Origin of the sequence: Stenotrophomonas sp. GD03654 (assembly GCF_029845105.1) — a bacterium.
GTDB lineage: Bacteria > Pseudomonadota > Gammaproteobacteria > Xanthomonadales > Xanthomonadaceae > Stenotrophomonas > Stenotrophomonas africana.
Genome location: NZ_JAOCLC010000043.1, coordinates 1 through 43,586 on the forward strand (window position 1 = coordinate 1; position 43,586 = coordinate 43,586).

Genomic DNA, 43,586 nt, shown 5'->3' on the forward strand with positions numbered 1-43,586 from the left:
CGAGGCATGCCTCGGGCGGGTTGGGCAGGACGCCCAACCCCGGTCTTGCCGTGTGCGCAGGACAGCGCACACGAGCAAGCGGCGACCGAGCCTACAGGGACGTATTCACGGCGTCCCCCAGACAATCCACCCGCCCGGCCAAGTCAAGCATCGCTGAACCATCACCGCAGAGGGGGCTCAGCCCGGTGGCCGGGAAACCTCAGTACCCCGCCGCCTGCCCGTCCTTGCGGCTCTCCGAAGCGCCGTAGTAAACCCCGGTCTCGGGATCGCGCATGATCGCCTGGTACCCACCATACGGACCGTCGGCGAACACGATGCGATGCCCCTTGCGCATCAGCGCACGCACCGTCTCGTACGGGAAGCCGGTTTCCAGATTCACTTCACCACCATCGGTCATCGCCGTGGCCTGACCCGTCGGTTCAGTCGAGCCTTCGTGCTGGATGCGCGGTGCATCACCGGCTTCCTGCAGGTTCATGCCGAAGTCCACCAGGTTCATCACGATCTGCGCGTGGCCCTGCGGCTGCATCGCGCCGCCCATCACGCCGAAGCTGGCATACGGCTTGCCGCCCTTGGTGATGAAGGCAGGAATGATGGTCTGGAAGGGGCGCTTGCCCGGCGCGTAGCCGTTGGGATGGTTCTTCTGCAGCACGAACATCTCGCCGCGGTCCTGCAGGATGAAACCCAGACCGGGCGGTGCCATGCCGCTGCCCATGCCACGGTAGTTGGACTGGATCAGCGAGACCATCATGCCGTCGGCGTCGGCCACGGTCATGTAGATCGTGTCGCCCTCCTCCAGCTGCTTCGGCGTGCCCGGCTGCACTTCCTTCAACGCCTTTTCCATCGAGATCAGCGCGCGGCGCTGCGCGGCGTATTCCTTGGAGATCAGCTTCTGCACCGGTGCCGGCTGGAACGCCATGTCGGCGTAGAAGCGTGCACGGTCGGCGAAGGCCAGCTTCTTCGCTTCAACGAACAGGTGCACATGCTCCGGTGAACCAAACGGGATCTTCGAGAAGTCGTAGCCTTCCAGCACGTTGAGGATCTGCAGCGCGGCAATGCCCTGGCTGTTCGGCGGCAGTTCCCACACGTCGTAGCCACGGTAGTTGCTGCTGACCGGTTCGACCCATTCGCCATGGTGATCGGCCATGTCCTGATAGCTCAGGTAGCCACCGTTGGCCTTGAAGTAGTCGCCGATGGTGCGGGCGATGTCACCCTTGTAGAAGGCGTCGCGTCCGCCATCGGCGATCTTCTGCAGCGTGCTGGCCAGATTCGGGTTCTTCCACATCTCGCCCTTGCGCGGGGCGTGGCCGTTGATCGTGAACTGCTCCTTGAAGCCCGGGTACTGCGACAGCTTGGGTACCGAGCGGTCCCAGTAGTAGGCGATCACTTCAGCCACCGGGTGGCCCTCGCGGGCGTAGCGGATGGCCGGCGCCAGGTTGTCGGCCATCGGCTTGCGACCGAAGCGATCGTGCAGTGCGAACCAGCCGTCGACCGCGCCAGGTACCGACACCGGCAGCGGGCCGGTGGCCGGGATGTCCTTCAGGCCACGGCGCTGGAACTCGGCCAGGGTGAGCGACTTCGGCGAGCGCCCCGAGCCGTTGTAGCCATAGAGCTTCTGCGTCTTCGGGTCCCAGACGATGGCGAACAGGTCGCCGCCGATGCCGTTGCCGGTGGGCTCCATCAGGCCCAGCGCTGCGTTGGCCGCGATGGCGGCATCCACCGCCGAGCCACCGCCCTTCATCACGTCCAGCGCGATCTGGGTGGCCAGCGGCTGCGAGGTGGCGGCCATCGCATGGGGGGCGATCACCTCCGAACGGGTGGCGAAGGTGTGGCCGGTAATGCGGTCGGCGGCAAAGGACAACGCGGGCACGGCAGCCAGCACGGCGGCGGCGAGCAGGGAACGGGCAAGGCGTCGGGACACGGTCGGGTTCCGATGGAAGGGTGGTTCCCCGATCTTCGCCGCTATGGCCTTCACGCGGCATCGGGCAGAGGTCATGGACGTCGATCCTGGGGGCGAAAATCCGCCGGATTCCGCGCAAAAACGGCTCTGAAAGGAGTGAATTCGGGTTCACTGAAACACTTTCAGCGGCAACCATCCTTGTGCCGCAAGCGATTGCGCTGGACGCACTGGAAACCGATAAAAAATCCGTCGCGAGGGTTGACATCGCCGAAACGGCTATGTTTCTCTCGATCACATGTTGCATCACAACACGCCACCGCGAACCCACATCGAAGCCGCCGACACCGGCGCCGCCTCGCTGCGTTCGATTCTTGTGCTCGTACTTATTACCCAACCAACAGGTGCGGGACGAGCCAGCGTGTAAGCAACAAACACACCGGAACTCATCAAAACCCGCACCCGCCCAGGTGCGGGTTTTTTCATTTCAGGACCTGGTTTCAGACGCAACCACCATGAACACCGCCAACTTCAAAACCTGGACCAGCACCACCACGACACCTCGTAGTGGCTGTGCCTGTGCGACGCATGGCGCCTCCCCCACCGCTTTCCCCTGACCGGCCGGCACGTCACCTCGACGACCGGCCGTTCTTTTTTCTTCCCACCGCAAGGAACCTCCCCCATGAGCACCAACGACCTGCCCCAGACCAAGATCGCCGTCATCGGCTACGGCAGCCAGGGCCGCGCCCACGCACTGAACCTGCGCGAATCCGGCTTCGACGTGGTGGTAGGCCTGCGTCCGGGTGGCCCGACCGAGGTCAAGGCACAGGCTGATGGCTTCACCGTGAAAGCACCGGCCGATGCGGTGAAGGATGCGGACCTGGTTGCCGTGCTGACGCCGGACATGGTGCAGAAGAAGCTCTACGACGACGTGCTGGCTGCGAACATGAAACAGGGTGCGGTGCTGTTGTTCGCGCACGGCCTGAACGTGCACTTCGACATGATCAGGCCGCGCGAGGACCTCGATGTCGTGCTGGTCGCGCCCAAGGGCCCCGGCGCGCTGGTGCGTCGCGAGTATGAAATCGGCCGTGGCGTGCCGTGCATCTGGGCGGTCTACCAGGACAAGAGCGGCAAGGCGGCCGAGTACGCCCTGGCCTATGCGGCCGGCCTCGGCGGCGCCCGCGCCAACCTGATCCAGACCACCTTCAAGGAAGAGACCGAGACCGATCTGTTCGGCGAGCAGGCGGTGCTGTGCGGCGGTGCCTCGGCGCTGGTGCAGGCCGGATTCGAGACCCTGGTCGAAGCCGGCTACCAGCCGGAGATCGCCTATTACGAAGTACTGCACGAACTGAAGCTGATCGTGGACCTGTTCTATGAAGGCGGTATCTCGCGCATGTTGGAGTTCATCTCCGAGACCGCGCAGTACGGCGACTACGTCAGCGGCCCGCGCGTGATCGACGCCGGCACCAAGGAACGCATGAAGGAGGTGCTGAAGGACATCCAGGACGGCACCTTCACCAAGAACTGGGTGGCCGAGTACGAAGCGGGCCTGCCGAACTACAACAGGTTCAAGCAGGCCGACCTGGAGCACCCGATCGAAAAGGTGGGCAAGGAACTGCGCGCCAAGATGGTCTGGTTGCAAGGACAGGCCGCGTAACCACGCGGCCTCCCCCACCCGCTTTGCAAGGTTCCCCCATGAACTCTTCGACACATCGCAGCGCGCCGCCCAACGGCGCGCGCTGGCTGACCCAGGCGCTGGAAGCCGAAGGCGTCCGTACGCTGTTCGGCTATCCCGGTGGCACCATCATGCCGTTCTACGACGCGCTGGTGGATTCGTCGCTGAAGCACATCCTGGTACGCCATGAGCAGGGCGCGGCGCTGGCCGCCAATGGTTTCGCCCGCGCCAGCAACCAGGTGGGCGTCTGCGTGGCCACGTCCGGCCCAGGCGCCTCGAACCTGGTCACCGGCATTGCCGATGCGATGCTGGATTCGGTACCGATGGTCTGCATCACCGGCCAGGTCGGCACGCCGCTGCTGGGCACCGACGCCTTCCAGGAGCTGGATGTATTCGGCCTGACGATGCCGATCGTCAAGCACAGCTGGCTGGTGCGCAGCGTCGATGACCTGCCGCGCGTGGTGGCCGATGCGTTCCGCATCGCCCGCGAGGGCCGTCCCGGCCCGGTGCTGATCGACCTGCCCAAGGATGTGCAGCTGGCCGATGCCAGCCATCTGCCGGTGCATGTGCCCAGCAGCGTTGAACCGCCGCCGGCGCCGGCCGAGGCCGCCATCGCCGAGGCCATCGCCGCACTGGCGGCGGCCGAGAAGCCGGTGGTCTACGCCGGTGGTGGCATCGCGCTGGGTGATGCCGTGCAGGACCTGCGCGACTTCGTCGAGGCCAGCGCCATCCCCACGGTGATGACACTGCGCGGGCTGGGTGCACTGCCGGCCAGTCATCCGCAGTCGCTGGGCATGCTGGGCATGCACGGCACCCGCGCAGCCAACATGGCGGTGCAGGAAAGCGACCTGCTGCTGGTGCTGGGTGCGCGTTTCGATGACCGCGCCACCGGCAAGCTGGCCGAGTTCGCGCCATTCGCCCGCGTCGTCCACATCGATGCGGACGCCTACGAGATCTCCAAGCTGCGCAGTGCCGACGTCGCCGTGCCTGGCAATGTCGGTCACGCCATCCGCGCCCTGCGTGCGGCCTTCCCCTCCCCAAAGGCCCACCAGGATGCATGGCGCAAACGCTGTGCGCAGCACCGCGATCGCTTCGCCGCCCGCTACGACGCACCGGGCCAGCACATCTACGCCCCGGCGCTGCTGAAGCGACTGAGCGAGCTGGCCCCGGCCGATGCGGTGATCGCCTGCGATGTCGGCCAGCACCAGATGTGGGTGGCCCAGCACTGCCGCTTCAACCACCCCCGCAACCACCTGACCAGTGGCGCGCTGGGCACCATGGGCTTCGGTCTGCCCGCCGCGATGGGTGCACAGTTTGCCTGCCCCGATCGCACCGTGGTGCTGGTGTCCGGCGACGGCAGCTTCATGATGAACGTGCAGGAGCTGGCGACCATCGCCCGCTGCCGCCTGCCGGTGAAGATCGTGCTGCTGGACAACAGTTCGCTGGGCATGGTGCGGCAGTGGCAGGAACTGTTCTTCGCCGAGCGTTACAGCGAGATCGACCTGTCCGACAACCCGGACTTCGTGGCACTGGCGCAGGTGTTCGGCATCGCCGCCACCCGCATCGACAACCGCGACGACGTGGAAGGCGGCCTGGCCGCGCTGCTGGCCGAACCGGGCCCGGCACTGCTGCACGTGGCCATCGATGCACGCGCCAACGTGTGGCCGCTGGTGCCGCCGAACACCGCCAACAGCACGATGCTGGAAAGCAACCCCGCCCATGCCCGCCAGGAGACCCCCAATGCAATACCGGCTTGACCTGGTGCTGCACCCGGCCGAAGGCGCGCTGCTGCGCGTGATCGGCATGGCCGAACGCCGTGGCTTTGCGCCGCGTGCGATCAGCGGCGCACCGGTGGCCGCCGACGATGGCCGCTGGCACCTGCAGCTGGTGGTGGACGGCCAGCGCCCAGCGGAAACGCTGTGCCGGCAGATCGAGAAGATCTACGACTGCGTGTCCGTGCAGGTCACCGCCGTGGAAGGAGTAGCCCCATGAACACCCGTACCGTAGCGACCACGGTGCCGGTACGGAGGCGTCTTCTTCGTCGCCCGTGCCCGCATGCGGCGGTCTTCCGCACCGCGCTGGTGGCCCATGCCGGCCGCTGATGCCAGCCAGGAAAGCGATGTCGGCGACGTAAGCGTTGCCGACGTTCTGGCGGCGCAGGCCCGCCTGCGCCGCTTCCTGCCGCCCACCCCACTGCACCATGCCGAACGCTTCGGTACCTGGCTGAAGCTGGAGAACCTGCAGCGCACCGGTTCCTACAAGGTACGCGGCGCATTGAATGCGCTGCTGGCCGGTCGCGAGCGCGGTGACACCCGGCCGGTGATCTGTGCCTCGGCCGGCAACCATGCGCAGGGCGTTGCGTGGGCGGCCTATCGCCTGGATGTGCCGGCCATCACCGTGATGCCGCACGGCGCACCGGCCACCAAGATCGCCGGCGTCGCTCACTGGGGCGCCACCGTGCGCCAGCATGGCAACAGTTACGATGAGGCCTACGCCTTCGCGGTCGAACTGGCGCAGCGCCACGGCTACCGTTTCCTGTCCGCGTTCGACGATGCCGATGTGATTGCCGGCCAGGGCACGGTCGGCATCGAGCTGGCCGCGCACGCGCCGGACGTGGTGATCGTGCCGATCGGCGGCGGTGGCCTGGCCTCCGGCGTTGCACTGGCACTGAAATCACAGGGCGTGCGCGTGGTCGGCGCGCAGGTGGAAGGCGTTGATTCGATGGCACGTGCGATCCGCGGTGACGTACGCGAGATCGCTCCCGTTGCCTCGCTGGCCGACGGCGTTCGCGTGAAGATTCCCGGCTTCCTGACCCGCCGCCTGTGCACCTCGCTGCTGGACGACGTGGTGATCGTGCGCGAAGCCGAGCTGCGCGAAACCCTGGTGCGGCTGGCACTGGAAGAACACATCATCGCCGAGGGCGCCGGTGCGTTGGCGCTGGCGGCAGGCCGCCGCGTTGCCGGCCGCCGCAAGTGCGCGGTGGTGTCCGGCGGGAACATCGATGCCGGTGTCCTGGCCGGCCTGCTCACCGACATCCGTCCGCGCCCGCCGCGCAAACCGCGGCGACGGCGCAGCGAACCCCCGCGCTCGCCCGCCAAGGCCAGCGCCACCGCTTCCCCCACCTCTTCCCCTTCCCCCCTGCAAGCCGTCGCACCCGCTGTCGAGGAGATTTCCCTGTGACCACCATCGAACGAATTACCACCCCGCGCATCCGCATCTTCGACACCACCCTGCGTGACGGCGAGCAGTCCCCCGGCTGCAGCATGAGCCCGCCGCAGAAGCTGGTGATGGCGCGTGCGCTGGACGAACTGGGCGTGGACATCATCGAGACCGGCTTCCCGGCCAGCTCGCAGTCCGACCGCGAGGCGATGGCACTGATCGGCCGCGAACTGCGCCGCCCGAGCCTGAGCCTGGCGGTGCTGTCGCGCTGCCTGCAGGCCGATATCGAAACCTCGGCACGTGCATTGGAAGCGGCCGCCAACCCGCGCCTGCACGTGTTCCTGTCCACCAGCCCGCTGCACCGTGAGCACAAGCTGCGGATGACCCGCGAGCAGGTGCTGGAATCGGTACGCAAGCATGTATCGCTGGCACGCTCGTACATCGACGATGTCGAATTCTCGGCCGAGGATGCCACCCGCACCGAGCTGGACTACCTGATCGAAGTCTCGCGCGTGGCCATTGCCGCCGGCGCCACCACCATCAACCTGCCCGACACCGTCGGCTTCACCACGCCGGAAGAAATCCGCGCGATGTTCCAGCAGGTCATCGCCGGCGTCGCCGACGTTCCGAACGCCGCCAATGTGATCTTCAGCGCGCACTGCCACAACGACCTGGGCCTGGCCGTGGCCAATTCGCTGGCCGCCATCGAAGGCGGCGCGCGCCAGGTCGAGTGCACCGTCAACGGCATCGGCGAGCGCGCCGGCAACTGTTCGCTGGAAGAGATCGCGATGGTGCTGAAGGTGCGCCAGGCCTTCTACGAGCAGGACAGTTCGATCAACACCCCGCGCATCGTGGGCACCTCGCAGCTGCTGCAGCGCCTGGTCGGCATGCCGGTACAGCGCAACAAGGCCATCGTCGGCGCCAATGCGTTCGCCCACGAATCGGGCATCCACCAGCACGGCATGCTGCGCCACCGTGGCACCTACGAGATCATGCGTCCGGAAGACGTGGGCTGGGAAGACTCGCAGATGGTGCTGGGCCGCCACAGTGGCCGCGCTGCCGTCGAAGCGCGCCTGCGTGCACTGGGCTTCTGGCTGGACGAAGACGAACTGAAGCTGGTGTTCGAGCAGTTCAAGGGCCTGTGCGAACAGCAGCGCGTGGTCACCGATGCCGACCTGCAGACGCTGATGCAGGGCGGCTCCAACGCACAGGGCTACCGCCTGGCCTCGATGACCATCAGCGATGTCGGCAGCCGCGCCAACGCGCTGGTGGAACTGTCCGACCCGGACGGCAACCGCGTGGCCGAGACCGCACAGGGCGACGGCCCGGTCGATGCGCTGTTCGGCGCGCTGTCGGCCGCCACCGGCGTGCAGCTGATGCTGGACAGCTACCACGTGCACAGCGTCGGCATCGGTGCCGATGCGCGCGGCGAAGCCAACCTGAGCGTGCGCCATGAAGGGGTGGAGTACGACGGCACCGGCACCAGCAAGGACATCATCGAAGCCTCCGCACTGGCCTGGCTGGATGTTGCCAACCGCCTGCTGCGCCAGCGCCAGGCTACCGCCCACAGCAGCACCGACGTTCCCACCCCTGCCACCGCCTGAGGAACCTGCCATGAGCGCCTTCGACACCCCCAGCCCGGCCAGCGCCGCTGGCCAGCAGTGGAACGCCCAGGACTATGCGATCGATGCCGGCTTCGTGCCCTTGCTCGGCGGCGCGGTAGCGCGCCTGCTCAACCCGCGCTTCGGTGAACGCATCCTCGATCTGGGCTGTGGCGATGGCGTACTCAGCACCGAACTGGCCCTGAGCGGTGCGCGCATCCACGGCGTGGATGCCTCGCCGGAACTGGTGATCGCTGCCCGTGCGCGCGGTGTCGACGCCCAGGTGATGGACGGCCACGCACTGGCCTTCGACAGCGAGTTCGATGCGGTGTTCAGCAACGCGGCACTGCATTGGATGGGTACACCGGACCGCGTGCTGGAAGGCGTGCGCCGTGCGCTGCGCCCCGGTGGCCGCTTCGTCGCCGAGTTCGGCGGCCACGGCAACGTGGCCACGATCATCGCGGCGGTACAGGCTGCACGCGTGGCCCACGGCCACGGCGCCAGCGCCTTCCAGTGGTACTTCCCGACGGCCGATGCCTATGCTGACCGCCTGCGCCAGCATGGCTTCCACGTGCAGCTGATCGAGTGCACGCCGCGCCCAACCGCGCTGCCGACCGGCGTGGCCGGCTGGCTGCGGGTATTCGCCGCACCGCTGCTGGACGACCTGCCGGCCGAGGCACGCGCCACCGTGCGCGAAGCCGCCAGCGCGCTGCTGGCCGAGCTGCCGCGCAATGCCGCCGGCCAGCCACTGGCCGACTACGTGCGACTGCGCGTGCTCGCCCGCCGTCGCTGACTTGACCGTTCCGCTTTCTTTACTGATGTTCGCTATTTCGTACTTCTGCCAGGCATACGCATGACTTCCGCACCCCGCACCCTGTACGACAAACTGTGGGACGCCCACGTGGTGGTTCCCGAATCCGACAGCGCCCCCGCCGTGCTGTACATCGACCTGCACCTGATCCACGAGGTGACCTCGCCGCAGGCGTTCACCGAACTGCGCGAGCGCGGCCTGAAGCCGCGCCGCCCGGATCGGACCAAGGCAACGATGGACCATTCCACGCCGACTCTGCCGGCCGGTGCCGACGGCAAGCTGCCCTATGCCAGCGCCGCCTCCGAAGCGCAGGTCGCCACGCTGGCGCGCAACTGCGCCGAGCACGGCATCGAACTGTTCGACATGGCCTCGGACAACCGCGGCATCGTCCACGTGATCGCGCCGGAACAAGGCTTCACCCAGCCCGGCATGACCATCGTCTGCGGCGACAGCCACACCTCCACCCATGGTGCCTTCGGTTCACTGGCCTTCGGCATCGGCACCAGTGAAGTCGGCCACGTGCTGGCCACGCAGTGCCTGCTGCAGCGCAAGGCGAAGACGTTCGCGATCACCGTTGACGGCGCGCTGGCACCGGGCGTCGGCGCCAAGGATGTGGTCCTGCACATCATCGGCGTGATCGGCGTCAACGGCGGCACCGGCCACGTGATCGAATTCCGTGGCAGCACCATCGAAGCGATGGACATGGAACAGCGCATGACCCTGTGCAACATGTCGATCGAAGCGGGTGCGCGTGCCGGCATGGTGGCGCCGGACCAGGTCACCTTCGACTTCGTCGCCGCTACGCCGCGCGGGCCGAAGGGCGCCGATTTCGACGCCGCCGTGGCGCGCTGGCAGCAGCTGCGCAGCGATGAGGGCGCGCGTTTCGACAGCGAAGTGCACATCGACGCCGCCGACATCCGCCCGACCCTGACCTGGGGTACCCATCCGGGCACGGCTATCGCGGTGGATGCGCCGATTCCGGCGGCCAACGATGCCGCCGCACAGAAGGGCCTGGACTACATGCATTTCCAGGCCGGCAAGGCGCTGGCCGGAACGCCGGTGGATGTGGTGTTCGTCGGTTCGTGCACCAACGGCCGGCTGAGCGACATGCGCGAAGTGGCGCAGGTACTGCGCGGTCGTCGCGTCGCTGACCGGGTTCGCATGCTGGTGGTGCCCGGCTCGGAGATCGTCAAGCGCGAGGCCGAGGCCGAGGGTATCCATGAGATCGTGCGTGCGGCCGGAGCGGAGTGGCGCGAGCCGGGCTGCTCGATGTGCATTGCCATGAACGGCGATCTGGTTGCACCTGGCCAGCTGGCCGTGAGCACCAGCAACCGCAACTTCGAAGGCCGCCAGGGTCCCGGCTCGCGCACGCTGCTGGCCTCGCCGATGAGCGCCGCGTGGGCCGCAGTGAATGGGCATGTCGCCGATACCCGCGAGCTGTTCGCACAGGAGGTGGCGTGATGGCCGGTTTCCGTACCCTGACCTCGTCCAGCGTGGTGCTGGCGCAGACCAACATCGACACCGACCAGATCATTCCGGCGCGGTTCCTGTCCACCACCGAACGCGCTGGCCTGGGCCGCAACGCCTTCAATGACTGGCGCTGGCAGGCCGACGGTTCGCCGGTGGCCGACTTCGCCTTCAACCAGCCGCACAACGCCGGCCGCAGCATCCTGCTGGCGGGCCGCAACTTCGGCTGCGGCTCATCGCGCGAGCATGCACCTTGGGCCCTGACCGACCTCGGCCTGCGTGCCATCGTCAGCAGCGAGATCGCCGATATCTTCCGCGGCAACTCGCTGAAGAACGGCCTGCTGCCGATCGTTCTGGACGAAGCCGACGTGCAGGCGCTGATGCAGCGCCCGGACGACGAGCTGACCATCGACGTGGCCGCGCGCGAGCTGCGCACGCCTGACGGCCGCGTCTATTCCTTCCCGCTGGATGGCTTCTCGCAGACCTGCCTGCTGGAAGGTGTCGACCAGTTGGGGTATCTGTTGGGCCGTGTCCCTGAAATCGAACGTTACGAGAGTGAGCATGCACGCTGAAATCGTTGTCCTGCCCGGTGATGGCATCGGCCCGGAAGTCGCCGCCGCCGCAGTCGCCGTCCTGAAGGCCGTCGCCGAACGCTTCAACCACACCTTTACCTTCAGCGAGCACGACATCGGTGGCATCGCCATCGACCGCCATGGCGAGCCGCTGCCCGCCTCCACCCTGGCTGCCTGCCAGGCTGCCAACGCCGTACTGCTGGGCGCGGTTGGCGGCCCGAAGTGGTCCGACCCGAACGCTAAGGTGCGCCCGGAACAGGGCCTGCTGGCGATCCGCAAGGCGTTGGGCCTGTATGCGAACCTGCGTCCGGTGCGTACCCATGAGGCCGCGTTGCACGCGTCGCCGATCAAGGCCGAGCTGCTGCAGGGCGTGGACTTCGTGGTGGTACGCGAACTGACCGGTGGCATCTACTTCGGCGACAAGACCCGCGACGCCGACAGCGCCAGTGACCTGTGCCGCTACACCGTGGCCGAGATCGAACGCGTGCTGCGCAGCGCCTTCCGCCTGGCGCAACAGCGCCGCGGCAAGGTCACTTCGGTGGACAAGGCCAACGTGCTGGAAACCTCGCGCCTGTGGCGTGACGTAGCTGCACGCATCGGTCGCGAAGAGTTCCCGGACGTGGCGCTGGAGCACCAGCTGGTCGACTCGATGGCCATGCACCTGCTGGCCAAGCCGCGCGAGTACGACGTGATCGTGACCGAGAACATGTTCGGCGACATCCTCACCGATGAGGCCTCGATGCTGGCCGGCTCACTTGGCCTGCTGCCCTCGGCCTCGCTGGGCGAACCCGGTGCGGTCGGCATCTACGAACCGATCCACGGTTCGGCGCCGGACATCGCCGGCAAGGGCATCGCCAACCCCTACGCGACGATCTTCAGCGCGGCGATGCTGCTGCGTCATTCGCTGGGCCTGGAAGCCGAAGCCGCCGCGGTGGAAGCGGCCGTGCATGCGGTGCTGGATGATGGGGTGTTCACCGCAGACCTGGCCGCCCGGGGTTCCGCCGTGAGCACGGCGGCCGCCACCGACGCGGTACTGGCCAAGCTGGGGTGATGCATGCGGGTGTCGGGACACGCTCGGCACCCGGCCCTGTGCCGGTGATGCGATCCGCTCAGCGCGGACGGCTGCGCACGTAGTCGCTGGCGCAACCGGCGATGACGTGATTTTCGTCGGTACGCATGACAATGTGCTGCGGGATCCAGTCGCCCCCCTTGAACGCCATCGGCGGCAATGCGCGCTGCCAGGTAGCTTTGCCTACCTGGTGCGAGGTGCCCATGCCGGCCTGGGCAAGCACGGGCGCCACCGCAACGTCACCGAGGTCGGCACCAAAGAAGCCGCCGAAGGCCAGCGTGATCGTACGCGTCGCCACGCCATGCATCTGGATGGGCGACTGCAACCCAATCACCAGCAGAGGCAGCTTGGCATCACCCACGGTGTAGCTCACTTCGCTGACTGATCGTACCTCCTGTGGCCATTCCAGCTGCGAGCGCTCGGAAATGCCCTGCCAGAAGGCCTGCAGCCGGCCCATCGTAGCCTCGTCGGCGTGGCACTCGCTGGCCTCCTGCAGGTCCTGGACAGCCATTGCCGGACGTGCCGCGGCGTCCTTGCCCGTTCCCTGGGGTGAACACCCCAGTCGATGGCCATCACCCGCACTGCGCACAATGACCGACGCAGTGGGTGCCGACCATAGCTCGAACGGCTCACGCAGCGTGCTCGACTGCAGGTGCAGGCCATAGGCAGCGATGACGCGCTCGCGCTGTGCACCGTCAAGCGCAATCGAGAAGCCGAAGGGGTCGGCAACGACCTGCCGCGCATCAATACCGTGGACCGTCATCGGCTGTGGCAGTGTGATGACAGTCATCCGGTGATCGTCATCCGCCCCTTTCTCCTCGAAACGCCAGTCGCGCAGTTCCGCAGTGCGTTCGGCGACGTCGGTATAGCGTGCCGCGCGCAGGCGGCTGACGACGCGCTGCTGAAGATCCGGGCCTGCGCTGCATTCAAGCACCTCGCGCAGATCATTCTGGAACAGCACTGCATCTGTCTCTGCGGTCTGCGCACGGGCGCTCCCGCTGCAGGCAGTCAGCAGCAGCGCCAAAGCGCAGGTCGTGCGGAAAAACATGGCAGGCGCTCCGGCCCTGGAACAGCGCACGATTGTGCCTGCATGCCTTCCGCAGCGTCGAGCCCGCGCGACGTTACTTGGTGGTGTAACCGCCATTGACCAGGATGGTCTGCCCGGTCATCCACCAGCCATCGGTGACCAGGAAGCGGATCCACAGCACGATGTCGGCGATGTCGGTCAGGCCGGTGCGGGTGAAAGGCGACAGTGCCGCAGCCGTCTTGTGATACGCCTGCGCGTCGGCACTCTCGGCCGGATAGAAGAACGGCGTGTCCATTGGACCGGGGCCGATCGCGGTCACAGAGATGCCGCGCTCACCGAACTCCTTCGACGCCGCACGGGTGAAATGCTCGACCGGGGCCTTGGTGCCGGCGTAGCTGGAGTAGAACGGCGTGAACGCACCCAGCAGCGAGGTGACCAGGGTGCAGATCCGGCCGCCGTCGTTGACGTGACGTCCCGCCTCCTTGAGGAAGAAGAACGCGGCCTTGGCGTTGACTGCGCTCATCTCGTCGTACTCCGCTTCGCTGATGTCCAGCAGCGGCTTCTTCAATACCTTGCCGACCGTATTGATGGCGATGTCGGGACGCCCGACTGCGGCCACGGCATCGGCGAACAAGCGCTCCATCGCTGCGGCCGAGGTCAGGTCGCCCTGCAAGGCCACCGCCTTGCTGCCGGCGGCCTGCACGTCGGCGACGGTCGCCTCTGCATCAGCTTGGGTGGCGGCGCTGTTGTAGTGGATGACGATGGCTTTGGCGCCTTGGCTGGCGAAGTCGCGGGCGATCAGTCCGCCCAGGTTCTTGGCGCCACCGGCGATCAGCACGGTCTTGCCCTTGAGGGAATGGTCGGTCATGGCCTCGATCTCGGTCTCGGAAGGGGGCTGCCCGGGGTGGCAACCCTGCCCTGACGACGATATCGTGCAGAAAATGCGGATAAAGCCCGCCACATTGACTTAACTTTCCAGAACCAGCGAACAATGGACCGGATCGATCGCTTCCGCATCTTCACCCGGGTCGTGGAGTGCGCCAGCTTCACCCGCGCCGCCGACCAGCTCGGCCTGCCCCGCTCCACCGTCTCGGCAGCCATTGCGGAGCTGGAGCAGCGGCTCGGCACCCGCCTGCTGCAGCGCTCGACCCGACGAGTGTCCACTACCCACGACGGCGACGTGTTCCATGCCCGCTGCCTGCGCCTGATCGCCGAGGTTGAGGACGCCGAAACGCTGTTCCGCCAGGACGACGCGCAGCCGATGGGCCTGCTGAAGATCGACGTGCCCAGCCGCATCGGCCGTCGCATCATCGCTCCGGCGCTGCCCGGGTTCTTCGCGCAGTATCCGCAGGTGGAAGTGGACCTGGGCATGACCGACCGCGCAGTGAACCTGATCGAAGACGGCTGCGATGCCGTGCTGCGGGTCGGCCAGCTGGGTGACTCCAGCCTGGTGGCGCGCACACTGGGCAAGCTCGACTTCGTCAACGTTGCCGCGCCGGCCTACCTGCGCGGGCACGGCGTGCCACAGCATCCCGCCGACCTGCAGCAGCACCGCGCAGTGAACTATGCGTCGCCGACCACGGCGCGGGTGGAACCGTGGGAGTGGCAGGACGGCGGCCAGCTGCGCACGCTGCCGATGCCCGGCTGGGTGCGGGTGAACAGCGCCGAGGCGTCGATCGCGTGCTGCGTGGCGGGGTTGGGGCTGCTGCAGATTCCGCGCTACGACGTGCAGGCCGAACTGCAATCAGGCGCATTGGTGGAGGTGATGCCGCAGTACGTGGCGCAGCCCTTGCCGGTGACTCTGTTGCAACCGCATCGCCAACACCGTGCGCTGCGCGTGCAGGTGTTCATTGAATGGCTGCTGCCGGTGCTGCGGATCGGCCTGCAGCTGCAGTAGATCCACGCCATGCGTGGATGCCTCTGTAGAGTCGAGCCATGCTCGACTCATCCCGTCATCGCGCGAAGAGCAGCCGAGCATGGCTCGGCTCTACAGAAAGCAGATCCCGCGAGCAGATCAGTCCGCGCCCTGCGTGGATGCGTTCCGCAGTGCCAACCAAGGTTGGCACCTACCAGGGCAACGACCGGCTGCAGTAGATCCCCGCCATGCGTGGATGCTTCTGTAGGTTCGAGCCATGCTCGACTCACTCCATCATCGCGCGAAGAGCAGCCGAGCATGGCTCGGCTCTACAGAAAGCAGATCCCGCGAGCAGATCAGCCCGCGCCCTGCGTGGATGCGTTCCGCAGTGCCAACCAAGGTTGGCACCTACCAGGGCAACGACCGGCTGCAGTAGATCCACGCCATGCGTGGATGCTTCTGTAGAGTCGAGCCATGCTCGACTCATCCCATCATCGCGCGAAGAGCAGCCGAGCATGGCTCGGCTCTACAGAAAGCAGATCCCGCGATCAGATCAGTCCGCGCCCTGCGTGGATGCGTTCCGCAGTGCCAACCAAGGCTGGCACCTACCTGGTCAACGACCGGCTGCAGTAGATCCACGCCATGCGTGGATGCCTCTGTAGAGTCGAGCCATGCTCGGCTCATCCCATCATCGCGCGAAGAGCAGCCGAGCATGGCTCGGCTCTACAGAAAGCAGATCCTGCGAGCAGATCAGTCCACGCCACGCGTGGATGCATGCTTCAGTGCCGACCAAGGTCGGCACCTGCCAGGGGCCGAAGCCGCAGAACCCGGGGCATCACGCCCCGGATTCATCCGGCTTGACCCGGAACCACGCCGCGTACAGCGCCGGCAGGAACACCAGGGTCAACACCGTGCCCACGATCAGGCCGCCCATGATCGAGATCGCCATCGAGCCATAGAACGCGCTGCGCGACAGCGGAATCATCGCCAGCACCGCCGCCAGCGCAGTCAGCACAATCGGGCGGAAACGCCGCACCGTCGCATCGATGATCGAATGCCAGCGGTCATGCCCGGCATCGATGTCCTGCTGGATCTGGTCGATCAGGATCACCGAGTTGCGCATGATCATGCCCGCCAGCGCGATGGTGCCCAGCAGCGCCACGAAGCCGAACGGCGCGCGGAACAGCAACAGGAACAGCGTCGCGCCGATGATGCCCAGCGGTGCGGTCACCAGCACCATCGCCGCACGCGAGAAGCTGCGCAGCTGCAGCATCAGCAACGTGGCCACCACGATCAGGAACAACGGCATGCCGGCCTTGATCGAGTTCTGCCCGCGAGCCGAATCCTCCACCGAGCCGCCGGTCTCCAGCAGATAGCCGCTGGGCAGGTCGGCACGGATGCCATCCAGGGTCGGCACGATCTGCTGCACCACGTCCAGCGGCTGCATGCCATCGCTGATGTCGGCACGCACGGTCACCGTCGGCAAACGGTTGCGGTGCCAGATGATGCCGTCCTCGAAGGCGTATTCCAGCCGCGCGACCTGCGACAGCGTCACCGCGGTGCCGCTGCTGGTCGGGATCGCCAGGCTGCCGAGCAGGTCCAGCTGCGCACGCTCGTTGTCCGGGCCACGCAGCAGCATCTCGATCTGGCGGTTGCCTTCGCGATAGGTGCTCACGCTCATGCCCGACAACGAGCTGCTGAGGAACTGGCTGACCTGCGCACTGCTGACGCCCAGCGCGCGGGCGCGGTCCTGGTCGATCACCAGCCGCACCACCTTGCTCGGCTCGCTCCAGTCAAGGTTCACGTTCATCACGTGCGGGTTCTCGCGCACCTTGGCCTCGACCTGGCGCGCGATCGCCTGCACCTGCGCGATGTGCTCGCCGGACACGCGCATCTGCACCGGATAACCGACCGGCGGCCCGTTCTCCAGGCGCGTCACCCGCATCTGCACATCCGGGAACTGACTGATCACGTCCTTCAGCATCCAGTCGCGGGTCGATTCGCGGGCCTTGGCGTCTTCGGTGAGCACCACGAACTGGGCGAAGTTGGTGGCCGGCAGCTGCTGGTCCAGCGGCAGGTAGAAGCGCGGCGAACCGGTACCGACGTAGGCCACGTAGTTGCTGATGCCTTCGCGCCCCTTCAGCAGCTTCTCCAGCTTGTCGGCCTGTGCCTGGGTCGCGGCCAGCGACGCACCTTCGGCCAGCTCGATGTCCACCATCAGTTCCGGGCGGGTCGAGTCGGGGAAGAACTGCTGTGGCACGAAGCGGAACAGCATCAACGAACCGATGAACAGTGCAATGGTCGCAGCGATCACCCACCAGCGATGGCGCAGGCAGGTATCCAGGAACGCCCGGAAGCGGGTGTAGAACGGCCGCTGGTACGGATCATGATCGTGCGCATGCTCCTTCGGTGCGATCCAGCGCGCGAGTGACGGATGCCGGTCGGCCCACTGCAGGCGCTTGGCGCGCCAGCGGCCGGCCAGGCTGTCCGGCTTCGGCAGCTGCGGGTTGAACAGGTCCGGCAGCATCTTGTCACCCAGGTACGGGATGAACAGCACTGCCGCGATCCACGACACCACCAGCGCGATGGTCACCACCTGGAACAGCGAACGGGTGTACTCACCCGTGCTGGATGCCGCCGTGGCGATGGGCAGGAAGCCAGCGGCAGTGATCAGGGTACCGGTCAACATCGGGAAGGCGGTGGATTCCCAGGCGAAACTGGCCGCGCGCAGGCGGTCGTAGCCCTGCTCCATCTTGGTGGCCATCATCTCCACCGCGATGATCGCATCGTCCACCAGAAGGCCCAGTGCCAGCACCAGTGCACCCAGCGAAATCTTGTGCAGGCCGATATCGAAGTAGTGCATGACGAAGAAGGTCATCGCCAGCACCAGCGGGATGGTCACGCCCACCACCAGGCCGGTACGCAGGCCCAGCGAGAAGAAGCTGACCAGCAGCACGATCACCACCGCTTCGGTGAGCACCTGCACGAACTCGCCCACCGACTCTTCCACCGCATGCGGCTGGTCGGACACCTTGCGCAGCTGCATGCCGGCCGGCAGGGTCTTCTGCAGGCGTTCGAACTCGGCATCCAGGGTGGCACCGAGCTTGAGGATGTCTCCGCCGTCCTTCATCGCCACCGCCAGGCCGATCGCATCCTGGCCCATGAAGCGCATCTTAGGCGAGGCCGGGTCGGCAAAGCCACGCTTGACCTCGGCGATGTCGCCCAGATGCAGCGTGCGTTCGCCGGCCTGGATCGGGAATCTGCGGATGTCCTCGATCGAATCGAACTGACCGGTCACGCGCAGCTGCACGCGGTCGGTCGGGGTTTCGAAGAAGCTGGTGGCGCTGACCGCGTTCTGGTCGGCCAGCGCCTGCTGCACCTGTTGCAGCGATACGCCCAGCGTGGCCAGCTTGGTGTTGGACAACTCGATCCACACCTTCTCGTCCTGCAGGCCGACCAGGTCGATCTTGCCGACGTCGGGCACGCGCTGCAGCTCCAGCTGGATGCGGTCGGCATAGTCGCGCATCACCGCGTAGTCGAAGCCTTCGCCGGTCAACGCGTAGATGTTGCCGAAGGTGTCGCCGAACTCATCGTTGTAGAAGGGCCCGACGATCTCCCTCGGCAGCGTCGCGCGGATATCGCCCACGCGCTTGCGCACCTGGTACCACAGGTCCGGGATCTGCTTGGAGCGCAGGCTGTCGCGCGCCATGAAGATCACCTGCGATTCGCCCGGCCGCGAGTACGAACGGATGAATTCGTACTCGCCGGTGTTCATCAGCGCTTTTTCGATCGGCTCGGTCACCTGCCGCGAGACCTGCTCGGCGGTGGCGCCCGGCCACATCGTGCGTACCACCATCGCCTTGAAGGTGAAGGGCGGATCTTCAGACTGGCCCAGGTGCTTGTAGGACCAGGCACCGATGACGGCGAACGCCAGCATCGCGAACAACACCAGCGCACGGTTGCCCAGCGCCCATTCGGAGAGATTGAAGCGGCGCACGGGTCAGTGCCCCTTGCCTGCGGCCGGCGCCGGCTTGGCGGCCGACGGTGCCAGCACCGGGCGGTTCTGGCGATCTACCGGCGTCACCACCTGGCCTTCGCGCAGCAGATGGCCGCCGGCAGCGACCACCCAGTCCGTCGCGCCCACGCCGGACACGACCGGCACGGCCTGCGCGCCGTAGGCACCCACCTGCACCGGCGTTGCCTTCAATGCACCGTTGGACGGATTGACCACCCACACGCTGGCCTTGCCATCACTGCCGCGCAGCACGGCCGCCAGCGGCAGCTGCAACGCACCACTGCGCCCGGCGGTGGCAAACACCCGCGCACTCTGGCCCAGTTCCACTTCGCTCAGTGCTTCCGGCGCCAGGCTCACGCGCGTGGCATAGGTGCGCGCCTGTGCATCGGCGGCCGGGGCGATTTCGCGCAGGGTGCCCGGCAGCAGCTGGCCCGGACGGTTCCACAGTTCCACCTGCACCGACTGGCCGACCTTGTAGTCGCGGATGCTGCTTTCCGGCAGCGCGATCAGCACCTCACGGCCACCATCGGCGGCCAGGGTGAACACCGTCTGCCCCGCGCTCACGACCTGCCCGGCTTCGGCCTGGCGGCTGGCGATCACGCCATCGGCGGGTGCGCGCAGTTGCGCGTACTCGGCCTGGTTGCGGGCCACGGCGAGGTTGGCCCGGGCGGCGTTGGCCTGGCCCTGTGCAGCCTTGAATGCCGCCGTCTGCTGGTCCAGTGCCGAGCGGCTCACCAGCTGGTCTTCCGCCAGCTTGGCATAGCGCTTCTGGTCATCGCGCGCGCGCACCAGGTCTGCTTCCGCCGCCGCCAGCTGCGCCTGCGACGCCGCCGCCTGCGAGGCGTAGTCGGCCGCATCCAGCTCGGCCAGCAGCTGGCCCTTCTTCACCCGCTCGCCAGCGTCGACGAGGCGCCTGACCAGGTTGCCGCCAACCCGGAACGACAGTGGGCTTTCCTGGCGGGCACGCACCTCGCCGGGGTAGGCGGCCGCGGCCTGTCCATCCTGCGTGGTGGGATGCACCACCAGCACCGGGATGGCCGCCGCCGGCTCGGCGGCCTGCTTGCCGCACGCTGCCAACACCACGACCAGTACGCCTACGCCCAACCAACGCATGTTTTTCATGAGGTACAGGACCTGAAAAGAAATCCGGGGGGAACGCGCCGGCAACATACTGTTGCAACGCGGACATTAGTGAACCAGCCGGTATAGTATAAATATCGAACCGCTTGGTCTAGTATTAGCGAAATGAGTTCTCCCACTTCCCGAAAGCCGACGGCCAAGCCCGCTGCCAAGGCTGCCGGTCCCGGGCGCCCCAAGGATCTGGGCAAGCGCGCGGCAATACTCGAGGCAGCCAAGACACTGTTCATCGAACAGGGCTACAGCGGCGTGAGCATGGACAGCATTGCTGCCCAGGCCGGCGTCTCGAAGCTGACCGTCTACAGCCATTTCGGCGACAAAGAGACCCTGTTCTCCGAAGCTGTGCAGTCCAAGTGCATCGAGATGCTGCCCGACGCGCTGTTCGTGGCCGACGTCGAAGGACCCCTGCGTGACCAGTTGCTGGGCATCGGCATGGCGTTCTTCGAGATGATCACTTCCGACGCGGCCCTGTCGATCCAGCGGATGATGATGGCGCCGGAGACCGACGAGCGCCTGCGCGAACTGTTCTGGCAGGCGGGCCCGCAACGCACCTGCGAGGCACTGGCCGACTTCATGCGTTCGCGTGCCGAGCGCGGCGAACTGGATATCCCCGACTGCTACATCGCCGGCCAGCAGTTCCTGACCCTGGTGAAGGGCGAAGTGCACATGCATATGATGTGCGGCATGCCACTGTCCCCCGTCGAGACCGATGCTGCGATCCATGTGGCCGCCAGCGTGGATTTCTTCCTGCGCGCCTACGCGCCGCGGGGGGCTGGGAATGCTGGATAACCAAAACTGAACGAACCGGAGGTCGCGATGACTTCCGGCACTGCGACCCCGGCCACCCCGCAGCTGATGCTCTGGGCGCGCCGCCGGCCTCCGGCACCGGTAAAATGGCCGGCCCACTGCGCTGGATTTGAACCTCATGACGATTGATTACGCCCACGCCCGCGAACTGATGGTGGAACAGCAGATCCGTCCCTGGGACGTGCTGGACATCAAGGTGCTCGACGTCCTGGCCCGCCTGCCGCGCGAGGCCTTTGTCGCCGATGCACACCGGGCACTGGCCTACGCCGATGTCGAACTGCCGATCGGCCATGGCCAGAAGATGATGAAGCCGGTCATCGAGGGCCGTACCCTGCAGGCACTGGATCTGCAGCCGGGTGACGAAGTGCTGGAAGTCGGCACCGGCAGCGGCTTCCTGGCAGCCTGCATCGGCGCGCTGGCGCGCGACGTACTGAGCCTGGAGATCGACCCGGAGCTGGCCGCCGCCGCGCGTGCCCGTCTGGACGCTTCCGGCCTGGGCACCAACATCCGCGTGGAAGTGGCTGACGCCCTGTCCTGGCAGACCGAACGCCGCTTTGACGTGATCTGTGTCACTGGTGCGGTCGACGTGGTGCCGTCACAGTTTGCCTCGTGGCTGCGTCCGGGTGGACGCCTGTTCGTGATCCACGGCCGCTCGCCGGCGATGGAGGCCCTGCTGATCAAGGCCGACGGCAGCACCGAGTCCCTGTTCGAGACCGATATTGATTACCTGCGCGGTGCCGCCCCGGCACCCCAGTTCCACCTCTGAGTCCAAGGAAGCCGCAATGATCCGCCGATCCCTCGCTGTTGCGCTGGCCACTGCCCTGCTGCCGTTGTCCGCCCATGCCGCCGACCTGCTGCAGGTCTACGAAATGGCCCGCAACGGCGATCCGCAGCTGTCCGCCGCCGAATCGACCCGGCTGGTCGACAAGGAAGGTGCCGTGCAGGCGCGCGCCGCCCTGCTGCCGCAGATCAACGGCCAGGCCACGCTGAACCGCACGCGCAGCGAGCCGAACGCCGACGCCAACTCCGGCTCGTTCACCAACAAGCGCCGCACGTACACGATCGACGGCAGCCAGACGCTGTTCAACTGGACCCAGATCAACAACCTGCGTTCGCAGCGCGAGCTGAGCAAGGCGGCGGATTTCACCCTCGATTCGGCCAACGACAGCCTGATCGTTCGCACGTCGGCGGCCTACTTCAACGTGCTGGTGGCGATCGAATCGCTGAACGCCGCACAGACCAACGAAGCGGCCGCGAAAAAGCAGTTCGATTTCGCCGACAAGCGCCTGGAAGTGGGCCTGGCGCCGATCACCGACGTGCACGAAGCGCGCGCCCAGTACGACCAGGCGCGCGCCAACACCATCGTTGCGCAGAACACCCTGGCCGATAACTACCAGGCACTGACCGAGCTGACCGGCCAGCCGGTGGTCAACCTGCGCGGCCTGCCGGCCGACTTCCGCCCGGAAGTGCCGGCCAACCGCGGCAACATCGACGAGCTGGTGCACCAGGCCACCACCCAGAATCCGGCACTGAAAGCGCAGGAGCTGAAGGTCAGCGCCGCCGAGGCAGGGGTGCAGGCTGCCCGTGGCGGTCATTACCCGACCCTGTCGCTGGGCGGCAGCTGGGGCAAGAGCGCGACCTGGGGTGACAGCACCGGCGCGGGTTCGCTGTCGCCGGATGCGCGCACCAACAGCATCGGCCTGACCCTGAGCGTGCCGATCTTCGCCGGCGGTGCCACCCAGTCCGGCGTGCGTCAGGCGTTGGCCCAGCGTGACATCGCCCAGGACGGCTACGAGCAGCAGAAGCGTGCCCTGGACCGCAACACCCGCAATGCCTACCAGACCCTGGTGCAGGGCATCAGCGAAGTGGAAGCGCGCCGCCTGGCGGTGGTCTCGGCACAGAGCGCCTACGATGCTTCGCAGGTCGGGCTGGAAGTCGGTACCCGTACCGTGCTGGACGTGATCCAGAACCAGCGCATCCTGTTCTCGGCGCAGCTGGACTACGCCCAGGCCCGTTACACCTTCCTGCAGAACCGCCTGCTGCTGAGCCAGTCGCTGGGTGCGCTGGATGTGGCCGAGCTGCAGGACGTGAACCGCCTGCTGACCCAGGACGCGGGCAACCCGGCAACGACCACGCACTGAGTGGTCGCCGCGCCGGCAACGAAGAAGCCACCCGCGAGGGTGGCTTTTTTGTGGCCGTTGCACGGCGATCAGCCCGGCCAGACACGCATGCGCTCCACTGCGGCCAACACGCACAGTGCCGCAGCCACGGGCGCAAGCACCAACAAGACGCGTGAGGGTGGCGCCTGCACGCGAAGCACGGTCAGGCACAAGGCCGCCATCACCAGCAGGGTTGCCGGGCCAGGCAGCACCGGCAGCGTACCAACGGGCAGCAGCAGCGCCAGCACCGCCGCCGAGGCCACCACCACGCACCACGCCAGTCGCGCCCGCAATCCTGCCACCGCATGGCTGGCCGCAGGCCACAGCTGCGCCGCCAGGCGCGCGGCAACCCTCATCACTACCAGCAGCAGCGCCGCCAGCCCTGCTGCACCGGCCAGTGGCAGCAACGGCATCATCCAGTGCAGCTGCGGGTGCTGCTGCAGCGCCACCGACAACGGTCGCGTACTGGCCAATGCAGGGAACTCCACCAGTCCTGCCTGCAACGCGGCCAGCACGATAAGCAGCAGCATGGCCAGCAGCAGCATCCCTGCCAGCAGCGGCATGGTCCGTGCCCTCTCCTGCCGGCCCATGCCGGGAAATCCCAGCGCAAGGCCAACGCTGGCGAACACACCGAGCAGCGGTACGCTCGCCGCCAGCACTCCACCCAGTCCGAAACGATAAGGCGCCGTTGCTTCCGGCAACCATGGAATCCAATGTGCGTAGTGCACGTAACGCGCCGCCAGGGCCAGCAGGAGCAGGCCGATGCCGATCTTCATCGTGAGCAACGCACAGGCAGCCAATACCACACGACGTGGCGGCAGCAACCCGACCACGCCAAGCAGAAGCAGGCCGAAGACCGCCGCCAGCTGATCCGGCATGGCGTTGCCGGCATCGATGCCGCAGCGGAGCAGGAACACGCGCAGATGACTGGCCAGGGATTGCGCCGCGCCAGCACTGGTCGCCACCAGCTCCAGCAGCAACATGCCACCCAGCAGGCCGGCAGATGCCCTGCCCGATCCGGCGCGCAGCAGACCCAGCAGGCCATCAACGGGCAGTAGCGGGTTCAGGACGTGCAGACAGCACAGCAGGGGCAAGGTGCCCAGCGCGGCCAACAACAGGCTCAGCACGATGGCCGGTCCCGCCTGCGCGGCGGTGTGCTGGCCGACCAGAGCGATCACGCTGCCCCCCAGCAGCAGCGTCAGTGCCACCGTGGCGACGTGATCCCTGCCGAGGCGGGCATCCCGGTCGAGGCTGTTGTCGCTGTCCATCGCAAGTCCCCTTGATATCCGCCCAGGTGCGGTCGGCAGCAGGCTGGCAGCCTGCGCCAAGGGGCGGTATCAGAATCTGTACCGGGGGCTCCGCGATGTGATCACAGACACGATCGAAGGCCTATAACCGGTCCTGCTGCGACAGGATTCCGGTCGCTAAGCAGAATTGATGTAGTCGATCACGTCAGCCGACCGGCCTGCTGCCGGTAGGCGTCTCAGCTCCGCGGTGGCGGCAGATGCGGCGCGACCAGCGCCAGCGTGCGCTGCAGGGCGCCCCGGCCATTGCTGACCAGCGTGCAGCCAGCGCGCGCCATGTCCTGGCGCGCCTGTACATCGTCGAGCAGGTGCTGCAACAGGTCGCCGACCGCCTGCACGTCCTCGCCGATCAGCAGTGCGCCGGCCTCACGCATGCGGCGCGAGATCTCAGCGAAGTTGTGCAGGTGCGGGCCGGTCACGGCAGCGGTGCCCATCGCCGCCGGCTCCAGCAGATTGTGGCCACCGATCGGCTGCAGGCTGCCGCCGACAAACGCCACCTGCGCGCAGGCATAGAAGGGCATCAGCTCGCCCAGAGTGTCGATGACGAACACGTCGGTGTCGGCCTCGGGCCACTGCTTCGCGCGCCGGGTGGCCACGTTCCAGCCCTGTTCGCGCGTCAGCGCCTCTACCTTCGGGAAGCGCTCGGGATGACGCGGCGCCCACAGCAGCAGCAGGTCGGGATGCTGCTGGCGCAGGCGACGGTGCAGGTCGACCACCGCCTGTTCTTCGCCATCGTGGGTACTGGCGGCGATCCACACCGGACGCCCGGCCGGCACGCGGGCGTGGAACTGCTCGACGAAGCTCTTCACGTCCGGCGTGGCGATGTCGAACTTCAGGTTGCCCAGCGCCTGGACCTGCTCCGGGGCAGCGCCCAGCTGGACGAAGCGGTCCGCGTCGTCCTGCGACTGCGCGGCCACGCAGGTGACCGTACGCAGGGCGCGCCGGATCAGCGCCGCCAGCAGCCGGTAGCCGCGCAACGAGCGTGCAGACAGGCGCGCATTGAGGATGTAGACCGGAATGCCCCGGTCACGGCAGCCGAACAGCATGTTCGGCCACAGTTCGGTTTCCAGGATCAGCGCCAGGCTGGGCTGGAAGTGACCGAGGAAGCGGTTGACGCTGCCGGGTACGTCGTACGGCAGGTAGACGTGGTCCAGCGCATCGCCCCACAGCGCTCGCACGCGCTCCGAACCGGTCGGGGTGATGGTGGTGATGACCCAGCGGATGTCCGGGCGCTGCTCGCGCAGGGCGTTCACCAGCGGCGCGGCGGCATTGACCTCGCCCACCGACACCGCGTGCAGCCAGACCCGTGGCTGGCCGGTCGGCTGTGGATAGGAGGCGTAGCGCTCGTCCCAGCGCCGGAAGTACTCACGGACCCGGAAACCGCGCCAGACCAGGTGATACACGGTGATCGGCAGCAGGATGTAGAGCACGACCGAATACAGGCCGCGCAGGATCCATTCGACAGGGTCTTTACGCATGCGGCAAGGATACGGGAGCCCCCCGGGAAAGACACGCGGCCGCCTTGGTAGAATGGGGCAATGTCCGATGCCACCACCGCCGTCCGCCCGTCGCTGCGCGATCCACGCAACTGGCCAATGTTCGCCGCCATGTTCGGCGCCTTCGCCATCGCCCGCCTGCCGTGGATGCTGCAGCGTGCGCTGGGCCGGGGCGTCGGCTGGATCACCTGGCGCCTGCTCGGCAGCCGCCGTCGCGCCGCCGAGGTCAACCTGCAGCTGTGCTTCCCCGAAAAGGATGAAGCCTGGCGGCAACGTCTGGTACGCGACAGCTTCGATGCGCTGGGCGTGGGCGTGTTCGAGTGCATCCGTGCCTGGTGGGGCAGCATCGACCGCATCCGCCCGCAGGTGCAGATCGAAGGCCTGGAGCACCTACGGCAGATGCAGGCCGAAGGCCGTGGCGTGCTGCTGGTTTCCGGCCACTTCATGACCCTGGAGATGTGCGGCCGCCTGCTGTGCGACTACGTCGACCTGTCCGGCATGTACCGCAAGCACAAGAACCCGGTGTACGAATGGGCGGTGAAGTTCGGCCGCCTGCGCTATGCCAAGGCGATGTTCGCCAACGAGGACATCCGCGCCACCGTGCGGCACCTGAAGAAGGGTGGCTTCCTCTGGTATGCACCGGACCAGGACATGCGTGGCAAGGACACCGTGTTCGTGCCGTTCTTCGGCCACACCGCGTCCACCATCACCGCCACCCACCAGCTGGCGCGGATGACCGGTTGTGCGGTGATCCCGTATTTCCACCGTCGCGAAGGCGGCAGGTACTTCCTGAAGATCGGTGCGCCGCTGGAGAATTTCCCCAGCGAGGACGTGGAAGCCGATACCACGCGGGTCAACCAGGCCATCGAAGAGATGGTGCGCGAAGCGCCCGACCAGTACTTGTGGATCCACCGTCGTTTCAAGCGCCAGCCGGGTGGCCGGAGCGATTTCTACAAGTAGCGGTGGGAGGGATGGCTTCATCCACGCATGGCGTGGATCTACTGCCTTGTGCAGCTTCATCCGCGTATGGCGTGGATTCAATGACGTGGGGCATTCTGAAGTAGATCCACGCCATGCGTGGATGCTCTTCGATTCCGTGCCGTGATTCACAACGGCCAGCGGCACCAGGCGTACGGGTACTCCCCCACCACGCACGCCAAGCCCGCGCGGACCGGATTGGCCAGGATGTACATCGCCTTCTCGTGAAGTGATTCGTCGGTCCGCACTGCATGGTCGTGATAGCCGTGCTGCCACAGCACACCCTGCCGCTCCAACCGCCGGTTCAGCAACCTGCTGCTGCGTGACTTCAGAAAGGACATGCACTCGGCCAAGGTTCCACTGCGCAGTTCCATCAGCCAGTGCAGATGGTCAGGCATCACCACCCAGGCGAGACTGTGGCTGAAGCCCCTACGCTCGACGAAGCGCAGGGTGTCGATCAGGATCGCCATGTCCGCCGCATCGGCGAACAACGGTTCACGGCCAAGGGTTGCCGTGGCCAATGAGTACACGTTGCCGGATCGGGAAAATCGATCGTAGCGGAGTCTTGGGCTGGCCATGCCTCGAGCGTGCGATACGCATGGAAACACCGGTAGTGGTGGGTTACCTGTGTTTGCGTCGGGAAAGCTCCATCCACGCATGGCGTGGATCTACCACAGCAATCTCCGTTCGGTACGTGCAGTAGAGCCACGCCATGCTGGATGGACGATCACACCGCCGTCGGCGTGTCGTCCGATTCGCGTGCCAGCAGGCTGCCGGCGAACAGCGCTGCCAGCAGCACGGTCAGCCCACCCCAGAACGCCGAGTAGAACGCCAGGTGGGTGTTGAGCGGGAACACCGTGACCGCCAGCGCCAGCATCGCCGGCCGCGCACGCTCACGGGCGGCGGCCGGCGCATAACGCCATGCCCGCCAGGCCTGGGCCACCGCCGCCAGCCACAGCAGCAGGCCCAGCACACCGGTTTCTGCCAGGATTTCCAGCACGATCTGATGGGCGTGCAACGCGGGGGCATTGCCCCACACCGCCGGTCCTCCATCGGCCACGCAGGCCGGATAGGCATCGCGGAAACCGCGCGCGCCGACCCCGTTGACCGGGTGCTCTTCAATCATGCAGACGGCCGCTTCCCAGATCCGCGCGCGACCGGACAGCGCTTCGTCGACACCCCGTTCGCCTCCATCCCAGGCCATCGCCGTACGTGCGAAGCGTTCGCGCAGCTGCGGCACGCTGGCGGTCAGCACCCCTGCCCCGAGAACTGCGACCAGCGCCAGCATCGCCAGCCGCTTCCAGCCGAACTGGCGTACGCCGCTGTAGGCCAGCACCAGTGCGAAGGTGATCCACGAGGCACGCGAGCCGGCCAGCAGCAGCACACTGCCCAGCGCGGCGGCCGCCAGCACCCAGCCCGCATTGCCAAAGCGCCGCGCGGCGGGCAGCAGCAGGAACGGCGACAGGCTGGCCAGCACCTGGCCGAACTTCAGGTTGCACGGCCCCAGTGCGCCACTGAGGCGGTCGGCCACTGCAGCCTCGTCGGCCGGGCACAATGCATGGCCGCTCACCGCCAGCTTCAGCTGCTCCAGTGACCAGAACCACGGGCTGGTACCCGCTAGCGCCTGCACCAGCGCATCCAGCGTCCACGCAGCGGTGATCAACGCGAGGCCACCGAAGGTCAGCCGCCTCCGTTCCGGCGTGGCCACCGCGATCGCCACCAGCCACATGAAAGGCAGGTAGCGCAGGCCGGCGGCCGCCTTCGTCCACGACGCTGCCGGATCGATCGCATCAAACGCCGAGAATGCCTGCGGCAGCCAATAGCCCAGGAACAGGATCGAGGTCAGCGCCCAGGCTGCCGTACTCAACAGGTGCGGGCGGCGCTGCAGGCGGCGCATGACCATGCGCGCGGCGGCGTAGACCGCACCAAGACCGAGCACGGTTTCAGCGATGCCCGGCAACGGCCACAGCGCCACGTACGCCAGCACCCACCAGGGCGCCCAGCGCCCGGCGCGGTCGTCGCGCCCGGTGACGGCGGGGTCAGCCGGCGAGGTCGGCATAGAGGCGGAGGGTATCGCGCTGCATGGCCTGCAGGGTAAACGGGATGCGGGTCGGCAAGGACGGCGGCTGCGCCAGCAGGGCCAGCGCACGTTCACCCAGCGCGCGTGCATCGCCCAGCGGCACCGCGCCAGTGGGCTGCAGCTGCCGAAGCAGTTCGCCGACGCCACCATGATCCCAGCCCAGCACCGGACGGCCGACCGACAGCGCCTCGACCACGGTGCGGCCGAATGCTTCGGGCTTGTCCGACAGCTGCAGCACAAGATCGCTGGCTGCATAGGCCTGGGCGATACGCGCGGTCGGCGTGCTGATCTGCACGGCGTCGGTCACGCCGAGCACGGCCGCCTGCCGGCGCAGGTCGGCCACGTAGGCTTCGCGGCCGGGTTCATCGGTGCCCAGCATCCACAGCTGTGCTGGCACACCGGCCGCGCGTACATCCGCCAGCAACTGCAGCGCATGAACATGTCCCTTCAGCCGGGTGCCCCGCCCCGGCAGCAGCAGCAGCGGGCCCTCAACCTGCGCCAGCCACGGGTAATCGGCTGCCAGCGTCAGTCGTGGCCGGCGGTCGGCGCGGGCCACGCGCGGAAACTGTGCGACATCGACGCCGCGCGGAATCACCTGCAGCTTCGCTTCGGGAACCGTCGGATAGTGCCGCTGCACGTAGTCGCGCACGCTGTTGGACACGCAGATCACGCGTTCACCGCTGGTCATCACCGCGCTGTAGCGACTGGGCGAATTCAACCCGTGCACGGTGGTCACCCAGTGCGGCCGCTGTGCGACGGGCATGGCGCGGATCGCGTACAGGCCCAGCCAGGCCGGCAACCGCGAACGGGCATGCACGATATCCGCGCCCACTTCGGCGAACAGGCGGCGCAACGTCGGCAGGTGGCGTAGGGTCAGCAGCGACTTGCGGCCGATGTCGAGGTTGAGGTGCTCGGCACCGCTATCGAGCAGCGGCTGCACCAGGCGGCCACCGGCGGAGACCACCAGCGCACGATGGCCGGCAGCGACCAGGGCCGCGGCGATTTCCAGGGTCGAGCGCTCGACGCCGCCGGAGTGCAGCGCCGGCAGCAACTGCACCACGGTCAATCGGCGCATCGAAGGGGCGGCCGCTTAGTCGGCCAGCACGAACACGGAACCGCAGTAGGGGCACTGCGCTTCGCCATTGGGCTCGTCTTCGATCGGCAGGTACACGCGCGGATGCGAGTTCCACAGCGCCATTTCCGGGGTCGGGCAGCTCAGCGGCAGATCGCTGCGGTGCACGGTGTAGCGCTTCTCGGCGTTGGCGGGCGCGGTGGCGGTATGGCTCATGGCGGATGTCGATGAACGGGTTGCGAGGCCTGTGATTCTAGCATCCGGGCCGCCCCGACATTGCGCAACAAGAGGTCTTTGCGTGTACCGGGCCGATTCCCTGCGACCCTGCACGCCACCTCGGGATGAGGTGCCGACGGGAATTCCCGACCGATCCTGCAGGTTAACGGCGTGAAACCACCGACAACGATATTTCCCGCATTTGGATCGAACTAAATGGCACTTGTCAGGTTGCCACGGCTGTTGCAGGATCGGGCCAGGTCGTGAACCGGCCTGCCCCAATCCGACCCGATCGCATGGCCCGCCCCCACCGGACCGGCATCGCCTCTTCCACTGCCATCCCGGCGGGCGGAGCGATGCTGTCCGTGGTGTCCGCCGATGCGGGTTCTGCCCGCCGCCTGCCCTTCCGGGAGACCCTTGCATGACCCTGTCCGATCCACGCCGCGCCCTGCTTCCGCTCGCTCTGGCCCTGGCCTGTGCGACTACCGCGATGCCGGTGCTGGCACAGGGACTGCAGACCTCCTTCGAGCCCGGCGAACCTGCCCCGTCGCAGGCCGCGGGTGCACTGCAGGTGACGATCGGCAACGGCCCTGCGGCGCCTTACGCCGCCAAGCGCAATGCGGGCTACAGCGGCCTGCATGCACTGCGCTACCGCAGCGAAGGCGGCAGCGCGCGGCGCGAGCTGTTCAAGACCGACCTGCCGATCGAGGCCGATACCACCCTGTCGTGGCTGGTGCTGCCGGAGATCGTCGGCAAGGACACCGTGGCCTCGACCTATGTGTCACTGGACCTGCTGCTGGACGATGGCAGCCGCGTTTCGGCCGGTGCGGCGCGTGACCAGCATGGGGTGGCGATCGGCGCACGCGCGCAGGGCGAGTCGAAGACGCTGTACCCGCAGCAGTGGGCGCGCAAGGCAGTGCGGCTGGGCGACGTACCCACGCTGAAGGGCCGCCGCGTGGTGGCGATCGAGCTGGAGGTGGCCAGTGCCGAGGGCGCGCCGGTGTCCGGCTGGATCGATGACGTGCGCCTGGACGCAATGCCGCGACAGCAGCCACAGCGCGTCTCCGACTGGGTGCTGACCACCCGTGGCACCCAGGCCAACGGCACCTTCTCGCGCGGCAACAATTTCCCGGCCACGGCAGTGCCGCACGGGTTCAATTTCTGGACCCCGGTGACCGATGCCGGCGCACTGAACTGGCTGTACCGCTGGAACGAACAGAACGACGCACAGAACCGTCCGCAGCTGCAGGCGCTTGCGCTGAGCCATCAGCCCAGCCCATGGATGGGCGACCGCCAGACCTTCCAGGTGATGCCCTCGGCCAGCCGTGGTGTGCCGGACGCCGACCGCCGCAAGCGCGCGCTGTCGTTCGATCGCCGCCATGAAAGCGCACGCCCGTATCGCTACGACGTGCGCTTCGACAACGGCATCGCTGCCGCCATCGCGCCGACCGATCATGCTGCGCTGTTCCGCTTCGACTTCCCCGAGGGCGGCGACGCCAACCTGCTGTTCGACAACGTCGATGCACGCGGTGGCCTGACTTTGGACGCCGCCACGCAGACGCTGTCCGGCTACACCGACACACGCAGCGGCCTGTCCAACGGCGCCAGCCGCATGTACGTGGTGGCCCGCTTCGACAAGCCGTGGCGCGGCAGTGGGCGCCTCGACACCGGGCGCCCGACCGGTTACATCAAGTTCGATGCCGGCAGCGACCGGCGGGTGACCATGCGCATCGCCACCTCGCTGATCTCGATCGAGCAGGCGCGGCACAACCTGGCGCTGGAAATCGCCGCGGCCGATACGCTGGAAAGCGTGGCCGGCCGCGCGCAGGATGCGTGGGACGCGCGCCTGGCCCGCTTCGACATCGGCGATGCCAGCGACGACCAGAAGACCACGTTGTATTCCAGCCTGTACCGGCTGTTCCTGTACCCGAATTCCGGCCACGAGAACGTGGGCAGCGCCGCCGCACCGGAGTGGCGCTACGCCAACCAGGCCAGCGCCAGCGATGACAACACCGAAGGCAGCGCGACCCGCAGCTACGCCGCCGTGCGCGATGGCAAGGTGTTCGTCAACAACGGCTTCTGGGACACCTTCCGCACCACCTGGCCGGCCTACGCACTGTTCACGCCCGAGGATGCCGGGCAGATGGTGCAGGGCTTCATCGAGCAGTACCGCGCCGGTGGCTGGATCGCGCGCTGGTCGTCGCCGGGCTACGCCGACCTGATGGTCGGTACCAGCTCGGACGTGGCCTTCGCAGATGCGTGGCTGAAGGGCATCGGCGGCTTCGATCCGGCCGAGGCCTACGCCGCCGCGCTGAAGAACGCGACCGTGGTCCCGCCCGACCGCCATGTCGGCCGCAAGGGCATGGACCGCTCGACCTTCCGTGGCTATGCCAGCGCCGACGTGCACGAAGGCATGTCGTGGACGATGGAAGGCGCGCTCAATGACTTCGGCATCGCCAACATGGCCGATGCCCTGGCCAAGCGCGCGGCCACGCCGGCCGCACGCGAGCGCTACAGCACCGAGGCCGACTACTTCCGCCATCGCGCCGCCAGTTACGCGACGATGTTCGATCCGGCGGCCGGCTTCTTCCAGGGCCGCAAGGCCGATGGCCGCTGGCGCGTGGACGCCAAGGACTACGACCCGCGCGTGTGGGGCCACGACTACACCGAATCCAATGGCTGGACCTTCGCTTTCACCGCCGCCCACGATGGCGAGGGCCTGGCGGCGCTGTACGGTGGCCGCGAGAAGCTGGCGGCGAAGCTGGATACCTTCTTCGCCACACCGGAGACCGCGGACCCGGCACTGGCCGGTTCCTATGGCGGCACCATCCATGAGATGACCGAAGCACGCGACGTGCGCATGGGCATGTATGCGCACAGCAACCAGCCGGCACACCACATCCCGTGGATGTACCTGTACGCCGGGCAGCCGTGGAAGACCCAGCAGCATGTGCGCGAGATCCTGTCGCGGCTGTATGTCGGCAGCGAGATCGGCCAAGGCTACCCGGGCGATGAGGACAATGGCGAGACCTCGGCATGGTACGTGCTTGCTTCGCTGGGCCTGTACCCGCTGCGCATGGGCGCCCCGGAGTACGTGATCGGCTCGCCGGCATTCGAGCACGCACGGGTGGAGCTGCAGGGTGGTGCCGTGCTGACCGTGAACGCGGCCAACAACTCGCGTGAGAACGTCTACGTGCAGTCGCTGAAGATCAACGGCCAGCCCTGGACGAAGACCTGGGTGCCGCACGAGCTGATCGCCAAGGGCGCGACGCTCGACTTCGTGATGGGACCGCAGCCGTCGCGCTGGGGCAGTGGCGTGGATGACGTGCCGCGCTCGTTGACCACACGCGGGCAGCGCCCGCAGCTGCTGCACGACCTGCTGGGCAGTGGCGCGAAGGCGACGTCGGCCGATGGCCGTGCCCTGCCCGCGCTGGTCGATGACGATGCCGGCACGACGGTGGGCCTGGGCGGCGGTGCAACCATCGCGCTGACCGGCCTGGCCGAGGGCACCCCGACCATGTACACGCTGACCAGCGGTGACGGCCGCATCCTGGGCGGTGAGTGGACGCTGGAAGCACGCAACGGCAGCGGCAGCTGGGCAGTGCTCGACCAGCGCAGCGGCGAAGATTTCGAATCCGCCCGCCAGACCCGTCCGTTCCGCATCGCCAGACCCGGTCGCTACAGCGAGTACCGCCTGCGCCTGGCGGCACCGGCACGGCTGCCGCTGGCGGAGATCGAACTGTTGGCGGCCGGCACCGTACAATGAGCGGCATGCGCTTCCGTCTTCTGCCACTGGCCCTTGTTGCCCTGTCCTTCCCAAGTTTCGGCCAGACCCAGGCGTTCGATACGCAGCTGACCCGCGACGGTGTGACGCTGAACTACCAGGATGCCCGTGGCGCGCTGGCCGCGCCGCAGCGCAAGCGGGTGATCGATACGTTCTTCTTCGCCTACCTGCGCGAACGTGCGGACTTCCACCCGGCCGCGCCGTCGATGGTGCGCATCGTGATCGATCCGGCCTACACCGGCATCGCCTTCGTCGGTGACAAGGACCAGGCAGCGACGATCACCATCAATCCAGGCTGGCTTGCGCAACACCCGAACGACATCGACCTGGTCACCCATGAGGCGATGCACATCGTGCAGGGGTATCCCGGCTACGGCGATACACGGGTACCGGGCTGGCTGGTGGAAGGCATCGCCGACTACGCGCGCGACCGCTACGGCATGGACAATGCCGCCGCAGGCTGGGCACTGCCGGGCAAGGTCGAGAAGGGACAGAACGTCGACAGCGGCTACCGGGTGACCGGTGCGTTCCTGAAATGGGCCGAGGCCGAGCATCCCGGCCTGGTGCTGGCGCTGGACAAGGCCCTGCGCGAAGGCCGCTATACGCCTGCGCTGTGGCAGAAGCACACCGGCAAGGCACTGCAGGCGCTGTGGACGCAGTACGCCAAGCCACGTTCGGATGCACCGCCGCCGGCGCCGGCGCGCCGCGGCAAGCGGCACTGACTGGGTAGAGTCGACTGGGTAGAGTCGACTGTTGGTGGACTGACTTTCGCACAACTACCGAAAACCCCGCGCTTCGCGCGATAGTCGACCAACGGTCGACTCTACCCCGCTGCCTTCTATGCCTCAGCGCGACTGCACGAAACCGGCATACAGCGCGAACAGCTGCTGGAAGTACCGCCGCGTCACTCGATTGCGCATGACACCCTCACCCATGGAAAGTTGGTCGGGCCCAGGGTGGGGAGGCCGGTCCGGTCCCTTCCCACGGCCAGGCCGCGTGGGCGTATTGGGCCGTAACGGCGTTGCAGGCACATGACCGGGTTGCGTAGCGCGTGTGGCAGCGGTGGGACCGGCATCGGGACCGGTAGAGTCGACTGTTAGTCGACTATCGCGCGATCGCGCGGGATTTTCGGTGGTTGTACGAAAGGCAGTCGACTAGCAGTCGACTCTACCCGTTTCCGCCTTGCGGAAACAGAAACGCGCCCCGTGGGGCGCGTTTCTGCAGATCGAATCGGAAAGAAGGCTTATGCCTTCTTTTCCGCTTCCAGCTGCTTGCGGATCTGCGCATCCACCGCCGCAATGGCGGTCATGTTCAGGATCCGGCGCGAGGTCGCGCTGGTGGTCAGGATGTGCACAGGCTTGTTCACGCCCATCAGGATCGGGCCGATCGCCACGCCGTCGGTGAACACACGCACCAGGTTGTAGGCGATGTTGGCCGCTTCCAGGTTCGGCAGCACGAACAGGTTGGCGCGGCCCTGCAGGGTCGAGCCCGGCAGCAGCTTCTGGCGCAGCGCTTCATCCCATGCGGTGTCGCCCTGCATTTCGCCATCCACGTTCAGACGCGGGTTGCGCTTGAGCAGCAGCTCACGCACCTGGCGCATCTTCAGCGCATCCTTCGAATCGTGGCTGCCGAAGTTGGAATGCGACAGCAGCGCCACCTTCGGCTCGATGCCGAACAGCTTCATGCGGTAGGCCGCCTGCAGGGTCGCTTCGCACAGCTGCTCGGCAGTCGGGTCTTCCTGCACGTGGGTGTCGACGAAGAAGAACACGCCCTGCTGGTTGATCACGCCGGTCATCGCCGAGGTCGAGGTGACCTTCGGCTCCAGCGGCAGCACGCTGCGCACGTAGCCCAGCTTCTTGTGGAAGCGGCCAACGATGCCGGTCAGCATCGCATCGGCTTCGCCACGGGCGACCATTACCGCGGCGATCAGGGTCGGGCGCGAACGCATCAGGTTCTTCGCCGCGGCCACGGTCACGCCACGACGGCCGGTCAGGCCATGGTAGTACTGCCAGTACTCGTTGAAGCGCGGGTCGTCGTTGATGTTGGTGACTTCAACGTTCTCGCCGATCTTCAGGCGCAGGCCCAGGCGCTCGATGCGCGACTCGATCACTTCCGGGCGACCGATCAGGATCGGGTGCGCCAGGCCGTCATCGACCACGTTCTGCACCGCCTGCAGCACCACTTCCTCCTCGCCTTCGGCGTACACCACGCGCTGCTTGTCGCTGCGCGCGCGGTCGTAGACCGGCTTCATCATCAGGCTGGTGCGGTAGACGAACTGGGCCAGCTTGTCGCGGTAGGCGCCCATGTCATCGATCGGGCGCGAGGCCACGCCCGAGTCCATCGCGGCCTGGGCCACGGCGGCCGACAGCTCCACCAGCAGGCGGCGGTCGAACGGACGCGGAATCAGGTATTCACGGCCGAAGCTCGGGGTCTCGCCGCCGTAGGCCGAGCCCATGTCGGTGGCCGCACGACGGGCCAGCGCGGCGATGGCGCGCACGCAGGCGATCTTCATTTCCTCGTTGATCGCGGTCGCGCCCACGTCCAGCGCACCGCGGAACAGGTACGGGAAGCACAGCACGTTGTTGACCTGGTTCGGGTAGTCCGAACGGCCGGTGCCGATGATCGCGTCCGGACGCGCTGCACGCGCCAGTTCCGGCATGATTTCCGGGGTCGGGTTGGCCAGCGCGAAGATCACCGGATCCGGCGCCATGGTCTTGACCATGTCGGCAGTCAGGATGCCCGGCGCCGACAGGCCCAGGAAGATGTCCGCGCCGTCGACGATCTCGGCCAGGGTGCGCTTGTCGGTGTCACGCGCATAGCGCTGCTTTTCCGGGTCCAGGTCGGTACGACCGGTGTGGATCACGCCCTCGCGGTCGAAGGCCAGGATGTTTTCCGGCTTCAGGCCCAGCTGCACCAGCATGTTCACGCAGGAAATGCCGGCTGCGCCCATGCCCGTGGTCGCCAGCTTCACTTCCTCGATCTTCTTGCCGGTGATCGCCATCGCGTTGAGCACCGCCGCACCGACGATGATCGCCGTGCCGTGCTGGTCGTCATGGAACACCGGGATCTTCATGCGCTCGCGCAGCTTGCGCTCGACAACGAAGCATTCCGGCGCCTTGATGTCTTCCAGGTTGATGCCGCCGAAGGTCGGCTCCAGCGAGGCGATGATGTCGACCAGCTTGTCCGGGTCGGTCTCGTCCACTTCGATGTCGAACACATCGATGCCGGCGAACTTCTGGAACAGCACGCCCTTGCCTTCCATCACCGGCTTGCCGGCCAGCGCGCCGATGTTGCCCAGGCCCAGCACCGCGGTGCCGTTGGAGATCACCGCCACCAGGTTGCCGCGGGCGGTCAGCTCGCTGGCCTGCTGCGGGTCGGCCTTGATCGCTTCACAGGCGTACGCCACGCCCGGCGAATACGCCAGCGACAGGTCGCGCTGGGTCAGCATGGGCTTGGTAGCGGAAACCTTGATCTTTCCCGGCGGGGACATCCGGTGGTAATCGAGGGCGGCCTGTTTGAAATCTTCGTTGGACATCGATGTGGGTTACATGAATGGGCAGAAGGGACAGGGGATGATACCCCCGTTGGAGCGTCCGGACCTGTCGCTATCCTGTCGCAAGCATGCTGCGACCGCACAATTCCGTGCCGTATGCGACGGTGCCGCGACACCAGCTTCGGCGCTGCCCATGACAGTCATGGGACGCCATGAAACGCCGCGGGGCCGTACCACTGTCGTGACCGGCCCCGCGGTACCACACACCTGGATCAGCCCTTGGCCGGCAGCGCCTCGGGCAGTGCGTCCACCGGCGGTGGCAGCTCGCTTTCGCGGCCATCCAGCGCCAGCTGCAGGCGGTTGCGGTCCAGCGCGCCTTCCCAGCGCGAGACCACCACGGTGGCCACCGCATTGCCGATGAAGTTGGTCAGCGAGCGGCATTCGCTCATGAAGCGGTCCACGCCCAGGATCAGCGCCATGCCGGCCACCGGCACTTCCGGCACCACCGCCAGCGTCGCGGCCAGGGTGATGAAGCCGGCGCCGGTGACGCCCGCGGCGCCCTTGGAGCTGAGCATGGCGACCAGCAGCAGGGCGATCTGGTGGCCCAGGGTCAGTTCGGTGTTGGTGGCCTGGGCAATGAACAGTGCCGCCAGGGTCATGTAGATGTTGGTGCCGTCCAGGTTGAACGAGTAGCCGGTCGGGACCACCAGGCCCACCACCGACTTGCTGCAGCCGGCACGTTCCATTTTCTCCATCAGCGACGGCAGCGCCGACTCCGACGAGGAAGTGCCCAGCACCAGCAGCAGCTCAGCCTTCAGATAGCGCGCCAGCTTGAACACCGAGAAGCCGCACAGTCGGCAGACCACACCGAGGATCACCGCCACGAACAGGAACGCGGTGAGGTAGAACGAGCCCACCAGCCACGCCAGGTTGACCAGCGAACCGACGCCGTACTTGCCGATGGTGAAGGCGATTGCGCCGAAGGCACCGATCGGGGCGGCCTTCATCAGGATGTGCACCAGCTTGAACACCGGGGCGACCAGCGCCTCCAGGAAGTTCAGGATCGGCTTGCCCTTCTCGCCCACCGATGCCAGCGCGATGCCGAACAGCACCGCGATGAACAGCACCTGCAGGATGTTGCCGTCGACGAAGGCGCTCACCAGCGTCTTCGGAATGATGTCCATCAGGAAGCCGACCAGAGTCAGGTCGTGCGACTTTTCGACGTAGCTGTGCACCGCGGTCTGGTCCAGCTCGGCCGGGTTGATGTTCATGCCGGCGCCGGGCTGCACCACGTGCGCCACGATCATGCCCACGATCAGTGCCAGCGTGGAGAAGAACAGGAAGTACGCCATCGCCTTGGCGAACACCCGGCCCACCGTACGCAGGTGGGTCATGCTGGCGATGCCGGTGACGATGGTCAGGAAGATCACCGGCGCGATGATCATCTTCACCAGGTTGATGAAGGCATCGCCGAGCGGTTTCATCTTCTCGCCGATCAGCGGTTCGTAGTGGCCGAGGATGGCGCCCAGGACGATCGCCACGATCACCTGGAAATACAGCTGGCGATAGATCGGCAACGGCTTTGCAGGCGCCGGGGCTGCGGTCGGGATGTGCATGGCGGACTCCGGAAGGGGCGTTTTCAGGCACGTACGGCCCCGGGACAGCACGGGAACCGTTACCGTGGAAACTGATCGCAGGCCCTGTGCTGCATGCGCAGGAGGTGCGACCAATGGACGCCTTTGTACGCGCCGGGCACGCCGGCGCAGATAACCTATTGGTACTAGCCCCCCGGTTCAGGTGGCGGCGATGCCTACACTGGCGCCGCACCGCCCGATCCTGGGGAGGCCGGTGGCCCGTGCTGAACGGCCGGGCGCGTCATTGCGAAAGTTTCGGCCCCTGCGGCCGTTGTTGTCCTGTCCACACGCAATCTGAGAGAGCCGCACCCAACATGCGCCCGATTCCCACCTTGCTGGCCCTGTCGCTGGCCGCGCTTCCCGCCTTCGCTTCGGCTGCCGATTTCGACAACTGGCCGACCAAGTACGCCTTCGGCGACGGCACCGAGTTGGCCGCTACCGCCAACATCGCCTACGACTACAACGATTTCTCCTCGGGCAGCGGCCTGGAGGACGACGACGCCGTGCGCCGCAAGGAGTTCGGTGCGACGCTGAAGAAGAAGGGCGTCTACGACGCAATGGTCTATTACGACTTCCAGTCCGATACCTGGCTGGACGTGTTCGTGCGCTTTGAAAGCAAGGCCTTCTTCGGCCGCGACATCGGCCGCTTCCGCTTCGGCTACATGAAGACCCCGGTTGGCCTGGATGCGAACACCTCTTCGCGCGCCGGCAGCTTCCTGGAAACCGCGCTGCCCGTGCAGGCCTTCTACGAAGGCCGCCGCACCGGCGTGGAATGGGTGCTGGAGCGCCCGCAGTACCTGCTGCAGGCCGGCGCCTATGGCGGCAAGGACCTGCAGGGTGACAACCCCGGCACCACCCAGGCCGTGCGTGCGGTGTGGACCCCGGTGAAGGCGCCGGGTGACGTGATCCACCTGGGCCTGGCCTATTCGCAGGAGAATCCGCGCGGCTACAGCGATGGCCGCGATGTACACCACGAAGCCAGCGCACGCCTGCGCGCACGCCCGGAAGCCGGCCTGACCGACATCCGCTATGTCGATTCCGGCGCGCTGGTCACCGCCGACCAGATCCGCCGCACCGGCCTGGAAGGCATCTGGATCCGCGGCCCGTTCTCGCTGCAGGCCGAAGCCCTGCGCGCCACAGTCACCCGCCATGACGGCAAGCCCGACTACACCGGCAGCGGCCAGTACGCGATGGCCAGCTGGGTGCTGACCGGCGAGTCGCGTCCGTACAACGCAGGTGCCGTGGCCAACATCAAGCCGGCGCACGACTACGGCGCGGTGGAACTGGTGGCCCGTTACAGCCGCATGGACCTCGACGATGGCAGCATCCTCGGCGGCCGCCAGCACGACCTGACCCTGGGCGCGAACTGGTACCTGACCAGCCACTTCAAGTTCCAGGCCAACTACGTGAAGGTCGATGCCAGCCGTCGCGGTGTGCATAGCACGCCGGAGATCTTCGAACTGCGCGCGCAGATGCACTTCTGACCCCTTCCACGTCAGATCCCGGCGGGCGTGCACGGCACGCCCGCCGGCCCTGCGTAGACTGCCGGCATGTACTGGCTCAGCCGCCACCGGATGCTGTTGCTGACCCTCCTGGTGATGGTCGGTGGTACCGTGCTGTGTGCGGTCGCCGCCGGCCACTACGCCTGGCGGCGCGCCCTTGGTGAAGAAAGCAGCCAGGTGCAACGCCAGCTGCAGCTGTATGGCCAGGGCCTGCAGCAGCGCATCGACCGCTTCGGCACGTTGCCGCAGGTACTGGCGCTGGATCCGGATCTTCTGCACGCCCTGCGTGTGCCGCCCTCGCCCACCGAACGGCAGCGGCTGAACCTCAAGCTGCAACGCGCCAATGAAGTCACCCGTGCCTCGACCCTGACCCTGGTTGGCTACGACGGCGTGGCAGTGGCGGCCAGCAACTGGGACCAGCCGACCACCAACGTCGGCGAGAACTACAGCTACCGCCCCTACTACCGGCAGGCACTGGCGCAGGGCCGCGGCCGCTTCTACGGCATCGGCATGACTACAGGCGTGCCCGGCTACTACCTGTCGCAGGCCATCGAGGAAGACGGCAAGCGGCTCGGCGTGGTGGTGATCAAGGTCGAGCTGTCGGCGCTGGAGCAGGAATGGTTGAGCAGCCCCGATGTGGTGCTGGCCAGCGACGACCACGACGTGGTGTTCCTGGCCAACCGTGACAGCTGGCGCTACCGCCTGCTGCGTCCGCTGGGCGCCGATGAGCGCCGCGAGATGCTGGACGCCCGCCAGTACGCCGACCGCGCCCTGCAGCCGCTGCGCGCGCGAACCGAAGACGTGCTGGCCGATGGTGGCCGCATGGTGCGCCTGCTGGATCCGGCACTGCCGCAACCGATGCTGTGGCAAAGCCTGCCGCTGCCCGCCGAAGGCTGGAACCTGCATCTGCTGCACGATGCGGGTGCGGCCACCGCCGCCGGCCGTGCAGCCGCGCTTACCGGCGGTGCCGCGTGGCTGGCGCTGGGCTTCCTTGTACTGTTCGTGCAGCAGCGCCGACGCTTGGCCAAACATCGCTTGCGCAGCCGCCGCGAACTGGAGACCCTGCTCAAGCAGCACGCACAGGAACTGCGCACCGCTCAGGACGGCCTGCTGCAGGCGGCCACCGACGCCGACAGCGGACTCAGCCGCAGCCTCGAACACCTGCCGCAGGGCGTGGTGGTGATCGACCGGGAGCTTCGCCTGGTCGCGTGGAATTCGCGCTATCTGGAACTGTTCCGGTTCCCGGCAGACCTGGTGCGCGTCGGTCGTCCGATCGAGGAGCTGTTCCGTTTCAATGCCCGTCGTGGACTGCTCGGTCCCGGCCCGGTCGATGAGGCCATCGAGCGTCGCCTCAACCACCTGCGTAGCGGCCGCCCGCACATGCGCGAGAGCGAGAAGGACGACGGCACGGTGCTGGAGATCCGCGGCAACCCGCTGCCCGACGGCGGCTTCGTCACCAGCTATGCCGACATCACCAGCTACAAGAACGCCGCGCGCGAACTGCGCTCCCTGGCCGATGCGCTGGAACACCGCATCGCCGAGCGCACCCATGATCTGGAAGAAGCCCGCCGCGAAGCCGAGCAGGCCAACCGCTACAAGACCCGTTTCGTTGCCTCGGCCGTGCACGACCTGCTGCAGCCCCTCAACGCGGCGCGCATGTTCGTCTCGGTGCTGCGCGGCAAGCTGATTGACCCGGCGCAGCAACAGACCAGCGACCACATCGATGCTGCATTGGCCGCGCAGGATGCGATCCTCAACAGCCTGCTGGATATCGCGCGCCTGGAATCGGGCAGCCTGCCCACGCGCGTACAGGCGTTCCGGCTCGGGCCTTTGCTGCAGACGCTGGCACGCGAGTTCGGCATCGCCGCGCAGTCACGTGGGCTGGTGGTCGACTGGGTCGATACCGCTGCGGTGGTGGTCAGCGATGAAGCGCTGCTGCGCCGCATCCTGCAGAACTTCCTGTCCAACGCACTGCGCTACAGCGAACGTGGCCGCGTGCTGCTCGGCTGCCGTCGCCGCGAAGGCCTGCTGTGGATCGAAGTGCACGACCAGGGCCCCGGCATTCCCGATGCGCTGCAGGGCGAGATCTTCGAGGAGTTCCGCCGCCTGCACGACGGCCAGCAGCGCGGCGCCGGCCTTGGCCTGGCGATCGTCGACCGCATCGGTCGGCTGCTCGGCCACCCGATCCGCCTGCGCTCGCAGCTGGGCCAGGGCAGCGTGTTCGCGGTGGGCGTGCCGTTCGGCGAGGCCAGCGCGATTCCCGCCGCCGCGCCCGCACCGGTGCTGGCGCAGGAACCGGCTGCGGACAATCCGCTGCGCGGGCGCCGGGTGTGGGTGATCGACGACGATCCGCACGTCTGCGCCGCCAGCCGCGCGCTGCTGGAGCGCTGGGGCTGCGAGGTGGCACTGGCCGATGGCCCACAGGCGGCGCTGCAGCTGGCCAGTACCGTAACGGTACCGGAGCTGGTGCTGCTGGATGTGCGCATGGGCGATCACCACGGGCCGGTGCTGTACGAGACATTGGCCGAACTGTGGCAGGCTCGCCCGCCGGTGGTGCTGGTCACTGCCGAGCGCGACGCGGGATTGCGTGAGATGGCCGCCGAACGCGGCTGGGGAATGATGGCCAAGCCGGTGAAGCCGCCGGCGCTGCGGGCGCTGATGAGTCAGTTGTTGATCCGGCATCGCGGGTAGTTTCCAGCCAACGGCGCAGCCCCTCGTGGGTGGTGTCTGGTTGGTCGTGGAAAGCAAAGGCCGTGGGTGGGCCGGTCGGGTTGGATGC

At 67.1% G+C, this 43,586-nt stretch carries 31 protein-coding genes; 18 read left to right on the forward strand and 13 right to left on the reverse strand.

Translation table 11 applies throughout. The features are described from left to right. Nucleotides 1-199 precede the first annotated feature (199 nt). Nucleotides 200-1,918 (reverse strand): gamma-glutamyltransferase, encoded by a 1,719-nt coding sequence (gene ggt / locus N5J73_RS15665; RefSeq protein ID WP_049445562.1) that lies wholly within the window; start codon nt 1,916-1,918, stop codon nt 200-202. A 658-nt stretch (nt 1,919-2,576) separates the two neighbouring features. Here ggt and ilvC point away from each other — a divergent pair. From ilvC to leuB, 9 genes are all read left to right on the forward strand, one after another. Further along, nucleotides 2,577-3,551: a ketol-acid reductoisomerase gene (gene ilvC, locus N5J73_RS15670; protein ID WP_049445558.1), complete on the forward strand. Its 975-nt coding sequence runs from the start codon at nt 2,577-2,579 to the stop codon at nt 3,549-3,551. Between the two features lie 38 nt (nt 3,552-3,589). After that, entirely contained in the window at nt 3,590-5,326 is a 1,737-nt protein-coding gene (ilvG, locus tag N5J73_RS15675) for an acetolactate synthase 2 catalytic subunit (RefSeq protein ID WP_049445556.1), read from the forward strand. Then, nucleotides 5,310-5,561 (forward strand): ACT domain-containing protein, encoded by a 252-nt coding sequence (locus N5J73_RS15680; RefSeq protein WP_049445555.1) that lies wholly within the window; start codon nt 5,310-5,312, stop codon nt 5,559-5,561. The genes ilvG and N5J73_RS15680 overlap by 17 nt, the downstream gene beginning before the upstream one ends. A gap of 96 nt (nt 5,562-5,657) precedes the next feature. Next, a complete protein-coding gene (locus N5J73_RS15685; protein WP_049445554.1) occupies nt 5,658-6,749 on the forward strand; it encodes a threonine dehydratase in 1,092 nt (363 codons plus the stop codon). Further along, nucleotides 6,746-8,332 (forward strand): 2-isopropylmalate synthase, encoded by a 1,587-nt coding sequence (locus N5J73_RS15690; protein ID WP_049445552.1) that lies wholly within the window; start codon nt 6,746-6,748, stop codon nt 8,330-8,332. The genes N5J73_RS15685 and N5J73_RS15690 overlap by 4 nt, the downstream gene beginning before the upstream one ends. Before the next feature lie 10 nt (nt 8,333-8,342). Continuing rightward, nucleotides 8,343-9,122, forward strand: coding sequence for a class I SAM-dependent methyltransferase (locus tag N5J73_RS15695; protein ID WP_049445550.1), 780 nt, complete (start codon nt 8,343-8,345; stop codon nt 9,120-9,122). A gap of 60 nt (nt 9,123-9,182) precedes the next feature. Beyond that, nucleotides 9,183-10,601 (forward strand): 3-isopropylmalate dehydratase large subunit, encoded by a 1,419-nt coding sequence (gene leuC / locus N5J73_RS15700; protein WP_049445549.1) that lies wholly within the window; start codon nt 9,183-9,185, stop codon nt 10,599-10,601. Next, nucleotides 10,601-11,179 (forward strand): 3-isopropylmalate dehydratase small subunit, encoded by a 579-nt coding sequence (gene leuD / locus N5J73_RS15705; RefSeq protein WP_006390726.1) that lies wholly within the window; start codon nt 10,601-10,603, stop codon nt 11,177-11,179. Before leuC ends, leuD begins: the two co-directional genes overlap by 1 nt. Then, the gene (gene leuB, locus N5J73_RS15710) at nt 11,169-12,230 is read left to right on the forward strand and encodes a 3-isopropylmalate dehydrogenase (RefSeq protein WP_049445548.1); all 1,062 of its coding nucleotides are present in this window, start codon (nt 11,169-11,171) and stop codon (nt 12,228-12,230) included. The genes leuD and leuB overlap by 11 nt, the downstream gene beginning before the upstream one ends. 58 nt (nt 12,231-12,288) lie before the next feature. Here leuB and N5J73_RS15715 read toward each other — a convergent pair whose 3' ends face one another. Both N5J73_RS15715 and N5J73_RS15720 read right to left on the reverse strand, forming a co-directional pair. Next, nucleotides 12,289-13,296, reverse strand: a complete 1,008-nt coding sequence (locus N5J73_RS15715; RefSeq protein WP_049445546.1) for a hypothetical protein — start codon at nt 13,294-13,296, stop codon at nt 12,289-12,291. Nucleotides 13,297-13,369: 73 nt separating this feature from the next. Further along, complete coding sequence (locus tag N5J73_RS15720; protein WP_049445543.1) at nt 13,370-14,143, reverse strand: SDR family oxidoreductase; 774 nt, start codon at nt 14,141-14,143, stop codon at nt 13,370-13,372. A 123-nt stretch (nt 14,144-14,266) separates the two neighbouring features. On the opposite strand from N5J73_RS15720, the gene N5J73_RS15725 reads away from it, so the two are divergent. Continuing rightward, entirely contained in the window at nt 14,267-15,172 is a 906-nt protein-coding gene (locus N5J73_RS15725; RefSeq protein WP_049445542.1) for a LysR family transcriptional regulator, read from the forward strand. A gap of 793 nt (nt 15,173-15,965) precedes the next feature. Here the strand turns inward: N5J73_RS15725 and N5J73_RS15730 are convergent. Together N5J73_RS15730 and N5J73_RS15735 are read right to left on the reverse strand one after the other, a co-directional pair. Next, complete coding sequence (locus tag N5J73_RS15730; RefSeq protein ID WP_099589991.1) at nt 15,966-19,127, reverse strand: efflux RND transporter permease subunit; 3,162 nt, start codon at nt 19,125-19,127, stop codon at nt 15,966-15,968. Nucleotides 19,128-19,130: 3 nt separating this feature from the next. Beyond that, nucleotides 19,131-20,267, reverse strand: coding sequence for an efflux RND transporter periplasmic adaptor subunit (locus N5J73_RS15735; protein ID WP_033831969.1), 1,137 nt, complete (start codon nt 20,265-20,267; stop codon nt 19,131-19,133). A 123-nt stretch (nt 20,268-20,390) separates the two neighbouring features. Here N5J73_RS15735 and N5J73_RS15740 point away from each other — a divergent pair, with 123 nt between their 5' ends. From N5J73_RS15740 to N5J73_RS15750, 3 genes are all read left to right on the forward strand, one after another. After that, nucleotides 20,391-21,071 (forward strand): TetR/AcrR family transcriptional regulator, encoded by a 681-nt coding sequence (locus N5J73_RS15740; RefSeq protein ID WP_032975445.1) that lies wholly within the window; start codon nt 20,391-20,393, stop codon nt 21,069-21,071. A 136-nt stretch (nt 21,072-21,207) separates the two neighbouring features. Continuing rightward, a complete protein-coding gene (locus tag N5J73_RS15745; protein ID WP_049444006.1) occupies nt 21,208-21,855 on the forward strand; it encodes a protein-L-isoaspartate O-methyltransferase in 648 nt (215 codons plus the stop codon). A 16-nt stretch (nt 21,856-21,871) separates the two neighbouring features. After that, complete coding sequence (locus N5J73_RS15750) at nt 21,872-23,230, forward strand: TolC family outer membrane protein (protein WP_049444008.1); 1,359 nt, start codon at nt 21,872-21,874, stop codon at nt 23,228-23,230. Nucleotides 23,231-23,298: 68 nt separating this feature from the next. Here the strand turns inward: N5J73_RS15750 and N5J73_RS15755 are convergent, their stop codons facing one another. Both N5J73_RS15755 and waaA read right to left on the reverse strand, forming a co-directional pair. Next, on the reverse strand, nt 23,299-24,516 hold the full coding sequence (locus N5J73_RS15755) for a hypothetical protein (protein WP_049444009.1): 1,218 nt from the start codon (nt 24,514-24,516) through the stop codon (nt 23,299-23,301). Nucleotides 24,517-24,731: 215 nt separating this feature from the next. Next, entirely contained in the window at nt 24,732-26,030 is a 1,299-nt protein-coding gene (waaA, locus tag N5J73_RS15760; RefSeq protein WP_049444011.1) for a lipid IV(A) 3-deoxy-D-manno-octulosonic acid transferase, read from the reverse strand. A 60-nt stretch (nt 26,031-26,090) separates the two neighbouring features. Here waaA and N5J73_RS15765 point away from each other — a divergent pair, with 60 nt between their 5' ends. Then, complete coding sequence (locus N5J73_RS15765) at nt 26,091-27,008, forward strand: LpxL/LpxP family Kdo(2)-lipid IV(A) lauroyl/palmitoleoyl acyltransferase (protein WP_049444013.1); 918 nt, start codon at nt 26,091-26,093, stop codon at nt 27,006-27,008. Between the two features lie 146 nt (nt 27,009-27,154). Here N5J73_RS15765 and N5J73_RS15770 read toward each other — a convergent pair whose 3' ends face one another. The 4 genes from N5J73_RS15770 to N5J73_RS15785 all read right to left on the reverse strand — a co-directional run bounded on the left by N5J73_RS15770 (nt 27,155) and on the right by N5J73_RS15785 (nt 30,394). Then, on the reverse strand, nt 27,155-27,604 hold the full coding sequence (locus tag N5J73_RS15770) for a transposase (RefSeq protein WP_049444015.1): 450 nt from the start codon (nt 27,602-27,604) through the stop codon (nt 27,155-27,157). Nucleotides 27,605-27,753: 149 nt separating this feature from the next. Continuing rightward, a complete protein-coding gene (locus tag N5J73_RS15775; RefSeq protein WP_049444016.1) occupies nt 27,754-29,085 on the reverse strand; it encodes an O-antigen ligase in 1,332 nt (443 codons plus the stop codon). Beyond that, nucleotides 29,066-30,181, reverse strand: coding sequence for a glycosyltransferase (locus N5J73_RS15780; protein WP_049444019.1), 1,116 nt, complete (start codon nt 30,179-30,181; stop codon nt 29,066-29,068). Before N5J73_RS15780 ends, N5J73_RS15775 begins: the two co-directional genes overlap by 20 nt. A 15-nt stretch (nt 30,182-30,196) precedes the next feature. Next, the gene (locus N5J73_RS15785) at nt 30,197-30,394 is read right to left on the reverse strand and encodes a zinc-finger domain-containing protein (protein ID WP_005410967.1); all 198 of its coding nucleotides are present in this window, start codon (nt 30,392-30,394) and stop codon (nt 30,197-30,199) included. Nucleotides 30,395-30,815: 421 nt separating this feature from the next. Here N5J73_RS15785 and N5J73_RS15790 point away from each other — a divergent pair, with 421 nt between their 5' ends. After that, nucleotides 30,816-34,160: a GH92 family glycosyl hydrolase gene (locus tag N5J73_RS15790; protein WP_049444020.1), complete on the forward strand. Its 3,345-nt coding sequence runs from the start codon at nt 30,816-30,818 to the stop codon at nt 34,158-34,160. Next, the gene (locus tag N5J73_RS15795; protein ID WP_049444023.1) at nt 34,157-34,900 is read left to right on the forward strand and encodes a basic secretory protein-like protein; all 744 of its coding nucleotides are present in this window, start codon (nt 34,157-34,159) and stop codon (nt 34,898-34,900) included. The genes N5J73_RS15790 and N5J73_RS15795 overlap by 4 nt, the downstream gene beginning before the upstream one ends. Nucleotides 34,901-35,421: 521 nt before the next feature. Here the strand turns inward: N5J73_RS15795 and N5J73_RS15800 are convergent. Further along, nucleotides 35,422-37,713, reverse strand: a complete 2,292-nt coding sequence (locus tag N5J73_RS15800; protein WP_032129106.1) for an NADP-dependent malic enzyme — start codon at nt 37,711-37,713, stop codon at nt 35,422-35,424. Between the two features lie 230 nt (nt 37,714-37,943). Next, complete coding sequence (locus N5J73_RS15805) at nt 37,944-39,287, reverse strand: dicarboxylate/amino acid:cation symporter (RefSeq protein ID WP_005410972.1); 1,344 nt, start codon at nt 39,285-39,287, stop codon at nt 37,944-37,946. Nucleotides 39,288-39,619: 332 nt separating this feature from the next. Between N5J73_RS15805 and N5J73_RS15810 the strand changes: the two genes are divergently transcribed. Beyond that, entirely contained in the window at nt 39,620-40,789 is a 1,170-nt protein-coding gene (locus N5J73_RS15810) for a porin (RefSeq protein WP_005414426.1), read from the forward strand. 66 nt (nt 40,790-40,855) lie between these two features. Beyond that, nucleotides 40,856-43,498 (forward strand): PAS-domain containing protein, encoded by a 2,643-nt coding sequence (locus N5J73_RS15815; RefSeq protein ID WP_049444025.1) that lies wholly within the window; start codon nt 40,856-40,858, stop codon nt 43,496-43,498. The last annotated feature ends 88 nt before the right edge of the window (nt 43,499-43,586 follow it).

Excerpts from the sequence above, each read along its gene's own strand:
- N5J73_RS15765 (WP_049444013.1), top strand. The coding sequence starts at position 26,091 with ATGTCCGATGCCACCACCGCCGTCCGCCCGTCGCTGCGCGATCCACGC.
- N5J73_RS15770 (WP_049444015.1), bottom strand. The coding sequence starts at position 27,604 with ATGGCCAGCCCAAGACTCCGCTACGATCGATTTTCCCGATCCGGCAAC.
- N5J73_RS15735 (WP_033831969.1), bottom strand. The coding sequence starts at position 20,267 with ATGAAAAACATGCGTTGGTTGGGCGTAGGCGTACTGGTCGTGGTGTTG.
- N5J73_RS15815 (WP_049444025.1), top strand. The coding sequence starts at position 40,856 with ATGTACTGGCTCAGCCGCCACCGGATGCTGTTGCTGACCCTCCTGGTG.
- N5J73_RS15810 (WP_005414426.1), top strand. The coding sequence starts at position 39,620 with ATGCGCCCGATTCCCACCTTGCTGGCCCTGTCGCTGGCCGCGCTTCCC.
- N5J73_RS15725 (WP_049445542.1), top strand. The coding sequence starts at position 14,267 with ATGGACCGGATCGATCGCTTCCGCATCTTCACCCGGGTCGTGGAGTGC.
- N5J73_RS15745 (WP_049444006.1), top strand. The coding sequence starts at position 21,208 with ATGACGATTGATTACGCCCACGCCCGCGAACTGATGGTGGAACAGCAG.
- N5J73_RS15795 (WP_049444023.1), top strand. The coding sequence starts at position 34,157 with ATGAGCGGCATGCGCTTCCGTCTTCTGCCACTGGCCCTTGTTGCCCTG.
- N5J73_RS15740 (WP_032975445.1), top strand. The coding sequence starts at position 20,391 with ATGAGTTCTCCCACTTCCCGAAAGCCGACGGCCAAGCCCGCTGCCAAG.
- leuC (WP_049445549.1), top strand. The coding sequence starts at position 9,183 with ATGACTTCCGCACCCCGCACCCTGTACGACAAACTGTGGGACGCCCAC.
- N5J73_RS15790 (WP_049444020.1), top strand. The coding sequence starts at position 30,816 with ATGACCCTGTCCGATCCACGCCGCGCCCTGCTTCCGCTCGCTCTGGCC.
- waaA (WP_049444011.1), bottom strand. The coding sequence starts at position 26,030 with ATGCGTAAAGACCCTGTCGAATGGATCCTGCGCGGCCTGTATTCGGTC.
- ilvG (WP_049445556.1), top strand. The coding sequence starts at position 3,590 with ATGAACTCTTCGACACATCGCAGCGCGCCGCCCAACGGCGCGCGCTGG.
- N5J73_RS15780 (WP_049444019.1), bottom strand. The coding sequence starts at position 30,181 with ATGCGCCGATTGACCGTGGTGCAGTTGCTGCCGGCGCTGCACTCCGGC.
- leuB (WP_049445548.1), top strand. The coding sequence starts at position 11,169 with ATGCACGCTGAAATCGTTGTCCTGCCCGGTGATGGCATCGGCCCGGAA.
- N5J73_RS15720 (WP_049445543.1), bottom strand. The coding sequence starts at position 14,143 with ATGACCGACCATTCCCTCAAGGGCAAGACCGTGCTGATCGCCGGTGGC.
- N5J73_RS15805 (WP_005410972.1), bottom strand. The coding sequence starts at position 39,287 with ATGCACATCCCGACCGCAGCCCCGGCGCCTGCAAAGCCGTTGCCGATC.
- N5J73_RS15775 (WP_049444016.1), bottom strand. The coding sequence starts at position 29,085 with ATGCCGACCTCGCCGGCTGACCCCGCCGTCACCGGGCGCGACGACCGC.
- N5J73_RS15800 (WP_032129106.1), bottom strand. The coding sequence starts at position 37,713 with ATGTCCAACGAAGATTTCAAACAGGCCGCCCTCGATTACCACCGGATG.
- N5J73_RS15695 (WP_049445550.1), top strand. The coding sequence starts at position 8,343 with ATGAGCGCCTTCGACACCCCCAGCCCGGCCAGCGCCGCTGGCCAGCAG.
- leuD (WP_006390726.1), top strand. The coding sequence starts at position 10,601 with ATGGCCGGTTTCCGTACCCTGACCTCGTCCAGCGTGGTGCTGGCGCAG.
- N5J73_RS15685 (WP_049445554.1), top strand. The coding sequence starts at position 5,658 with ATGCCGGCCGCTGATGCCAGCCAGGAAAGCGATGTCGGCGACGTAAGC.
- N5J73_RS15785 (WP_005410967.1), bottom strand. The coding sequence starts at position 30,394 with ATGAGCCATACCGCCACCGCGCCCGCCAACGCCGAGAAGCGCTACACC.
- N5J73_RS15715 (WP_049445546.1), bottom strand. The coding sequence starts at position 13,296 with ATGTTTTTCCGCACGACCTGCGCTTTGGCGCTGCTGCTGACTGCCTGC.
- N5J73_RS15750 (WP_049444008.1), top strand. The coding sequence starts at position 21,872 with ATGATCCGCCGATCCCTCGCTGTTGCGCTGGCCACTGCCCTGCTGCCG.
- N5J73_RS15755 (WP_049444009.1), bottom strand. The coding sequence starts at position 24,516 with ATGGACAGCGACAACAGCCTCGACCGGGATGCCCGCCTCGGCAGGGAT.
- ilvC (WP_049445558.1), top strand. The coding sequence starts at position 2,577 with ATGAGCACCAACGACCTGCCCCAGACCAAGATCGCCGTCATCGGCTAC.
- N5J73_RS15680 (WP_049445555.1), top strand. The coding sequence starts at position 5,310 with ATGCAATACCGGCTTGACCTGGTGCTGCACCCGGCCGAAGGCGCGCTG.